The organism is Deinococcus misasensis DSM 22328 (assembly GCF_000745915.1).
Taxonomy (GTDB): Bacteria; Deinococcota; Deinococci; order Deinococcales; family Deinococcaceae; genus Deinococcus_C; species Deinococcus_C misasensis.
In genome coordinates this window covers 1-49,247 of the sequence record NZ_JQKG01000031.1, presented here as the reverse complement: position 1 = coordinate 49,247, position 49,247 = coordinate 1, and the positions used below count along the sequence as shown (strand labels likewise).

Genomic DNA, 49,247 nt, shown 5'->3' with positions numbered 1-49,247 from the left:
CATGCAAAGCCCGCCAATTGGCACCCTGCAAGCGACAGGGTTCAAGGTAACATGAAACCCTTGTGCTGTAAAGGGTTGAGGTTCCCGAAACACTTAGACAAAAAGCTGTCACGCCACAGGTACTGCTCCTTCCAAAACACCAAAAAACCTTTGTCCAGAGGGGTTTAAATCGTCTCGACAGATTTTCACAAGATGCACAAAGTGTAATTGAGATGTAAGGAAACGGTTCAGGATTTTGGTGACAGCCGAGAGCCGAGAGCCGAGAGCCGAGAGCCGAGAGCCGAGAGCCGAGAGCATCATGTGATACGTATCAGAAATGGTCAAGGGAATCAGGTGGAGCAAGCAAAAGAACCCATGGGAGACTGTCCTCCAAGCACATGTTCAGGGCAAGACAGCGTACGAGCCCTTGTTTTGCACAAGAAGTTATGCCTTGCCCTGAACGTATTGTTCAAAGCTTTATTGCTCTCGGCCCTCGGCCCTATGCCCTCGACATCTGGCCTTTTGCTTTCTGCCCTTTCCTCAACCATCAAGCCCCACTTTGCCCATGAACGCCCCAATTTCCCTGTCATGGCGCACAAATAACCCATCTTGCCTACAGCTTGACAAAAAGAGAATTTGTACATATCATACTTCTTGCCCTGCCGAGGTGGCGGAATTGGTAGACGCACTACTTTGAGGGGGTAGCGCCCGTTTGGGTGTAGGGGTTCAAGTCCCCTCCTCGGCACCAGAGATCAAAGCTCCTTTTCAGGGGCTTTTTTTGTTTTTGGACAAAAAACGGACCGATCTGGTCCATCCCTGCTGAACACCCTGCAAATCCATTTAAACTGCTGGCATGAAAACCGTGGGCATCTACATTTTTGATGAGGCAGAAGTGATGGATTTCAGCGCACCTTTTGAGGCTTTCAGTGTGGCCAATCGACTGAAAGTGCGAGACGGTCAACCCGAGCCTTACCACGTTGTGCTGATTGCTGAGCAGGATCGGCCTGTTCAGGCACGCAACCGTTTTCAGGTTTTGCCCCACCACACGCTGCAAAACCATCCTGCTCTGGACATTTTGCTGGTGGCTGGAGGGGTGGTCACTGCCGAATTGCACAAGCCAGAGGTGATCCAGTGGATCAAAAACGTCCACCAGAGCACCCAGATCACTGCATCCATTTGCACAGGAGCGTTTCTGCTGGCAGAAACCGGAATGCTGAACGGCAAACCTGCCACCACCCACTGGGAAGACCTGCAAGACCTGCAAGATGCTTATCCAGAGGTGCAGGTGCAAAGCCATGTGCCTTTCACGCAAGAAGGCAAGATCTTCACTTCTGCGGGGGTCTCTGCTGGGATGATCCTGAGCCTGAACCTGATCGGTCTGGATTTTGGCATGGATTTTACGGTCAGGGTGGCCAGGCAAATCGAATTTCCCTTTGAGGTTTGAGCAGAAGGCTGAAAGCCAAAAGCAGAAGGCATGGGACAAGAACCCCATGCCTTCTCTGGACCTTTTTTACCTTTTGTTTTACAGCTTTGAGAGGCGGTCCATGAACTTCAAGGCAAATTCAATGCCTTTTTCAAAGTGGGCAATCACGATGTTTTCGTTGGGGGCATGCACCCTTGAGGCGTGGTTGCTGATGCCTGCGGCCACCACAGGCAAACCAATCGCTTCAATGAAGGGGTGCATTGGGCCACTGCCTGCACTGCTCGGGTGCAGAACCGCAGGATGACCGTGCACTTCAGAGGCCACTTCCAGAGCGGTTTGCACGAATGGATGGGAAACATCGCTGCGGGCGGGGTGTTCGTGGCTTTCCAGTTCAACCACTTCGATGTCCGAAAGGCCATGTTTTTCAAGGTGGGCTTTGAGGAGTTCCAGCACCTTTGCTGGAGACTGATCGGGCACCAGACGGAAATCCACTTTCACGAAACCTTCGGCTGGGAGAACAGTTTTGCTGCCAGCATCGCCATATCCACCATGAAAACCGTTGACATTGAGGCAGGGTTCGAAAATCAGGCGTTCGTAGTAAGAAACGCCTGAGACATCTCCAAGGTAGCCTTTGATGCCGTAAGCCTGTTTGGTGGCTGGGCTTTCGTCAGGGATGCTCTGGATGGCCTGAAGGTCTGCCTCTGAAGGTTTGCGCACATCGTCGTAAAAACCATCAATGGTGACCCGGCCTGTTTCATCGCGCATGCTGGCAATGGCTCTGGAAAGCTTGTAGAGCGGATTGTCCACCACCGCCCCGAGGCTGGAGTGCAGGTCTGAATCCGAGACTCTGGCCCGCAATTCCAGACAGATGATCCCTTTGAGGCCTGCATAAATGATGGGGCGACCGTGGGGATCAATGCTGCCAAACTCCCACCAGCACCCATCTGCCTTGAGTTCCTCTGCATGCTCATGAACGAAACGGCCCAGACTCGGGCTGCCGATTTCCTCCTCCCCTTCAATCAACCATTTGATCTTGAGGGGCAGTTTTCCACCATGCTGGGCTTTGAGGGCACGCACAGCCGCCAACCGGGAAACGAATTCTCCTTTGTCATCGCTGATGCCCCGTCCATACAGGCGTCCGTCCCGTTCGGTGGCCACAAAAGGAGGAGACTCCCAGAGTTCGATGGGCGACTCGGGCTGCACGTCATAGTGGTTGTAAATCAAGAGGGTGCGGTCTCCCTCTCCGGCTTCGGCCACCAAAATCGGAGCGACCTCTCCAAGGTAAGACTGCACCGTGAAGCCTTCGGCTTGCAGCAGTTCGCTGACATGGTGGGCGGTTTCGGCCAGCATGCGTCCCTGTGCGGACACGGATTCCAGAGCCACCAGTTCGGCCAGGTCCAATCTGGCCTGATCGATGAAGGGTTTCAAGTTTTGCATGGTGCAAGCATAACCCTCTGGCATTAGGAATCCACATCCGCTACAACACCTATTGCAAGTTCAACGTTTGCCTCCCAGAGGATCACCTTGAAGAAATCCTTCAAACCACCTCATCGTTGAAAACTTCAGCATGGCAAGCATGGTCAGGAGGGAGCAATCCGACTGGGTCACTCTTGGCACGCATTTTCAATTCATCGGTGGCCTGATGGGCACGTTCACTGCCCAGCCAGGGAACCCAGTAAGCGTGCATGGTGTCCAGCACCCACTCCAGAGGGAAAACCTCGTGCAGGTTGGGGGCATAGATCAGCAGGTCCATGTTGGTGACGGGTCCTCCATCTGGGCCTCCCACAGGTTGATGGTATTCGATGTCGAGTTGCTTGAATCCCATTCCAGCAAAGACTTTTCTGCGCTGTCTGGGATCAAAGCCGTATTCTTTTTCTTTGGCCCACTCTTCTTCAGAAAGGCGCTCAGGGGCCACCACATCAATGAACACCGCTCTGGGAGGGGCCTTGGCAATTTCGGTCAGGGTTTCCCATCTGGCGAGGTGCAGGGCTTTGGCCACCCCTTTGCCTCTGGCTTCAGGGTCCACAGCAAGGATGCTCGAAAAGCCTGCGTGGGCAGGAGGGAGGTAATGAAAAACCGTGCCTCCCAGCACTTTGCCCTCTTCCACAGCAACCAGCAACACATCGTTGCGGTGAGGGCTGGGATTTTGCATGGTTTGCTTGATCACCCACATGGGGATCAGCATGTCGGGATCAAAATAAGCCCGGTTCTGCAGTTCTCCAAATTCGTCAATTCTCGGGTCGTTCCAGTCAGTGATTCTGACAATTTCCAGCATGGTTTCACGCTAGCCGAAAGGCTTCAGAAAGATTAAAGGAAAAAGCCCAATTGGAGGAGTACCGTAAGCGTAGGTGAAGAAATGAAGCAAGATTTCCCACAATTGGTCATCGGTCTTTTTTTGCTGGGCATTGCTCTGGTCGCCAGTGCTTTCATTGCGGTCTCGGGGTTTCGGGACATCAAGAAAGCCGACGACACCATCACAGTGACAGGCAGCACCAAGCAAGCCATCACTTCGGATCATGTGATCTGGGATTTTCAATTGAGCACGCAAGGCACCGAATTGCAAAACCTGTACACCGAAATCAGCACCGCCACCCGGGCCGTGGATGACTTCCTGAAAACCCAGAAGCTTTCTGCTGAAGAGTTGGTTTCAGATGCCATCGTCACCGAGCCCACCACCTTCTACAACCGGGACGAAGCTGGGCGTGAGGTCAGCGTCAAAGGGTACATCCTGCGCAAGCACTACCAGATCCGCAGCAACGAGGTGAAAAAAGTGGTGGCCATCAACCAGAGCGCCAGCAGCCTGATTGCCCGTGGCATTCCTCTGGAATCGAGCCCAATGCAGTACCTGTACACCAAACTGCCTGAACTGCGCATCAAACTGCTGGAAGACGCCACCAGAGACGCTCGAGAACGCGCCAATGTGATGGTGAAAAGTGCAGGAAGCACCCTCGGGGCCATGAAAAGTGCCCGGATGGGGGTGTTCCAGATCACCCCCCGCTTCACCACACAGGTGGACGATTACGGTTCTTTTGACACCACCAGTCTGGAAAAAGACGTGACCGCTGTGGTGACCGTGAGTTTCGCTGTGCAGTAAACCCTTTCATTTGCATCTTCATTTGCATCGAAAAAAGAAACAGGAGGGAAATCCCTCCTGTTTTTGCTGTCTTGAGGCTGTGTAGAACGGGCGCAAATCAAACTTTGCTGAGTTCCTGCCACAGAAAGCTGTACACCAGAGCCTGCCAGTGGGCCATTTGCTGGTGGTTTGCAGATCCGCCGTGTCCGCCCTCAATGTTCTCGAAGTAAAGCACTTCGTGGCCGGACTCTTGCAACTTGGCCACCATTTTTCGGGCATGGCCGGGGTGCACACGGTCATCTCGGGTGGAACTGAGGTAAATGGTTTTGGGGTAAGGCTGCTCGGTGGCAGATTTGATGTTGTGGTAAGGGCTGTACTGGCTTAAAAAATTCCAGTCTGAGGTCTCTGGATCTCCGTATTCGGCCATCCAACTGGCTCCGGCCAGCATCTTGTGGTACCGGAACATGTCGGTGAGGGGGACTTCAGACACCACGGCCCCGAACAGGTCTGGACGCTGGGTCAGCATCACACTGGTGAGCAAACCTCCGTTGCTGCCTCCACGGGTCCCGAGGTGCTCTGGGGTGGTCACCCGACGCTGGATCAGGTCTTCTGCCACTGCGATGAAGTCATCGTAGGCGTTCTGGCGGTTGGCCTTGAGGGCGGATTGGTGCCAAGAGGGGCCATACTCTCCTCCGCCACGGATGTTGGCCAACACATACACGCCCCCTCTGGTGAGCCATCCCTGCCCGAGGGCTGCACTGTAGGTGGGCATTCTGGCATTTTCGAAGCCTCCATATCCGTACAGCAAGGTGGGGTTCTGACCGTCCAATTTCGGACTGCTGGAGGCCACCTGAAAATAAGGAATGCGGGTGCCGTCTTTGCTGGTGGCAAAGTGCTGCTCTACATGCAAACCTGCAGGATCAAAATGCATGGGGTTGGCTTTGAGCGGTTGCTGGGTGCCATCTGGCAGCAAACGGTACAGGGTGTTTGGGGTCAAAAACCCGGTGACCATCATGAACGCTGCGTCGCTGTTGCTGGCATCTTCAGCCCAGAGCTGGATGCTCATCAACTCTGGCACGGAAATCCGAGAATGCATCCAGCCCTGTTCAGAACGGGAAAAGGCGTACACTTCGCTGCGCACATGGTTGAGGGCCATCACCAGCACATGGTCACGGGTGACGGTGATGCTCTGCACCGACATGCCCTCTGTGGGCTGAAACAGCAGGGAATACTCTGGAGAAGAACCCAGAGCATTTTCCAGAGCTGTGCTCAGAAGGCTGCCTGCAGGAAAAGTCTGCCCCTTTTGCACCAATTCTTCCCTGAGCCAGTACACCACCTGATCCTGAAAAAAGGTGGCTTCTGCACGAGGGGGTTGCTGGAGTTCACGGACCTGTCCCTGCCATTCCAGTTGAACTGTGGCATTGAAAAACTGCACCAGTTGACGGATCAGAGGGCGCTCTTTACCGGCCACAGGTTCGGAGTAACACCATGCACCCACATCCTCAGGTGAGCCAGAATGCACCACTCTGGCATCGTGCAAGGACTCTCCCCTTGTCCATTCGCGGGTGATGAAAGGGTATCCAGAGGGGGTTTTTTCCTGATCGTTCAGGGCAGCGGTGAACCAGATGGTGTTTTCATCTTTCCAGCACACCGATTGTTTACACTCTGGCAACTCAAAACCGTCTGTCACAAAGGCTTGCTGGGTCAGGTCATATTCCCGGATGACCACAGCATCTGCGCCCCCGCGCGACAGATACAGCAAGGCACGTTCTGGACGCTCTGGACAGAGGGCTGCACCCTTCCAGACCCAGTTGACTTGCTCCAGACGGGCCACCTCATCCAGGTCAAAAACAACTTCCCAGAGGGGTGCAGGGGTGGCATAAGATTCGGGGGTGGTTCTGCGCCAGAGGCCTCTGGGATGGTCCTCGTCTTTCCAGAAGTTGTAGTAATTGCCTTTAAAGCCCTCTGGCATGGGGATGTTGTCTCTGGCATTCAAAGCTGTTTCAATGTGGCTGCGCAGACCCTGAAATCCTTCTGCGTTTTCCAGCGCTTCCAGCGCCTGACGCTGGTTTTTCACCCAATTCAGGGCCCTCTGGTCTTCTATCGCTTCCAGCCATAAATACGGATCATTTGTTTCGTGCATCAGGACCTCTTGAGACATGGTTCTTTCAACATACCTTTTTCCAAATGAGATCGGCGTGATCTCAGGGGAAACCCTGATCTTGTGGCATTCCCATGCAACGCCACAGAACAAAAACACGTAATTCCTTTATCCCACATTGCAACACCCATTGCTTGCAAGGAAAGATGCACAGGAGGCAAAAAATGCTCAAAGCTTTGAAGTGGACATCTCGAAAAGTGCTGGCCCTTTTGGTGGCCGCTCTGGTGGTCGGCGTGTCTTTTGCAGCCCTCGAAGGCTTGGAGGACAACACCTTTTTTGAAACCGTGCTGGCTGCAGGTTTTTTTGCATTTTATCTGGGAGGGCTTCCTGCCCTGCTGGCCAGTGGCATTTCAGATGCTTTTGCCATCAGGCTGTCCAAACACCGTTTTCAAGTCGCCTTGCTGATCCATTTGCTGGGTGGCATTTTGATGGTGTTCGTGTTGCTGGGCTTTCGCAGCAACCTGTCTGGCGAAGATTGGCTTTTTGTGGGCCTGTCACTGGTCGCTGCTCTGGTGTTTTTCTTCATGGATGAGGGCTTGAAGCACAAACGCTGGCTCGTGAACTGAGTGACCCGAGGGACCCAGAACCATCACGGGGCTTTTGTCCCAAAAAACATACCATACTGTATGGTATGTTTTTCTTGTGAAGACCATCCGCAAAGACTGGTTCATGGCTGGAATGACCTTGCTGGCCACCGAAGGGCTCCGTGGCCTGAAAATGGACACCCTCTGCCAGAGCCTGCAGGTCACCAGGGGTTCTTTTTACCACCATTTTTCCTCTCTGGACGATTACCAGCAAAACCTGCTGGATTTCTATGAGCAGGTCACCACCCTGAACATCATTGAACACCTGAAAACCATCACAGACCCCAAAAAACGCCTGCGCACCTTGCTGGAACACATCACCCAGTACGATCCTGCTCTGGAGGTGGCTTTTCGAGGATGGGCTCGGGTGGATGAACGGGCCAGAGCGGTTCAGGAACGCATCGACCAGACCCGTGAGAGGTATGTGCAGGATCTGGTTTCTGAAATTTTGGATGGGCAAGATGCCTTGAAAGCGCAGGCCCTGTACTGGCTTTTTCTGGGCAGTCAGCAGATTTTGCAGCATGACCCTGCCCAAAAAGCCCGTGTTCATTTGCTGGTTCTGGAACATCTGGGGCTGTAAACAGCACCCATCCCAAAGGAGAGCAGCATGATTCACACCCGATTCAAAGCAGACGCCCCTCCAAGAGCCCTTGTTCCCTTCCTGAAAAAGGCCCATTACATTGAGGTCAAAACCTTCCAGAGCCGTCAGGGTTTGCGTGATTTTCTGGCAGGATGCTTCTCTTACAGCCCTTCATGGCTGACCTTGCTTTATGCCCTTCGGGGCAAACTGGTGCCTTTGCTGGGTCTGCAAGGCCATGGGGCACCCCAGTTCAAAAAAGTGGCCCCTCAGGATGTGCCTTTCCGAAAAGGTCAAAAACTGGCCTTTTTTACAGTGCAACATGCAGAAGGAAACCTGTGGATCTCTGGGGTCTCTGACAAACACCTGACCGCTTATCTGGCTGCAGAAAAAGAACAGGAGCACATCCGCATGTACACCCTGATCGAGTACCACCACTGGACCGGCAGGCTGTATTACTTCATCATTGCGCCTTTTCACCATCTGGTGATCAATGCCATGATCCGGGCTGGACTGCGAGCACAACCCTGATGGTTCTGAACAAAGCTGCACTGACCACAGGGGGTTTTTTTGTGCTGGTTTTTGGGGTGCACACCTTCATGGGGGGTCAGGAGGTGCTGCAATTCCGACCAGAGAACGTGGCCGCCCACCAGAATTGGCTGATGAAAGTGGGCGCATTCCATCTGGTCACCATTGACTTGCTGGTTCTGGCGGTGGGTTTGATTTACGCCAGCCTGAAATTTCCCTATCGCCAGAGGATCTATCGGTCCGTTGCAGGATTGTGCTTTCTGTATGGGATTTCGTGGTTTTTGCAGGTGGCACTCTGGCAACAAGGCCGTCAGGATTTCTGGATGCTTCCCCAGTGGGTGCTGTTTTTTCTGGCAGGTCTGGGAGCATGGGTGGCCAGCCTCAAAAAACCTTCTTGAAAAAACCACTTGAAAAAACCTGAATTGAAAAACCCCGGCCATGGGGACCGGGGTTCAAGCGTCAATTGTTCATCACAGTGTTCATTCAGACCTTCAAGGAGGGGAAAATCTCAGTGCAGGTCGCGTCTTCCAAAGTCCAGCACACTGAGGAACACGATCACGAGGGTCAGGCCAGAGGCCAGCATCAGGGTCAGGCTCTGGTGGTCAGGACTGCCGACCATGCCCAGGTAGGTCCAAGGGATGTACATCCAGAACTTGGTTCCGGTGGCGAATCCGGCAGCCATCACACCCAGAACGGCAAGGCTGATGTTGAGGGCCATGGCTTTGACACGCATGCTGATCCACAGGTGCAAGGTCACCAGAGGAAGGGCTGCGAAACTGCTGAGTCCAAGGGTTTTGAGCACATCCAGCACCTGATGCTCGGGACCGAAACCGCGAATCCAGCCGATGGTCAGGTACACGGACCCCATCACCAGAATGCCCAGAGCCAGCAGTCCAATCAGGGCAATCAGTTTGGTGAAGTACACCTGTGCCCGACTGATGGGCTGAACCAGCAGGTGCTTGAGGTGGTTGTCCTGGGTTTCCAGTCCCCATACCTGAGAGCTGATGATGGCTGCACCAAAGGGAAGCACCATTTGCATCCACATCTGGGTCACAAACTGCCCGAGGGTTTTCCAACCCATGACCCCTTTCATCTGGCTCAGGCCACCGTTGGAGAAGGTGAACACAGCCCAGATCAGGAGGCCCAGACCCAGAGGAACACCAACAGAAAGCAGCAAAGTGGGGGTGCGGCGGTATTTCAGGGCTTCAGCTTGCAACAAACCGATCATTGTTTTTTCTCCCGGGTGATGTTCACAAAAAGGTCTTCAAGGGTGGCCTGATAAGGGGTGACGCTGTACACATCAAAGTTGTTCTGCACAAGGCTGCGGATGATCTGGGGGGCATGTTCTGAAGTGCCGGGCAACTCAATGCGTCCGTCTTGAATTTTGGCCTCTGGATGGCTCTTTTGAAGCTGACTGAGGGCCACCTGCAGGTCGCTGGTCTGAATGCGCAGCACCGGTTGTGAGCTGCCTTGCAGGTCTTTGAGTGCCCCCTCAAAGCGCATCTGGCCCTTGTGGATGATGCCCACGTGGGAGGCCATTTGCTCCACTTCAGAGAGGATGTGGCTGGACACCATCACGGTGATGCCACGCTGGGGCAGGGACTGGATCAATTCACGGACTTCGCGGATGCCATTGGGGTCAAGGCCGTTGGTGGGTTCATCGAGGACCAGAAACTCTGGAGAGCCCATCATGGCAGCAGCGATGGACAGGCGGCCTTTCATGCCCAGAGAATACCCGCGCACCACCCGGTTCTGGGCGTCTTTGAGGCCCACATAATCCAGCAATTCAGGAATGTGACGGTCGCTCATGCGGCGCAGTCTGGCAATGACTTGCAGGTTTTCTTTGCCGGTCAGGTGGCCGTAGGCACTGGGGGCTTCCACGATGGCACCCACTTTGGACAGGGCCTTGCGGTTCAGGTGCTGGTCAAACAGTTGGATGTTGCCTTTTGAAGGGCGGATCAGGCCCAGCAGCATGCGGATGGTGGTGGTTTTGCCCGCACCGTTGGGGCCGAGAAAACCGTAAATCTGTCCGGGGCGGATGTTCATGTTGATGCCTTCTACGGCGGCCCGGGGACCATAGGTTTTGTGTAAGTCTTGAATGGCAAGAATGCTCATGTGTTCTCCTCCGTTCTTATGGATTTAGTGTACTAGTAGACTAGTGCACTGTCAACACCCCTCACTCGAATCTCAATTTTTGACTCAGTACAGAAATTTGGTTACACTGGAAACACCTACAACGGACACAAGGAGACTTCAAACATGTTCCAAGCGGATTTACTGGCAGGCAAACACGTGCTGGTCACCGGTGGTGGCAGCGGTCTGGGCAAAAGCATGGTCAAACGGTTTTTAGAACTCGGGGCAGAAGTCACCATTCTGGGACGCCGCGAAAATGTGCTGCAAGAAACAGCAGAAGAATTCAAAGATCTGGGGCCGGTCTTTTACCAGACCTGCGATGTCCGCAACCCCGAGCAGGTCACGGAAGTGCTTGATCTGATTGAGAAGCGCAAACCCATTGATGCTCTGGTCAACAATGCCGCAGGGAATTTCATCTCTCCCACCCAGATGCTGTCCCACCGCGCAGTGGACGCCGTGCTGGGCATTGTTTTGCACGGCACCTTCTATTGCACCTTGGAGCTGGGCAAACGCTGGATTGCCCGCAAAAGTGGCGGTGTGGTGCTGAACATTGCCACAACCTACGCCCAGAGCGGAAGCGGCTATGTGGTGCCCAGTGCAGTCGCCAAAGCTGGAGTGGTGACCCTGACCAAATCTCTGGCTGCGGAATGGGGCAAATACGGCATCCGTCTGAATGCCATTGCACCCGGTCCTTTCCCCACAGAAGGGGCATGGGAACGCCTGATGCCCTCTCCAGAGTTTGGAGACAAACTCAAAAGCCGTGTGCCCTTGCGCCGATATGGCGAGCACATCGAACTGGCCAACCTTGCCAGTTACCTCCTGAGCGACCTCTCTGGATTCATCACAGGCGACCTGATTCACATTGATGGTGGAGAAAGCGTCTGGAACGCGGGGGAATTCAACATCCTGGATGAGCTTTCCCCTCAGGACTGGATGAAGATGGCCGAAAGCCGCAAAAAAGGCTGAAACAAATGTGACAAAACTGTAACCCTTTTTGAGGGGCACACGGTACACTGTGCCCATGGACATACAGGGACGCATTGGCGGCAGCAGCGTGGGCTACGACATTCAAGCCACCTACACACCCCCTCTGGTTCATGGGCGCATTGGTGGTCATCACATCGGAAAAAACATTCTGCTCAACATCGAACACCAGACTGTGCATGGACGCATTGGTGGCAGCAGCGATGGTTTTGATGTGAATGTCAGCCTCGGTAAACACACCGAAGGTCGGCTGGGTGGAAATTTCATAGGACAGGATGTGCAATTCGAGGTGCAAGGCCAATCCATCACAGGCAGACTGGGTGGAGCCACGTTGGGATTCGATCTGAATTTGCACATGGACCACCAGCAACTCACTGGACGCATCGGAGGCCACATCGAAGGCAAAGACCTGACCCTTCATGGACCTGCACCAGCAGAAATCCTGACCTTGCTCGGGGTGGTGGCCTTCAAAGTCTTGCAAGACGACACTGAGCACAGTTCCGCCAGCGCAAGCAGTGGTTGAAACCAGAAACCCTCAGTCAGAGCTGAGGGTTCTTCTTTTGCCAGAGAAAAGCTATTCCAGACTGCCGATCACATTCAGGTAAAGCTGCACAAAAAGGGTCTCGTCGATGGTCTGGTTGTGGTTCCAGGTGGCACTCACACAGAAACGGTTGCCTGCTGCATCAACAAGTGCTGTGGTGAGGTTCAAGACGCCCACCTCGCTGCCTCCCTTGTAACTGACCTGTTTGAAATCTCTGGGGTTCACCGGACCGGGATTGATCTGGGTGACCTTGAGGTTCTGGACTTTTTCCATCAGGTTGCAGGCTTCCAGAGGGGTCATCAGCCATTCTGCACGCAAGTCTCCGGGCACATTGGCATACACGATTTTGGACGCAGGGATCAGGTCGAGTTGCTTCAAGACCTCCTGCCTGACGTTCACATCGCCAGTCACATAACGGTCCAGAGCCGCTTTGTTCTGGGTGTCCCTGAGGGCAAACAGGTTTCGTGTGGTGAGCAAGGGTTTGTTGCGCCCTGGAAGGAATTTTTCGATGCTTTCACGCCCAAGCACCCGAATCAAAACATCGGTGGCGGTGTTGTCGCTCTGGGAAACCATCAAACCTGCCAGAGTTTCCAGAGTCAAAGAAGACCCCACAGGCCACTCTTGCAGAAAGCCACTCGGGAGGCTGATGTCTCCTTCTTGCAATTGGGTCACGGTGTCCCATTTGAGGGTGCCAGCATCGATTTTCTCTTGCAAAGCTGCCAGAACCGCCAGTTTGAAAGTGGAGCCCACCGCCAGAGGATCGGTGGTGCCTGCCTCCTGCACCTTCTGACCATTTTTAAGCACCAACACCGAGAATTTGCCGGGCAAATTGAAGTACGCCTTGATGGCCCCTTTCAGGTCTTTGACTCTGGGCTTGCTGCCTGTGAACAACAGGGTGGTGATTTTGCCCTGAGCATCCAGACGGATGGTGGCGTTCACCAGCGTTTTTTCAAACTCAATCACAAAGTTCTGGCCGTCTGGGGTGACTTTCTGAAAAGCCCCACCCTGCTTCACCAGACCGCTGATCACCGTCTGAATTTGCGCCAGAGGCACCTGTTTGAGGATGTCTGCGGCAAACCATTCGGATTTGACAGGACCTTGATTGAAAAGCCGGGCGAGGGCCTGCTCTGGGGTGACCTGTGAAAACTGCGCAGAAGCCACACCTGCCAGAGCAACGACCGCCATCACAGCCAAAGGCATTGAACGCTTGAACATGAATCTTCTCAACTCCTCGAAGCGGTTTTCATGGTGCACCGCACTTTTATGAACTGTTTTGAAATCAGAACTGTGCACCTTCAAGGTTGCTCAGAACACCCTTTGATCACAACTGGTGCCACCTGCGAACATTCAGGGTGCCCTCTTCCATGCCGACCACAATGATGGGCTCTCCCACTTGCAAAGCATCGCTGGAACGGGCATGAAACTCGGTGACCTGGCCCGAGACGGTCAGCATCACTTTGCCGGGATGCTCTTCTCTGGGGGGAACCAGCACTTTTCCGGTTCTGCCCACGAGATCTCCGACCTGACCGCTGAACTCTTGCTGGCGCGCATATCGGAACAACCATCCAGTGGTGATGCCCACGCTGATCCCGGTGATCACTGCAAACACCCATTGACCACCCATGCTGAGCCCCATGCGCCCTGCAATCACGCCACCCAGACCAAAAAAAGCCAGTGCGAACACCAGAGCCCGCAAATTCAACCACGAAAAAATGTCCTGCAAATCCGCATGACCCACATCCGGGGTGCCATCGTGCTGAAACAGCAGCGACACCAGAATCAATGCACCTCCAATCAGCAAACACAACCAGAAAACCATGGGATCCTCCGCCTCACAATACGAGGTTCATGCAACAAATGTTCCTGCGGCCTTTTTGAGGACTTTTATACAATAAAACAACATGGACATTCTCGAAACCTGTTTGTATGTGAACGACCTGCTGGAAGCAGAAAACTTCTACTGTGGCCTGCTCGGGTTTGAGGTGTACTCCAGAAGACCTCCACGCCACATCTTCTTGAAAGCAGGCAACGGCATGCTTTTGCTGTTCAACCCCGAGGAGTCCCTGAAACCCGGTTCCCTGCCTGTGCATGGAACACGTCCTGGAGGCCACATCTGCTTTGAAATGGCTCAGGAGCGCCTTGACTTCTGGGAAGCCCGTTTTGAGCTGGCAGGTTTTGCCGTCACCCGTTATGACTGGGGTGCACCCAAAGGAGAGTCTTTGATGGTCTACGATCCCAGTGGGAATCTGGTGGAGATGGCGTCCAGAGCACTCTGGGGTTAAATCCCCCGTTGCTTGCATGGCTTGCAAGTGGCCCCTTAAAGAAGGGGTAAGCATCCCTTGTGGCGCTTGCCCAAACAAAAGTCCCCCTGAGATCAGGGGGACCGCTTTGAGCTTGCGAGAAGCCGGGGGTAACAGGGGGGTTACTTGGGTTCGTTGACGATGGTGATGCGGCCTTCCAACTGGGGGTTGGCGGACTTCACAAAAGCGAAGTAATCGTTGACGACCACGTAATCGGTCAGGTAGGTGTCCTGACGGAAACCTTTGGCGTTTTTCAGCACGGCGAAATTGTCCCCACCGTTGGCAATGAAGTTGTTGGTCACCACTTTGTAGGTGGCGGCACGGTCAATGGCTTTGAAGGTGCCATCGGCCTGCTTGATTTCTGCACTGAGCACGCGGCTTCCTGCAGGTTTGGTGGGATCAAAGCTGTAACGCATTCCGCCCACTTGCAAGAAACGGCCTGCACCGTTGGCCCAGTCGCTCACGCCGTTTTCCAGAGCAGCGATGACTTCCTGTCCAGTCAGGTCCATCACGTACACGGTGTTGCCGAAGGGCTGCACGGTGATGGTGTCTCCGTTGGTGACGGTTCCGGCCTGAATGGTGGCGCGGATGCCCCCACCGTTCATCAGGGCAATCTGGGTGCCGTATTTCTGGGTGGCCCACAGGTAAGCGTCGCTGATGAAGTTCCCGAGGTTGGTTTCGCGTTTGCGCACATCGGCACGGTCACCGTTCAGTTTGACGGCAGCGGTGCCCACCGGGGTTTTCCGGAAGGCTTCGAGGGGAAGCTGGAAGGCGCGCATGGTGGCGGCCAGACGGATGTCGTTTTTGTAGCTCTGGTTGACGGGGTACACTTTGCCGTTCCAGCTCTGGGGCACGCCGTCTTCGTTGAAGGCCACGCGCAGGGAGCCGTAGAATTTGGCCCATTCCCAGGATTGCACGATCAGAACGGTGTTGCCGTTGGCATCCTGCTTGACGGTGGGGTAATCGCCCTCTGGAGCAGGCAGCCCGAGTCCTTCGTATTTGCCGAGGGGGGTGTGGCTGTGGCCGCCGATGATCACGCCCACCCCTTTGAGTTGGGGAGCCAGAGCAAGGTCCACGCTGTAACCGAGGTGGGACAGCAGCACGATGTGTTTGACGCCCTGAGCACGCAGTTCGTCTGCGGCTTTCTGGACGGTTTCTCTGGGATCAAGGAATTTGACCGTGTCGCCGGGGCTGGAGGTGATGGGGGTATCCGGTGTGGTCACACCGATCACACCCAGAGGGCCATTTTCGGTTTGCAGGACCACGTAGGGTTTGATCAGGCCTTTGAGTTTTTCGTCGCCAGAGGCGTCGATGTTGGCAGACACCACAGGGAAACTGGCGTTTTTGATGTAGTCGGCAAGCTGGGCAGGTCCGTTGTCGAACTCGTGGTTGCCGATGGTCTGGGCCTGTGTACCGAAAGCTTCCATGTAGGCAAGGTCAGCGAGGCCTTTGTACACCTGACCGTAGAGGGTTCCGGTGAACACGTCGCCAGCGTCCAGCACCACAGGGTTCAGGGAGCGACGTTTGAGTTCGTCAATCAGGGTTTTGACGCGGGCAACCCCACCGTACTGCACACTGAAGGCTTTGCCGTCTGGACCGGTGCCGGTCACGGTGGTGGGTTCGAGCCTGTCGTGGGTGTCGTTGGAGTGCAGGAAGGTGAACAGGGTCAGGCCAGAGCTGCTCTGTGCTTTGGCGGCACTGCCACTCACAGTGATGGCGCTTCCCAGACCGAGGATCTTCAGCAGGTTACGGCGTGAAATCTTACTCATCTTTCCCCCTAATCAAATTGGTGCAAAACACAGCCTGACCGTGTCTTACAGTGTTTTGGACTTCCGTCAGATCAGTATCATACAACTTTAGATGGAGTACAAGTTTTATGGATTGAAGTCGGTTTAAGTTTTCAAAAGAACACTGGGGAAATCAAAGCACCCATACAGGGAAAACCCCAATTGAAAAGTCTGATTTTGAGGGGTTTTTCTCTGGATGCGAAATACACAAACCCTTGCCAGAGGTTCAATACAGGAATTCACGGATGTCATAACGGGCAGCTTTCAAACCTCTGGCACGCAAGGCCGTGGCCCAGAAGGTTAATTCGGTCTCGACCTCTGGCTCGGTCATGGGGGTGAAGCCTGCTTCTGCCCTTTTTTCTGCGTAGGTGAAACCCGGGTGCTCCACAAAAGGGGAAAGGTAAATGAGGTCCTTCCCATCCAGAGGCATTTTTGACAGCACTTCAAAGGTGGCTTCCCTGTGGGGCATACGAAGTTCATGGCCTCCCACACCCACCATCAGGATCAGGCCCACCTGCAAACCTGCGGTTTTGAGTTCCTGCACAAAGGCCAGAAGGTCTTGGCGGTTGCCCGGTTTGTTGATGAATTCCAGCACCCCATCGTGACCGCTTTCCATTCCGATGAACACCCGGCCCAGCCCCAGAGCCCGCAATTCCTGCCACTCCTGCACCGAATGCCTGCTCCCTGTGAACACATCAATGAAACTGGCGATGGGCAAGGCTGGGAAAGCATCACGGCTGGCCCTCAGCATGTCTTTCAGGCGGGTCACACTGAGGGCCAGAGCGTTGCCATCCGCCAGAAAAATGCTTTTTCTGAGCAGGACACCTTGACCCAGAAAAGCTTTGACCGCCTGCACATGCTCCCGAAACTCCTCGGGGGTTTTGACCTTGAAAGGACGGTCCGCATAGAAATTGCAGAAAGTGCACTTGTTCCAGGTGCATCCTTCGGTGGCCTGCAAGACCACTGAAAGGTACTGGTCTGGGGGCAGGATCGAAATGGGACGGTACACCTGCAAAAAACGCTCCCTTTCCGAAAACAATTGATCCGGGGTTTTGATGTGCTGCAAACGGATTTGCAGCTCCTCTGGAAGGTCAGGGAGGTGTGTTTGCACCAGAGCATGCACCTCTTCAAACACCTGTCCGGCCTCCTGAGGGGTCAGCACTTTGCGCTGTCTGCCCTGCTCCTGGTGGCGCAGGTGCACCCCACTGGCAAGGTCCCTTTTGTACACCATCCCCTTCCTGAACAACGAAACCAGACGGCCTTCAAGGTCGAAGGAAACCACCGTCTCGGGGTCAGGACTGAAGGTGGTGCTGTGGGGATACAGGTGGTGCTTCATGGCCCGAGTGTACCGATTGCAAGCCCACCAAAGCAAAAGCTGTCTTGATGGCAAGCAAAACAAAGTCTTTGTTGGAAATGGGCTCAAAATTGCAAATCTGTAAACGTTTTCGGAAACACATCCTTACATCCGCTTAACAATGCTCCATGAAACCCCTATAATTCAGATGGACTCACAACGTCAGGAATTCCGTGTCAAAGGAACAGCATGCCGATCTGGGATGAATTGAGCGAGGCAATTGAAAGTGGTGTGGTGGTCACCAATCCACAGGGGTATTGTATTTACAGCAATGCTTTTGCCCGTTCCCTGCTGCCACCAGATCCTCTGGAAACCCCCATGGGCAGCCATTTCACCGAAAATTTGCAAGACCTTTTTCGCGGAGAGCAACTTCCCAGCGAAGGCCGCCACCTGACCGCCCACCTGAAAAACGCCGAAGAGCTGCACCTGTTCGTGAAAAGCCGCCCGAGTGGTGGGGCTGTGGTGTTCCTGCAACCCGGACGTGCAGAACTGTCCAAAGTGCTGCAACGCGAAGAACGGTTCCGGGCACTGGTGGAAATTTCGCCAGATGCCATTTGCATGCTCAATGAGCGACTGGACATCATGTATGCCAACAGCAGCATGACCTCCCTGCTCGGGCTTGCCGAACACCAGATCCTGAACCTCAACCTCTGGCAACTGGTCAATCCAGAGGATCAGGCTTTCCTGCTGCGCCTGATGAACGCCCTTCCAGACATGGAGGAGGTGCTTCCGGCCACCGAACAGCACTGGCACACCCCCGGTGGGGAACCTCTGGAAGTGGAGGTGGTTTGCCGCTCATGGCTGGAAAGCGACTCCAGAGAACGCATCACCGTCTTGATCGCCAGAGACATCCGGGCACGCAAAGCCTCTGAACGCCAGTTGCGGGAAAGCGAAGCCCGCCACCGCACCATGCTGAATGCCATTCCAGACACAGTGTTCCTGATTGACCATCAGGGGATTTGCCGGGATGTGCACTCTCCAGCCCCGGAATTGCTGGCTGCACCAGTGCAATCCTTGCTCGGGCAACGCATTTTCGACCTGTTCATGCCAGAGTTGGCCGAGCTTTTTGAGCATGTGATTGACAAGGCTCTGGAAACTGGCGAACTGCAAACGGTGGAATACACTTTGGAGCTGGAAGGCAAAATGCAGTTTTTCGAGGCCCGCGTGATGCGTCACAGCAAGCAGGATGTGCTGGCCGTGGTGCGCGACATCACCGACCACAAAGCCTATCTGGAGCGCCTCGAATACCTGAACCAGTACGACCAGTTGACCGGACTGCACAACCGTGCCCACCTGCAAGAAAACGCAGAGCAATTGATCCTGACCTCCGAGCCCCATCAGGTGGTGGGAGTGATGCTCTGGGACGTCAACCGCTTCAAGGACATCAACGATTCTCTGGGTTTTGCCACCGGAGACGAGCTTTTGCAGGCGGTGGCCCGCAGGTTGCGCCGCCACATCGCCCACCCGGATGTGCTGGGCAGGCTGGACGGAGACGAATTCGCCATGGTCCTGCGCCGCTCATCCATTGCAGAACTGATGCAGGTGGCCTACACCGTTCAGCAGGGCTTTGAAAAACCCCTCAAATTCGGAGGCCAGAGGCATGTGCTGTCTCTGGCAATGGGTCTGGCGATTTACCCACAGCAAGGCCAGACCTACCACGACCTGCTGCGTGAAGCCAATTCTGCCCTCAGGTACGCCAAAATCAACCGTCAGGGGATTGCGGTATACCGTCCAGAGTTTGATTTCCCTTCCAGCGAACGCATGCTGATGGAGCAAGAACTCCGCGACGCCATCCAGAGCCGCAACCTGCAACTGGAATACCAGCCCCTCTGGGACATCCAGAGGCACAAACTCTGGGGTGTGGAGTGTCTGGTGCGCCTGAAAAACCGTGAAGGCGGATTCATCCCGCCCGAAGATTTCATCGAACTTGCCGAAGAAACCGGACTGATCCGCAAACTGGACCAGCACGTCATCGAGAAGGCCATGGGAGAGTTGCAGGGCACCGATTTCGTGTGTTCGGTGAACCTGTCTCCCAGCACCCTCAGGGATTCAGAATTCTTCGGGTGGATGCAGGAATTCGCAGCTCAACTCGGGCCTAGAGCGGCCCAATTGCAAATCGAAGTGACCGAGGGAACCCTGATGCAGGAACGTGATTTGGTGGTGGGACGGCTGGAGGATCTGCGCAAACTGGGCATCAAAGTGGCACTGGACGACTTTGGGGTGGGGTACTCTTCGATGAGTTACCTGAAACACCTCCCTCTGAATGTCTTGAAACTGGACCGCAGTTTCACCACGCACCTTGTGGAGTCCGAAACCGACAACCGCCTGATGGACAGCCTGATCCAGCTCGGGCACGGTCTGGGCTTTCAGGTGATTGCCGAAGGGGTGGAAACCCTCGAACAGGTGGAGTGGCTGAAAGCCCACCACTGTGATTTCATTCAGGGCTACTACATTTCCAGACCCCTCGGACAGCACGCCCTGCACCTGTGGATGGAGACCCTCAGGTGACGGTGATGGTGCTCCCTGTGCGTTCCTGGGGTCGGCTGGCGGTGCCTTTGCTGACTGCAGCAGGGGTGATTCTGCTGGTCCAGCTTTCTCCCCTGCCCCTTGTGGGGGTCATTCTGGCGGCTCTGGCTGCAGTGTCGTTGGTGCTGTATCCCATTCCAGCGTCCCATCTGAGCGCTCTGGTGATTGCCATTCTGATGGTTCTGGGCTGGAACACCCCCATCGAAAGCAAAACCATGCTGGTGGCCGGAAGCCTGATCCTCACCAACCTGATCGGCCTGTATTACCGCAAGCCCCGCACACCCAAAAGCCTCGCCACCCAGTCCCTGCTGCTGGGCCTCTGGACCGAACTGGAAGACAGCCCGACCATCGATGGGGTCCTGAACTACACCAGAGAATTCCTTTTGAAGCATGGGGTCAAAACCGTGGAGCTGCACCACAACATCACCCAGACCCTGCCCAACACCTATTCCATTTACGCCCTCAACCAGAGGGTCACCCAGCTTGAAGTGCGCGGGGTGCCTTCCCACATCCAACTGGATGACCTCTTGAAGGTGCTGGAAGCCCGGCTGTCCCAGATTGCCCGAAATCAGGAAAATGCTTTCCTGAACTACATCACTCTGGAGCTGCAAGACGCCCACAACCTCAAAGAAGGGGCCGAACAGGTGTGTTATGCCCTGCTGTCCCACCGCAATTACACCAGTTGCGGCGTGTACCTCTACGACAAGAAAGAATTTCTGCCTTACGCGCACACCTTCTCTGAGGCCACCCCGATTGCTTTTGGTCACAACCTGCTCTGGAAAGCTTATCTGGAGCAAAGGGCTCTGTTCACCCACGATGAAGTGACCGCGCGCAACCACGGCCTGACCGACTTTGAGAAAGCGGCTGTGGCCATCATCCCCCTGCCCTCCCTGAGCCGATCCAGAGCCTTTCTGGTGGTGGGACGCAAAGAATACGAGCGCTGGGACAGCGAGGAACAGGAGTTCCTCAGCAACCTTGGCAGGCAACTGGGCATGCTGATCCAGAAACAAACCCTGCTGGAACGGCTCAGCAAAAGCGAAGCCATCCTGAGCGCCCTGCGCTCCCTGAGCCTTGATGAATTGAACTCCCTCCTGATGACTGCAGCCGCAGACCTGCTGCCCGGCGCACAATACGGTGCCCTGCTGATCCGTGAAGACCAGCATTACCGGATGGTGGCCAGTCAAGGGCTGGACCTCGGACCTCTGGCCCACGTGCGGATTCCAGAGGAAGACGTCCTGATCTGGTACGGCGGGTCCAAAGAAGAGTGTCTGAAGGGGATTCCACGCATCCGCAGGTTGACCCAGCAGGATCAGGACATCCGGCGCATCCAGAGCACCGTGCTTCAGGACCTTGTGCCCCTTTCCAGACTGCAAGCCGATTTGTGCGTCCCCATCGTACACAACGGAGAATTGCTGGCTTTTCTGTCTCTCAACAACATGCTGGACCGCCATGCCTTCGATCAGGACGCTCTGGAGGTGGCCGGACTGCTGGGAAGCCAACTGGCCGTGATCGTGCAGGAAGCCAACCTGAGGCAGGAGCTTTCTGATGCTGCTGCCACCGATCCTCTGACCGGACTGCCCAACCGACGGGCCATGGAAAACCTGATTCCTCTGGGACTGGCCAGCCTGCGGCGCAACGGACAGGACGCCAGTTTCCTGCTGATGGACCTGAACGGCTTCAAGGGCATCAACGACCACTTTGGGCACAAGTTCGGCGATGACATCCTGAAACAGGTGGCCCGTTCCCTGAAAGGGGTGCAGCGTTCAACGGATCTGATTTTCCGTCTGGGTGGAGATGAGTTCCTCGCTTACCTGCCTGCCACCACCCTGCCAGAGGCCAAACAGGCTGCTGAGCGTTTCCGACATGCCATCGAGGAACTCAGCTTGAAAGAGCACCCTCTGGGGGCCAGCATCGGGATTTCCTGCTTCCCAGAGGAGTCCGAGAACCTGCAAGAACTGGTCCGCCTTGCAGATGAGCGCATGTATGAGGCCAAACAAACCCACCATGCCTTGAAGTCACGTTTTCGCACTTGAAAGCCTGCCCAAAACCCCGTAGGCTGACATCGAATGTCGGATTATGCCCCTCCACCAGACCACCAGAGGCTGTATCTCGAAGTCCAGTACCTCGGGACGCATTTTCAGGGCTGGCAAATGCAGGCACAGGGAGAACGCACTGTTCAAGCAGTCCTGCATGAGGCCATCCAGAAGTTCGCAGAGGCGCACCCTCCTGTGGCCTGTGGCCGCACCGACACAGGCGTTCACGCCGAAAACATGCCGGTGCACATCGACGTCAAAGGTTTGAGGTTGCCGATTTCCAAACTGAAACGTGCCCTCAATGCCCACCTTCCAGCAGATGTCAGCGTTTTGAAAGCCGAACTGGCCCCACAAGGTTTCCATGCCCGGTTCAGTTGCCAGTGGCGGGCCTACCGTTACGACCTCCTGCTGAGCGAAGACCGGCTTCCCCTCTATGAGACCCGTGCACTGAGGGTCTCCCATGCACTAAACTTGGAACAGATGCAACAGGCCGCGACACTGCTGGTCGGAGAGCACGATTTTCGGGCATTCGCCACCCAGGAAGAACGGCAAACCCGTCGCATCATTTACGACTGCCACCTGATCCGCTCTGGCGTTCACCTTTCCATTCACATTCGGGGAGAAAGCTTTCTCAGGCACCAGATCCGTGCCATCATCGGAACCTTATTGCTGATTGGCAGTGGCAAAATGCCACCGGCTGACCTTGAAGCCCTCCTGCAAGGCAAAGACCGCGCCGAAGCAGGACCCAACGTCAAACCCCACGGCCTGCACTTTCTGGGCGCAGGTTACTGAATCGAGACACGGACAAGACCATGTACGACATCATTGGTGACATTCACGGATGCCATGCAGAATTGCAGCGGCTTCTGAAGCAACTCGGCTATTCGGCACGCTACCGCCACCCCGACAACCGCCAACTGGTGTTCGTCGGAGACATTGCAGACCGTGGCCCTCAGGTGGTGGAGGCCTACCAGCTGGTCATGCGACTGGTGCGCGAGGGGGTCGCCCAGTGCGTGATGGGCAACCACGACCTCAGGATCCTGAACCACCTTTCGGGTCAGGGGAAAGTGGACTCTCCCAACACCCGGCAATCCATGCTGCAAATTGAAGCTGCGCCCAAAAGCTTTCAGGCAGACCTCTTGTCTTTCCTGACCGGCCTTCCCCATCAACTGACCCTCGATCATGGCCGACTGATTGTGGCCCACGCTGGACTGCCCACCATCCACCACGGACAGAACACCCCAGAGGCCCGCCAGATCGCCATTCACGGTGAGCGGGTCATGCACAACGGCAAACTGACCCGCGTGGACTGGGCCAAAGACTATCAGGGGCCTGCTCTGGTGGTGTATGGGCACACCCCGGTTCGCAAAGTGCGCTGGGTGAACAACAGCGTCAACATCGACACCGGATGCGTGTTTGGTGGCAAACTGACCGGCCTGCTTTATCCAGAGCGCACCACCGTCAGCGTACCCGCCTCAAGGATCTACAACATCAAATCCGGCGTGTGGGACCAGTTCGGCATCTGACAAGCCATCAGCGGTCAGCACTCAGCCATCAGCGAAAAACCACCATGAAGCTTTGGCCTCTGGAAGGTCATTTGCTTCTCTGACCCTACTGCATGGCCCAGTATTCGCGCCTGAGCAAGCCATAAATGCAGAAATTGATGTACTGCTCGGGGTGCAGGTGATGGCGGCGTTCTTCTTGCAAAATGGCCTCCAGCCTGAATCCCAGCTTCTCGGGAATCCTTCTGGACACCCGGTTGGCTTCATCAGTGCAGATTTCGATGCGGTGAAGCTGCATGTGGTGAAACCCGTAGTACAGCATCGCCTGCACGGCCTCTTGCATGTATCCCTGACCCACAAAATCCTTGCCCAGCCAGTAACCGATTTCGGCTTTGGGGGTGGCCCAGTCCAGAAACTGAAAACTGGCCGTTCCCATCAGGGCACCATCGTTGCGCCTCACCAGCATGAAACGCAGTTGCTCTTTCTGGTCCAGAAAATGCTGAATGCTCTGCTGCAATCGCTCGCGGGTGGCAGACAGCTCGGGGAGGGTTTTGGCCCACGACATCCACTGCTTGAGGTGCTCGTGAGAATCTTCCATCAGGGCCTGAAACGGCTCTGCGTCCTGCAGGTTGGGAATGCGCAGCAGGAGGCGCTCGGTGTGGATCTCCGTGGGGAGGTCCAGAAGAGGGGAACGGGGCATGCAGACAGCATATCCGGGCGCTTTTGCGCAGATCAATCACCAGAGGAAGGACATCTGCATCCTTCCTCTGGTCCTTTGATGCGGCTGTTTCAGCGCAGGAACAACTTGTACGCAGGATTTTCTTCCTGACACTGGTACTCATAACCCAGACGGTCCAGAAAAGTCTGGAAGGCATGCATGTCTTCCTCAGGGACCTGAATGCCGCAGAGCACCCGTCCATGCGAACTGCCATGGTTGCGGTAATGGAACAGGCTGATGTTCCAAGTGGCCTGCATGGCGTTCAGGAAATCCGACAGGGCACCGGGACGCTCGGGGAAAACAAAGCTGTAGATGCGCTCGTTTTCGGCCTCAGGGGCACGGCCTCCCACCATGTGACGCACGTGCACCACTGCCAGTTCATCCTGACTGAGGTCCGTCACAGCATACCCCAGACCCGAGAGGTCCTCCAGAATCTGGCGTCTGTCACGCGGATTTTCCATCTGCACCCCCACAAAAATGTGGGCCTGAGAAGAAGGTGCATAACGGTAATTGAACTCGGTGATGTTGCGTTTGCCCAGTGCCTGAATGAAGCCTTTGAACGCACCGGGACGCTCTGGGATGGTTACGGCAATGATGGCTTCTTTCTGCTCACCGACATTGGCCCGTTCGGCCACATGGCGCAGGCGGTTGAAGTTGATGTTTGCCCCGCAAGTCAGGGCCACCAGCGTTTCCCCCTGAATGCCCTTCTCGCGCACGTAACGGGTCATGCCTGCGGTGGCCAGAGCCCCTGCGGGTTCCTGCACGGCACGGGTGTCATCAAAGATGTCTTTGATGGCAGCGCACACCTCGTCGGTGGACACCCGAACGTACTCATCCACGTACTGGCGCACCAGATTGAAGGTGTGCTCTCCAACCCGCTTCACAGCGACCCCATCCACAAAAATGCCCACCTGAGACAGGGTAACCCGTTCTCCAGCTTCCACACTGCGGGTCATGGCGTCCGAGTCCTCGGGTTCGACAGCCACGATTTTGATGTTGGGATTCACGCTTTTGAGCAATACAGCGATTCCGGCAGCGAGTCCGCCTCCGCCAATCGGCACGAACACCGTGTAACTCTGGGCACGGCACTGCTGCAAGATCTCCAGGCCCACCGTTCCCTGACCTGCAATCACGTAAGGGTCATCGTAAGGGTGCACAAACGTGAAGCCCTGCTCTGCCTGCAACTGGTAAGCATGGGCTTCGGCGTCGGAGTAACTGTCACCGAACAGCACCACCTCTGCACCGTAACCCCGCACGGCTTTCACTTTGATGTCTGGAGTCGTGGCTGGCATCACGATGACCGCCCGAATGCCCATCTTCTGGGCACTGAATGCCACCCCCTGCGCGTGGTTCCCCGCAGAGGCACAAATCACCCCTCTGGCCCGCTCCTCATCGGTGAGCATGGCCATCTTGTTGTACGCCCCCCTGAGTTTGAAGGAATGGACCGGCTGGGTGTCTTCGCGCTTGAAGTAAACCGTGTTCCCGAGGCGCTCCGAAAGGCTGCGGGCATGGTCCAATGCAGTCTCTCTGGCCACATCGTACACACGGCTCCCGAGGATTCTCTGTACGTACTCCAGATTCATGGTTTTCATGCTACGCCCTGAATGTTGGGATTTCACGTCATTTGTACGCATTTGGAGGGCTGTGCTGTGGCACAGCCGCAGAAGGCTGAAGCCAAAGCTTCTACAGGGCTTTGGCTTTTGCAACGCAGGGCGAGGCACGCCTCGCCCCTACATCTGCCTTCTGCCGATAACGTTATCCCTTCCTCCCCTTTTCTCGATAACACCTGACCCCAAATGCTGGGCCATTTCGCTGAGAACCCCTTTGCGGAAGGGGGTTATGATGCCTGTATGGATCCCCTCAGCCTGACAGCCATTCTGGTCACCATCCTCTTCTGGGCTTCGTCTTTTGCTGGAATCAAGGCCGGGCTGGAGCACTTTTCTCCCGAGCACCTGACGGTGTACCGCTTTCTGGTCGCCAGCGTTGTGCTGCTGATTTACGCAGCCATCAACAAAATTCCGTTTCCAGAGTGGAAAGATGTGCCCCGCATTTTTGGGGTGTCTTTGCTGGGGATCACCATTTACCATTACGCGCTCAATTTTGGTGAAATCACGGTGCCTGCAGGGGTGGCCAGCCTGATCATTGCAGCAGGGCCGGTGTTCACTGCACTCATGGCGACCTTGTGGCTGGGGGAAAGGCTGAACTGGCTGGGCTGGCTGGGCATTTTTGTGAGCATCTCTGGGGTGACCCTGATAGTGCTGGGCAAAGGTGGAGACCTGAGCTTCACACAGGGGGCATTGCTGATTTTGCTTTCAGCGTTCGTGACCTCGTTGTACTTTGTGCTGCAGAAACCTCTGTTGAAAAAATACCCTCCCAGACAGTTCACCGTTTGGTCTCTGGTGTTCGGAACCCTGCCGATGCTGGTCTCCCTGCCCGGCTTGCCCGAGGAAATTCGGGCAGCCCCTGCCAGTGCCAACTGGGCTGTGGTTTACATCGGGATTTTTCCGGCGGCTCTGGCTTACCTGACCTGGACCTTCGCCCTGAGCCGGGTTCCGGCCAGCATCACCACCAGCTTTCTGTATGTTTCTCCTGTGCTGGCCATCATCATTTCTTACTTCTGGGTGCATGAGGTGCCCAATCAAGTGACCCTGATTGGCGGAGCGATTGCCTTGATTGGGGTGGTGATTGTGAACACGCTCGGGAAGCCGAGGGCCGAGGGCACAGGGCCGAGAGCGAAACAAGCCTGAGCATGCGCAGCAGGCAGAAAAACCAGTCAACCTATTGATTTTGGGCATACAGTCAAAGCCTTGAAGCCCTCGGCTCTTGGCCCTGTGCCCTCGGCTGAATTTGCCAAATGTGATTTGCCCCTAGACCCCACCTCTCCACTCTCATACACTGCTAACCATGACCCTTTCCATTGAGCTGAACCAGATCGCCATCGAACTCAATGGACGGCAGGTGCTCAGGGATGTGAACCTGAGCATCGAATCTGGAGAATTCATCGCGATCATTGGGGCCAGTGGAGGGGGGAAAAGCACCCTCCTGAGGGTGATTGCTGGCCTCTTGAAGCCCAGAGCAGGCACCCTGAAGGTGTCTTCGCAGCCCGCTTTTGTGTTTCAGGATTACCGACTGTTGCCGTGGCGCACCGTTCTGAAGAATGTGAACCTGCCCAGAGAGGTGCAGGGCAAGGGGATGGACCCTCTGGAAGCCCTGAAACTGGTCGGGATGGAGCAGTACAAAGACCTGTATCCCGCGCAACTTTCAGGGGGGATGCGGGCAAGGGTGGCGGTTTCGCGTGCCCTTGCACAGGACAGTGAAATCATCTTGATGGATGAGCCCTTTGCTGCTCTGGATGCACTGGTCCGTGAGCGGTTCAATGCAGAACTCAAGCGCCTGCACCGCAAAAACCGCCGCACCATTTTGTTTGTGACCCACTCGATCCGTGAAGCCGTGTATCTGGCCGATCGGGTGGTGGTGATGAAAGACGGCACCATCGCTGACATCATCGACACCAAACTGGAAGGCCGGGTGAGTGCCTACACCGACGGCATCGAAGCCCGTTTGCGCGAATTGCTGGGGGAAGGCAACTCCACCCTCCTGAGCACCACCCCTGTCCAGAGAAAAGTGCGCCTTGAAGGGTGGCTGGCTTTGCTGGCTCTGGCGGTTTTTCTGGTGGGATGGCATTTCCTGAGTTTCACCCAGAATGCTTTCTCACTGCCTGGTCCCCTCAAAGTGCTGGCAGAACTGCAAACTGCATGGGGTGAACTGTCTGGCCAGATGCTCCTGACCCTGAGAACCACCCTGTACGGCATTGTTTTTGGCCTACTGATGGGGATTCTGCTGGGGTATCCTCTGGGGCGCTTTCCCATGCTGGAACGCATTTTTTCACCGTTTCTGGTGGCCAGCCAGAGCACACCCATCATTGCCATTGCGCCGCTTTTGATCATCTGGCTTGGGTTCGGGACCGCTCCAGCCATTGTGGCAACCACCCTGACCGCTTTTTACCCGATCATGATTGCCACCATGACCGGGGTCCGTGAAGTGGAAAACACCTACCACGAGTATTTCGACACGCTGGACGCTTCTTTCTGGCAGCGGCTCAGGTTGCTGGAAGCGCCCGGTTCCCTGCCCGTCATGCTGGGCGGCCTGAAACTGACCGCCAGTCTGGCCCTGATTGGGGCGGTGGTCTGGGAATTTGTCAGCAATGCACCCGGATTGGGGGCAGCCATCAATCAGGCTCGGGCCTATTACAACACCCCGAGAATGTTTGCAGCGATCTTGCTTTTGACCGCTCTGGGTGCAGGGCTTTATGCTCTGGTGACGGTGCTGGAACGGGTGGTCCTGAGGTACCGCCGCAAGTCCAAATGACATGTGATCCCATGTAGACATCTTTAAAAAGATGTCTGCTTTTTAAAAACCTTCTACACAGCTTTTTATATCATGAAGCATGCAATCATGGTTTCAAGATTCAAGATGGCATTTGACGTTGGGTTTTAAAGTCAGAACTGGTTTTTCAGAATTCATGGACGCTGCACTCAAAACATTGCAATGTTATGGTCAGGTCGATGTGCAGCACCACCAAGGGGTGGCCCGCTTCTCTCAACAGCATCACCTTCCTCTGGCCTTTCCAGAGCAAATCCGTCTGGTGGTGTGGGAACAGAAATGGGGCTCGGTGGTGCAGGTGACCATCCACCATGCCTTGATGGACGGGTTTTCCATTGTGTTGATGGTGCGGCAGTTCAAGCAACTGCTGCAAGGCCAGACGCTCACCCCTTATCCTCAGGTGCGCAAAGAAGCCCACCCTTCTCCAGTGTTGAAACAACCCCTCAGACAGCACATCAAACTCCTGAAGCTTGCAGATGGTCGCCGTTTGCGTCCAATTGTGGCTGCCCTGTTCAGCATGTGGTTGAAGGACCACTTCCCGAAAAGCCACTGGACTTGCGGACGTCTGGCCCACGGGCGCACCAGCGAGGAGCGTCGCAGCATCGGGGTGTTTTGCAGGATTGACACCCCTGAAGGTTCCCCCTGGGTGCGGTCCATCCTGAATGAACTTCCAGAGTTTGATTTCTCGGTGCCGGGCAGCAGCCGCATCCTGATTCCCTGGCTCAATCCTCTGGCAGAGGTGGAACTCCAGAGCACCCTCAGGGCCGACACCCTCTACCTGACGTTTCGGGTGGACGCAGACCTGATGGACCGGGAAACTTTTGAACGCACGGTGCTGGCTTTTCGCACCGAATTGCAGCAGGAGGAGCAACCTTCCCTTTCCCCTGCACTTTCCCCACCCATTGCCCCTGCACTTTCCCTGAAAGAAGCCCTGCAAAAACACGCCAACCTGCAGCCTGATGGGGTGGCTCTGGAGACTCCTGAAGGACAGTGGACGTACAGGCAACTGTGGGACCATCTGCAACATGCCCATCCTGTGGCGGGTTTCCGACAGGTGGATCATGTTCTGGACGCTCTGGTGCAACTTCACCATGGTCAGGGGTACCATTTCGGTGCTGCTCAGGTCCCTCCCTGTGATGATCCTTGCTGTGTGGTGTACACCTCGGGGACCACGGGGCCACAGAAACCCATCCGGTTGAAAAAAACCGCTGTGGAGACCTATCTTGCTGCCCTGTCCAGCAAAGTTTACATTCAGCCAGGAGACCGGGTGTTGCAAGCCCACGCATGGACGTTTGATGGCCATCTGGAAAACCTCTTTCTGGCGTTGTTGCAGGGTGCCACATTGGTCGTTCCTGAACAGTCTGCCCTGCAGTTCTCTGCATGGGACCACATCCAGCATGCCAGCGTTCCCACGGCCCTTTTTCACCATTGGGCCAGAGAAAAGCATTTTCCAGCTTCCCTGAAAACCGTGATCGTGGGAGGTGAGCCTTTGCAGCCTGCCGCTCTGGCTTGCAAACCTGAAACGCTGCGCCTGATCAACACCTATGGTCCAGCCGAAGCCACCATCAGCGTCACCCTTTCTGAAGACCACAGTCTGGGACAGCCCATTGATCCAGAGCACCTGCAACTGGTGGACCCTGAAGGTCAACCTGTTCCAGCAGGCAAGACTGGAGAAATTCAAATCAGCGGACTGCAGCTTTCTCCTGATGTTGCTGGACCTTACCGCACAGGAGATCTGGCGTTCTGGCAAAACGGCAGACTCTGGTTTGTGGGCCGCAAGGAAGGCTGGGTGAAGGTGCGGGGGCACCGGGTTTCCCTGCAAGAACTCAGCGATGAACTCAGAGGAGTGACAGGTGTGGAATTTGCACAGGCCGTGTGCAACACCACAGGCCGCATTCAGGTGTTCTTTTTTCCAGCGTCCTCTGCCCTGCCGCTTCAGGAACACACCCGTCAGTGGAGGCTTCCCCTGTCTCTGGTGCCCTTGAACCACATCCCCCTGAACCTGCACGGCAAGGTGGATGAAAAAGCCTTGCAACACTGTGTGGCTTTGCCGGATCCTCCCACAGATCCCCATGAAGCGTTGCTGGTGCAAGTGGCCTCTGAAGTGCTGGGCTGTCCGGTGGGACCACAGGATGACCTTTTTGCCAGAGGGGCCGATTCTCTGGATGTCGCCGAACTCAGTGCTGGGTTTGGCCGCAGGCTGGGTTGCCTGTTTCCTGCTGAACTCCTCTACCAGCACAAAACCATCCGGTTGGTGTTGCGTCACCTGAAACCTGCAGCACTGGACTTGCCAGCTTTCATCCCCGCCCAAATCCCCTCCACTGTTCGACCAGAGGTGGCGGTGGTGGGAGCCAATGGTTTTCTGGGCATCCACCTGCTCGCCGAATTGCAACGCCAGCACACTGCGACCATGGCTGTGGTTCGGGCATCTTCACCTCAAGCTGCCAGACAGCGGCTGGAACAGGCGGCCCGCTTCTGGGAAACACCTCTGGATTTTGACCACGTTGAAATTTGCACACTGGACAGCTTTCTGGCGGATTCTGAAATGCATGCCCATGTGATCAATGCTGCAGGACAAACCGATTTGAATGCTTCCATGGCCCACTTGCAGCAGTCCAATGTGCATCTGTTGGCCTCCCTTGCTGCAAAATCCCTGCATTTGCACCAATGCTCCAGCCTGAGTGTGCTGGGATGGGTCTGGGACGGTGATGTTCCACCTCTGGCCAGAGAAGTTCCACCTCCGCAGGACAGCTATTCTTTCAGCAAATGGCAAGCTGAACAGTGGCTGGAGCAGCAAGGCAACTGCACCCTGTACCGCCTCACCCGTTGCTGGTCACGGGAAGAGGGTGGTCCCCTGCCAGAAAACGATCTGGGTGTGCAAGCCCTGAGGCGGCATCCAGAGTGGCAGGTCCATCTGGATGTGCTTCCAGTGGACGTGGTGGCCCGTGCCCTGGTGGAAAACCTCCAGAAGCCACCAGCAGGGGTGGTGCACTTGCGCAGTCCCATCAGCCCACAGGGCAAACCCCATCCAGATGCCGCAGTCCTGAACCACTACACACCAAACGATCACCAGCGTTACCTGCAACACATGTGGGCCATCCTGCAGCATCCTGAATCAGGCTCTGGTGAAGAAACACTTGGGCAACTTCCATTTGCATCAGGAAAGCCCACGTAGAATGTGACCATGAAACGTGTTGCCCTCTTTACCTTGCTGCTGGCCGGAATGGCTGGAGCCAAACCCCTCACCATTGGCCTCGGGTACATTCCGAACGTGCAATTCACCCCGTTCTATGCGGCAGATGCCATGGGTTATTACAAGGCCGAAGGCTTTGAGGTGGAATTCAAACACGGCTTTGTGTCCGAACTGATGCCCCTGTTGCTGCAGGGCAAAATCGATGCCGTGGTGGGAGATGCAGAAGACGCCATCTTCGCACAGGCACAGGGGGCCAAAGTCAAATACGTGATGGCGATGTACCAGAAACTGCCCGTCACGGTGTTCAGCCTCGCAGAAAAAGGCATCAACAAACCAGCAGACCTGAAAGGCAAAACCCTCGGGATTCCCGGTCCGTTTGGGGCCTCTTACATTGCCCTGCAAGCCCTGCTGGCCAAAAACAAAATCAAAGAAAGCGACCTGCAAATCGCACCCATCGGATTCACCCAACTGGAAGCCGTGAAAGCCGGACGGGTGGATGCCGCTCTGGGCTTCATCAACAACGAGCCCCTGATCCTGAAGCAGCAAAACAGCAAGGTGAACACCCTGGACCTCACCTCTGCTTACCCGATGGTGGGCAACGGCGTGATCGTCTCTGACCGCCTGTTGAAGAACCGTGCAGACCTGCAAAAAATCCTGCGGGCCTCCCAGAAAGGGCTGGCTTACACCGTCACCAATCCGCAAAAAGCATTTGATGTGGGCAAGAAATACTTCGGCAGTGCAGGTGGAGACCTGAGTGTGCTGAACGCCTCGGTGGGCCTGATGCGCAGCAGTTACACCAGCAAAACCGCTCTGGGCTTCAGCGACCCGAGCGCCTGGGCCAAGGCCGTGAACGTGCTGAAAAACCTCGGAAAAGTACCCTCTGGTGCCAAACCCACCGATTTTTACAGCAACACCTACCTGACCAAAGGCATCCGCTGACCTTTCAAAACCCGATCAATTCTGGCAAATCTGCCATGTCCTGAAACACCTGTTGTGCTCCAGCCTCCAGCAATTGCTGCCCATGGTCTGGAGCACAATGGCTTCCTCCTGTGAACCCGAGCACCCGCATGCCCGCAGCACACGCGGCCTGCACCCCACTCACGCTGTCCTCGATGACCAGACACTGCTCTGGTGCATGTCCCAGAGCCTCTGCAGCCAACAGAAAAAGGTCAGGAGCAGGTTTTCCCTTTTCCACCTGCTCAATGCTGAAGATGTGCTCGAAGAAACCTGAAAGCCCTGTCAATCTCAGGGACTGGTCAATCCGGCTTCTGTGACTCCCCGAAGCCACACATCTGGGTCCAGAAAGCTGCTCCAGAGCCTGCCGAATGCCGGGAATGGCCTGCAATTCTGCATCAAAAAGGTCTGCTGTGCGCTGGATCTTCTGTGCGCCATAATCCTCGGGCAAAGGGCAACCCAGCAGGCTTTCCAGCACCTTTTCCACATCCTGCGCACTTTTGCCCACAAAACGGTGGATGTGGTCTTCCAGGGTGATGGAAAGTCCCAGTTCATTCAGGAGTTCCACCCCTGCCCGGTTGGAGAGGATTTCGCTGTCCACCAGCACGCCATCACAATCAAAAATCAAAAGTGGGGTCATGCTCTGGATTGTTGCACGATGTACAGGCAAAAACCTGAACACAGTTCATGGGAACTTTTTCCAGAGACCCTCCGTATCCTGTGATCGAGGTAAATGAAATGATCATCACCACCACATCCACCCTTGAAGGACACCAGATCAGAGAGTACCGCGGCATCGTCACCGGAGAAGCCATCATGGGCGCAAACATCGTCCGTGACTTCTTCGCCAACATCACCGACGTGATCGGGGGCCGCAGCGGAGCCTACGAAGAAAAACTTTCCGAAGCCCGCACCATTGCCCTGCGTGAAATGGAAGAGAACGCCCGCAGACTCGGGGCCAACGCCATTGTGGGCGTGGACCTCGATTACGAAACCGTCGGGCAGAGCGGCAGCATGCTGATGGTGACGGCAAGTGGTACAGCTGTCTTGATTTGAAACGCCGAGGGCCACTGAAGCCAAGGGCCCAGAGCAGAGAGCCCAGAGCCACTGAAGCAAAAGCTGTCGCTTTGGGTGTCCCTCCCAGAGAAAATAGACAACGGACATTTCACAGAAAATCTTTTGCAAACATCATCAAACACCTGATTCAACACCATTTGAAAAAACATCAAATCGCATTTCCAGAAAGCATTCCACATCAGAAAACAAAAAGCCGTCCAGAAGATCCTCTGGACGGTCTTTTTTGCCCTCGGCTCTGGGCCCTCGGCCCTCGGCTTTTACTCAGGCTTGTACGTCTTCTCGATGGGCATGCCCACGGCGTTGCCCCACTCGGTCCAGCTTCCATCGTAGTTGGACACTTTGGGGTAACCCAGCAGTTGGGTCAGCACAAACCAGCTGTGGCTGGAACGCTCGGCGATGCGGCAGTAAGCGATGACCTCTTTGTCAGGGGTGACGCCCACGGGCTCGTAGAGGGCTTTGAGTTCGTCCGCGGTTTTGAAGGTGCCGTCTTCGTTGACGGTTCTGGCCCAGGGGATGCTCTGGGCTCCGGGGATGTGACCGCCACGCAGCACGCCTTCCTGAGGGTAAGAGGGCATGTGGGTGACTTTGCCAGAGAACTCGTCGGGGCTGCGCACGTCCACGAGAGCACCCTGACCGGCTTTGACTTTCTCGATGTGGGCACGGACCTGCTCGCGGTAGGCGCGGATGGACTCGTCGCGTTGGCCGACAGGGTAGGTGGTGGCCTGAACTTCAGGGGCATCGGTGGTGAGGGGACGGCCTTCCTCGATCCACTTCTGGCGGCCACCGTTGATCAGTTTGACGTTCTTGTGGCCGTTGTACTGGAAGAACCAGAAGGCGTAGGCAGCCCACCAGTTGCTCTTGTCGCCGTACAGGATGACGGTGGTCTCGGGGGTGATACCGAGGCGACCCAGCAGTTCGGCGAATTGCTCGGGCTGAATGAATTCGCGTTCAACGGGGTCCCAAAAGTCGTTTTGCCAGTCGATTTTCAGGGCACCGGGGGCATGGCCCACTTCGTACAGCAGGATGTCTTCATCCACTTCAACAATGCGAATGGCGGGGTTCTCCAGGTTGTCCACGACCCACTGGGTGGACACCAGCACTTCAGGATTGGCATAGCTCATGTGATTCCTCCTTGGCAGCGGTACTGCGATTTGTCCTTATCAATATAATTGATAAGACCAGTAAACTACTAGACACATCACAAAAGCCCGTCTAGAAAGTAGGGTAGATTGGTAAGCATGACTGCACTCCCACCCAAACTCGAAGCTGTGGTGAACATGTTTCAGAAAAGCCCCAAGGCCTTCCGTCTGCAAGCCTTGCTGGACTTTTCCAAACGGGTTCCTCCCCTTCCCGAGCACCTGAAAGACAACCACGACCAGATGGAACAGGTCCATGAATGCCAGAGCCCTTTCTTCCTGTTCTCTGAGGTTGAAGATGGCAAAGTCCACCTGTACTTTGATGCTCCCCCCGAAGCCCCCACGGTGCGTGGCTTTGCTGGCATCCTGCTGGAAGGCCTTCAGGGTGCCACCCCAGAAGAAATCCTGAACGTCCCTGACGATTTCTACTTCAACATGGGCCTGACCGAACTGATCACCCCCATGCGCCTGCGCGGAATGGGTGCCATTCTGACCCGCTTGAAAAAGCAACTGTCGGCTTAAGGATTTAGGTTGAGAGCCCAGAGCCGAGGGCCGAGGGCAAAAACAGCAGAAGGCAGAAGGCAGAAGGCAGAAGGCAGAAGGCAGAAGGCACGCTGCCATACGTGTCGGGAATGGTCAAGAGATTCATGTGGGGGCAAGGTGTTTCTTGCCCGTTGCCGTGAGCATGATCAACCTGCACATCCACCAACACCAAAATTCAACGCCGGGTGATGTCTCTCACTCGGCGTTGTTCAGGTTTGGGTTTGAAAAGGGCAATTCACTTTAGGCGATGGCTCCCTTCTGCTCTTTTTCGGTGTCCAGAGCGCGGGCAGCGTTGCGCAGCAGTTGGGCCAGTTGCTGTCTCAGGGACATTCTGGGCAATTGACGGGCTTCTCGGGCTTCTTGCCACATGGTGTCCAGCTTTTGCTGGGCCTGGTTGTTCATCAAATATTCGTTCATGGTCACTCCCTTGCTTCTGACTCCATTATCCAGTGAAAGATGTCCTGCCAACATCCGAAATTGGCGTACTGGTGGGTAAAGAGAAGCACTTAGCAAGAGGGAAGCAAGGATAAGCCGTTTGGACAAAGCCCGTCTGGGAGTTGATCTGGATGGGGATGAACGATGTGAAGAAATGGGATAAGACCTGCCGAGAGCTGTACGCACAAGAAATGGTCAATGGGATGTAGGGGCGAGCGTGCAGAGGGATCAACCTGCGGTCCCTCGTTTTGCACAAGAAGGCATGCCTCGCCCTCCCAACAAAACCTTCACCGAATGGCTTTCAAGACCTCTCTGGCCACGCGGTTTCCGCTTTCGACGGCACCTTCCATGTACCCCTGCGCAAAAGGTGAGGTATGCTCTCCAGCAAAATACAGCCGTCCCAGACACTCACCTTCTGCACCACGGATGCTGGTGAACTGTCCGATCCGGTAGCAGGAATAAGACCCGAGTTGATGGGGTTTGGTGGGCCAGTGCATGCGAACGGCACTCCCGGTGTACACCGACTGGAGACCGGGATACAGGGTTTCCATCTGTTCCACAAACAGGGCGCCCTGCTCCAGAGGGGAACCCTCGCCAGATTTCACCCCGAGGGTGCCTCCGGTAAATCGGGTCAGCACCGCACCTTTGGTGTTCTGGCCTCTGGTGGTCTCCCATGAAGTCTGGAACGGCAAATCGCTGTAGGTGCTGCCACTGAAACCGTACTGGGTGCGCCAGATCGGAGTCTCAAAAGCTGCCATCAGTTTGCTGTTGGTCCCATACCCGAGTTCCTGAATGGCCTGACGCTTGGCCGGAGGAAGGTCAATCTGGATGTCCAGCAAACGCATCACACTGAAAGGAATGGTGAACACCACATGGTCTGCATACACACTCGGGCCGTTTTTGAAGTCCAGCTTGTAGCGGTTGCTGGAGGTTTTGCTGACCCGTTCCAGCACCCTGCCCACCTGAATCTGGTTGTTGGTCCTCTGGGCAAGCCGTCTGGGAACGGCTCCACTGCCTTCTTTGATGTGGTAGGCTTCGTCGCTTTCCCCGTAAATTTGCCAGCTTTTGGGATCGGTGCCGATCAGGTACAGCAAATTGGTGGCGCTCTGTTCAGAAGCGTCCAGACCGTACTCGGTGGTGTAGGCCAGAGCCAGAATGTCTTTCATGACCTGATCGGCCTCGATGGGTGCAAGGTAATCCGGGATGGACACCCAGTCCAGAGGTTCTGCTCCTCCGGGGTTTTTGTAATTCACGGTGTCCAGATCCACGTTTTCCAGATCCCGGTCAATGCGCTCAGCAATGGGCTTAAACATCCTCAACAGGTCCCGTTCGGTGTAACGCTTTCCACCGAAGAACCAGTCTTCGGATTTGAGGCCCTTTTCTGCTGCCTTCAAATCTGTGAGGTGGAGGCCCAGTTCCTCGGTCAGGGTGATCAGTTCCTCATGGCCACTGTCCACCAGTTCGCCGCCCAACTCCACCACTTCATTCATGTCAAAGGTGTTGTAGACGCTGAACATGCGTCCACCCAGACGGTCTGAAGCCTCGTAAATGTCGGCATGGATGCCTTGCTGCTTGAGGCGGTAAGCACAGGTGAGGCCAGCCACCCCACCTCCCACAATCACCACCCGTTCGGTGACTTTGCGTTTCTGGGCCAGAGCCGGAACACTGGACACCGCTGCCGTCAGGGTCGCGGCTTTCAAAAAATCACGGCGTGAAATGGGAGCCTCTGGGGTGCTTTCCAGTGTGGCTTCCTGCTTGCTGCGGATGTACAGCCTCTTCAACCCCCGCAAAAAAGGTGTGCGCATGCTTCTCCTCCAGTGATGAATTTGCGAAACTGTGGGAATGGTTTCTTTCAGGGTAGCACTGAAGGAGGCAAAAAGCAGAGAGCAGAAGCAACCAAAAGCTCTGGCAAATCATGGGCTTTTTGAAGAACCCTGTGCCTGGGTTCTGCTGACACTTGCACTGGACAAGTCATGCCGAGCGCCAAAAAACCTTCTGCTTCAGGTATACATGTCTCATGCAAAACTGCTACACTTTCTGGAAGTCCCGAGGAAGGGAAAACAAGCCATGGCACAGAAACGCGGTTTATTGCTGGTGATGACTGGCGCAAGTGGAGTCGGCAAAGGCACCATCCGTCAGCAACTCGAACAAGTCGAAGACTATTATTACTCCATCTCGTGGACCACCCGTGAATCCCGTCCTGGAGAAGAAAATGGTGTGCACTATTTTTTCAAGACCCGTGAGGAGTTCGAAGCTGAAATCTCCTCGGGTCTGGGATTTCTGGAGCACGCTGAATTTGTGGGCAACCAGTACGGTACACCCAGAGCAGCGGTAGAGGAGCAGCTTTCACAGGGGCGCAATGTGCTGCTGGAAATTGAAGTGCAGGGGGCCATGCAAGTCAAAGAGGCCATGCCTGAGGCCATTTTGATTTTCATCATGCCACCCAGCTTGACCGAACTGAAAAACCGTCTGGTGGGGCGTGCAACCGAGCCTCTGGAGAAGATCGAGAAGCGTCTTTCCAAAGCCCGTGGAGAAATCCTGATGGCCCACGAATTCAAATACTGCGTGCTCAACGACAACGTGGAACGTGCTGTAGACGACATCCGCGCCATCATTCGTGCAGAGCGCCTGAGCGCACAACGCCTCACCCCAGCAGAACTTGACACCATCGTGGGTGAATGATCCACACAAGCTTAACGGGGCGCAGCACATGCGCCCTTTTTGCTTTTCTGCCATTTGCTATGCTGAGCCATGGCAGAAGGTTTTCTGGAAGTGGTGTTTCCGATTCGTGCAGATTTTGACCTCGATGACCGCGATGATTTTGAAGCGTGGATTGATGGTTTGTTGTCCAGAGGGGATTGGGGTGAAGTCAGTGGAGCGGGCATTGGAGAAGGGGTTGCCAGTCTGGACCTCACCATCTTCAAAGCCGAAGACACCGATGGGGTGATTGAAGTCCTCCTCAAACTCCTCAAGGACCGCAAAGCTCCAATGTCCACCATTGTCTACCAGCGTGCCCCAGAGCAGAAGATTTACCGCATGGAAGGGGCAGATGGGATTCTGAATTGAGGGGCAGAAGGCTTGGGCAAGCGTTGCCCTGTGGACTGGAAACCTCAAATGGATTTTGCAGAAGAGAGGCCACCCTGTTTTGCCCAAGACCTTGCCCAAAACGATGTACCCATCCAAGTCCAAAATTCAACATTCAACCCATGATCAATCAGCAAAATTCGCTGATTTTATCAACAAAATCTGCTAACATTTCAACATGAACGAGGACATCCGCAAAGCCATTCAGGAGGTGTTGCACCAGAGGCACATCTCGCAGGCAGATCTGGCACGCAAACTGGAGAAAACGCCTCAAGAAATCAGCCGTGCCCTGAAAGACCCCATCAAAGGCGGAAAAATTCCCGAGCTCTGGCAAAGCATTCTGGATGAACTGGATCTGGAAATGGTGATCCGGCCCAGAGGACAGCAATGAGCACCGTTTACCCTTTGCGTTACTATGGCGACCCCATCCTGCGCAGAAAATGCAGTCCAATCACAGATCTGCAACGGTTGCAACAGGTGCCCGGATTTCAAGAGGTGGCTCTGGAGCAACTGGCACAGGACATGATGGAAACCATGTTTGACGCTTATGGGGTGGGCCTCGCTGCCCCTCAGATTGGCCTGCCCATTCGGATGTTTGTGGCGGCAGAATACCGCACCGAGGAACCCGAGGGAAACATCCCCCTGAGTGCACAGGTGAAACGGCATCTGGTGGCCATCAATCCGACAGTGGACATTCTGGACTCCACCTTGCGGACCTCCCACACTGATGGTTGTCTGTCCCTGCCGGGCATGTGGTCGGACGATGTGCAGCGTCCTTCAGCCATCCGCCTGACGTACACCAACGAACACGGTGAAACCTGCATTGAAGAAGCCGAAGGGTACTGGGCCAGAGTCCTGCAACATGAATCTGATCATCTGGATGGCAAACTCTACACCGACCTTTTGCCTCCCTCTTACCTTCAGGCCAACCGCAAAACCGTTGCTGACTTGCAGAAGAAATCCAGAGCGTATTTGAAGGCCCTGGAAAAAAGACGCTGAATGGCTGATGTGCTCTGGGCAGCAGCTTGAGAAAATCACTGGTATGGTTTCTCTATTGAAGTGCCAATTTGATCTTTACAAAGAGCTTCCTGAAACACTGCACTTTCTGGCGCACCTCTCTGCCCTCTCCTCTGGCCCCGAGGTGCATCCCGGAGACTTGTGCTGGTGGATGTTCCAGAGCACCCTTTTTGATCCCAAAGTCTCCATTCAAATCTTTCGATCTGTGGAAAACCAGATTCAGGCTGTGCTGTTTGCAGATCCGCCAGACTGGATTTCCCTGACCGTGCATCCTGAGTGCAGGGCTCTGGAGCAGGTGCTGGATGCTGCTGAACAACATGCCATCAAGCATCAAAAATCCAAGTGGACCATCCGCGTTGGTTCCGCAAGCCCTCTGTGCCCTTTGCTATTGGACCGTGGGTATTCCCTTTCTGACAGCAGAAGTGTCTGGATGGTGCACCAACCCCCTCTGACCTCAACTGCTGTTTTGCCAGAGGGCTACACCTTGAGCAACATGCAGGAATTCACAGACCCGATTCAAAGGGTCCAGATTCATCAGAAAGTCTGGAAGTCTGAACGTTTCACACTGGAGGCTTTGCAACAGGTCCAGAGTTGCCCAGTGTATGACCCTGCACTGGATCTACTGATCATCGGGCCAGATGGGACCGTGGCCGGATCTGCTCTGGTGTGGTTCGATGCCCTCTCCAGAACAGGCACTTTTGAACCTGTGGGAGTGCATCCCGAGCGTCAGGGCAAAGGATTGGGCAAGGTGCTGATGGCTGCGGGCGTTGCTGCTTTACAGAAACGTGGAGCCCACAAAACCACCGTTTCCACCAGAGAAAGCAACCTGAAAGCCGTTCAGCTTTATGAAAAGCTGGGGTTCAGAACCTCTGGATCTTTCTTAAATTTTGAAGGTTCTCAACAGTTTTAATACTGTCTCACACGTTTTTTACTGTGAACTGTCCACCGTAAGCTGTAAACTTCTCCTAAGCAATCAAACGGATTCCAAAGCAGGTCAGGGCAAAGCACAATAAGACCCATGCGAAATGTGGTTCTGGGCATTGCTGAACACGATGGCAAAATACTGGTTTACAAAGGCATCTCACCGGACACCGGCATTCCGTTTTATCGCCCTCTGGGAGGAGGCATCCAGCATTGTGAACTGTCCAGAGATGCCCTGCCCAGAGAATTCAAAGAAGAACTGAATGCAGAGATCGAAATTCTTGAATTTATGGGGGTCATTGAAGAAGTCTTTGGCTGGAATGGCAAAAAAGCCCACCAGATTTTCTTCAATTACCGCATCCGTTTCTCTGATCCTGCTTTCTATGAAGATCGAAAATTCAAAGTGCTGGACGATTCAGTCACCGCATTCTGGAAGCCCATTTCAGACTTCCAGAATGGAGATCGGCTGGTGCCTGACAATCTATTGAACTGGCTTTGAGGATTCAGAAGTCCTGCAAAACAAAAGCCAGATTCAATCCTGCTTGGCCCAAATGGTGTTGGCCCTCTGGTTTTCGGAGGACCACACAAATGGCATGTTCCACAATGGCCCCTTGCTCACGCAGTTGGGCTGTGCTTTCCAGCACCTGTCCTCCAGAGGTGATCATGTCTTCGACCACCACCAGACGCTGACCTGCCACATCTCCACCTTCGATTTGCTGGCAGGTGCCATATGTTTTGGGTGCTTTGCGAACAAAATAGACAGGTTTCAGGGTCAGTTGACCCAGCACCGTGGCAATGGGAACCCCACCCAGTTCTAGACCTGCAAAACCATCAAAATCCTCTGGCAGCAAGGGCAGCATGGCTTCTGCAATCTCTCTGAGCAACACCGGATCGGATTCCAGACGGTATTTGTCGAAATACTGGTGTGCTGTTTCACCCGAGCGGAGGGTGAAGGCTCCAGTCAGCAAGCAGGCTCTGGTGATGCGTTCCTTCAGCATGCATTCCTCTTTCTAGCACAAAAAAAACGCTTCCTTTCGGAAGCGTCCTGATCCAAAAACAGCACCTCAACTGCGGTGGGCGAGGTGCTGTAAAGATGCTCATGTGCTCTGGGGAGTATAGCAGGTTTACTCTGCCACCACCCAGAATTGTTTTTCCTCTTTGACTTCATCCATGATCTGGCGAAGTTCATCCTGAGACACCTGACTGCCCTGCTGGCTCACGTCGGTGCTCTGGTCTTGCTGGAATTTGTCTTCTGAGCCCTGATCGGCACGGAAGTAGCAGGCGAACTTCACAGAGTTGGGGGCAAGGCCGCGTTTCTCTTCGAGTTTGCGGGCCACCAGTTCCTGAAACTTCTGCTGGGTGGCTTCCAGATCAATGTTGAAACGGTTCTCGGCGGTGAAGATGTTCTGTTCATCAAGGTATTTCAGTGTGAGTTGATTCACTGCAGTCATTTTGTCCTCCTGTGGAGGGGATGTCCCTCCTGCCTTTCCCAGTCTGGAGGAGAGACCGGAGGGTGTAAGTCAAGGATCACACAAAACAGCAAGTTAAAGAAGTTGACAATATTCGTTTTAACGAATAATATTCAGACAGAGGCAGGTACAGCACATGACATCATCCCCCACATCTCCAGAGCATCAGGCATACCTGACCCTCGTGCGCAGCAGCCAGCAGTTGACCCAGCAAACCATTGATCTCTTGAAGGAACATGGGCTGAGCGGTCCACAATTCAATGTCCTGAGGATTTTGCGCGGTGCAGAACCGAACGGGGCCACTTGTGGCGAGGTCATCCAGAAGTTGATGGATGTCAACCGCGATCCGGATGTGACCCGTCTGCTGGACAACCTGGAAAAGCAGGACCTCATCTCTCGGGCCAGAAGCAATGCAGATCGCCGGGTGGTGGTTTCGCGCATCAACACAAAAGGCCTGGAACTGCTGTCCAGAATTGATCAACCCATGCTGGACTTGCACGAAAGACAGTTTGCCCAACTGGGCGAAGAGAAAACCCGTTTGCTGGTAGAGCTTTTGAAAGAACTCACCCCTCAACCCTGAGCTTTTTTTCAGTAGATATTCGTTTTAACGGATATCGTCAAAACAAAGGAGACACCATGACCCCAGAGAATGCCCAGAAAACCCAGCTTGCCCTTGCCATTTTGCGCGTCCTGATTGGCGTGATTTTTGTGGCCCACGGTTACCAGAAGTTCTTCGAGTACACCCTGCCCGGAACCACCGGAGCCTTCACCCAGATGGGGATTCCTCTGGCAGGTGTGGTGGCTCCCTTGGTCGCAACCATTGAACTGATCGGTGGTCTGGCCCTGATTGCTGGTCTGTTCACCCGCATTGCTGCAGGACTGCTGGCCCTGAACATGCTGGGTGCTTTGCTGCTGGTGCACATCAAAGGTGGATTCTTTGCCCCCAATGGCATTGAGTTTCCACTGGCTTTGATTGGGGCCACCGTGTCTCTGGCGCTGGCCGGTGCAGGTGCTTTTGCTCTGGATGACCTGCGGATCAAAAACCGTCAGGCCGTACAAGCCTGAGTTTGGAATGCTCCTCCTGACCTCCTGCGAAAAGCAGGAGGTTTTTTGTGGTCGGGGTTCTACGGTAAAGACAATTATCGTCGGTGGTTGACAAAACTAATGGTCATAGTTTATAAACTAATTATGTTAGTTAATACCATCACTGCTCCCGTGGAGGTCCCCATGAACACCCAATTTCTGAACACCCCTGAAGGCACCCTCGCTTTTGATGACACAGGCGGAACCGGAGAGACCGTGGTGTGCCTCCCCGGCATGGGAGACCTCCGGCAGCAGTACCGTTTTCTGGTCCGAGACCTTGCCAGTGCTGGATACCGGGTCATCACCCTTGACCTGCGTGGGCATGGCGAAAGCAGTACCGGATGGCCCGAGTACACCGCCGAAGCCGTCACCAAGGATCTGCTTTTGTTGCTGGACCACCTGAACCTCAAATCTGCCCACCTGATTGGAAATTCCTTTGCTGCCCGCACGGTAATTTATGCTGCTCTGGAAAAGTCAGAACGGGTGAAAAGCCTGACCTTGCTGGGTCCAGTGGTCAGAACCCTGCCCATGCCGTGGTACATGGACCTGACTGTCAAGGTGGCTTTTGCTGGACCGTGGAACACGGCTTTCTGGATGGCCTACTGGAACAGCCTGTTCCCTGCCCGCAAACCTGCAGACCACCAGCAGTACGCTGCAAAACTGAAACGCCACATGGGGCAAAAAGGCCAGATGGACGCCCTGAAAGCCTACATGGCTCCATCGAAAATCGATGTTGAACCCCTGCTGCCAAAGGTGCAGAAACCTGCTCTGGTGATCATGGGTTCCAGAGATCCCGATTTCAAAGACCCCATCGCAGAAGCAAAATGGCTGGCAGAACGCCTTTCCGCTGAACTGATGCCCGTGGAAACCTCCGGACACTATCCGCACACCGAGTTTCCAGAGCAGGTTTCAGAGCGCATCCTGCAATTTCTCAAAGGGGTGAAGTGATGCCACGCAAAGGGTTGTCTTTCGATCAGGTGCTGGACGCTGCTGCACAACTGGCAGACCGCGAAGGTTTGCAGAACCTGACCCTCGCCAGACTGGCCAGTGAGCTGCACATCAAACCCCCTTCCCTGTACAACCACATCCAGAGTCTGGAACACCTGCAAGACAGTCTGGCCGCCAGAGGCATGCAGATGATGATTGAACGCACCCGTCAGGCGGCAGCGGGACGCTCTGGAAAAGAGGCCCTTTTTGCGGTGGCCCAAACCCATCGGGAAGCGGCCAAGGAGCATCCCGGCCTGTACACCGCCACCCAGATCAGCGTGCAAAAGTTCAGCCCTGAGTCTCAAAAACTGGCCAGCCTTTACCTGAGCACCATTCTGGACGTGCTGCAAGGCTACCACCTTGAGGAAGAAAAAGCCCTGCATTTCATCCGGATTTTTCGCTCCATTCTGAAAGGCTTCATGGATCTGGAAGTGGGAGGCGGATTTGGCATGCCTCTGAAGCTTGAAGAAACTTTTGAGTTGATGCTGGAAACCCTGCATTCCGGCATGCTCCAGTACAGCACCGTGAAGGGGTAAACCATGGACTTCAAAAGCCTCAATCTGGCACTGGCGTTTCTGATCGAACTGGTGATGCTCTGGGCCTTTGGCCTGTGGGGATTTCATGTGGGCTCTGGACCCCTGATGAAGTGGGGTCTGGGCCTCGGACTGCCTGTGCTGGTGGCGGTTTTCTGGGGCGTGTTCATGTCTCCCAGAGCGGTTTACCCTTTGCCCGATGGCCTGTATCTGGTGCTTCAGGTGATGCTCTTTGGAGGGGCAGCCGTGGCCCTGATGCTCTCTGGAAAAATGACACTTGGCATTGTTTATGCTGTGCTGGTGGTCCTCAACCTGACCCTGGCCCTGCTCTGGAAACAGTGATTCAGCGCCACGCGATCAGTTGGTCTTCCTGAAACTCGGGCACGGTGATGGACCAGGAATCCGCTCCATCCACCAGACGCCAGTCGTCGGTGTCGATCAGGTCCAGAAAATCGGCAGCAATCTGTTCCTCCAGAGCATGCAAGGGTTCAAAATCCTCTGCCTCAATCAGGGGATATTTTTTTGCACTGATCTGAATGTAATCGGCAATATGACGGGTCAGGTCTGACTCCTCTGGCACAAAAGTGGGCTCGAAACGGCCCCAGTGCCACGGGAAATCTCCACCCGTGCGCTGAACGGTTCCAATTTCAAGGTCACGGAAAAAGAGACGGTACATGCGATCATCTTATCTGAAGGTGGGATTTCTGGCAGAAGCCCCCCTCAAAATCCCTGATCCTGCAAGAGGCACCCAACGCCTGAAGGAGCACACATGCCACATGTCAAGACAGGACAGGAAAACAATCAAGACATTCAACTTTTCTTTGAAGACCACGGACAGGGTCAACCGGTGGTCCTGATTCACGGCTTCCCCTTGAACGGCAGATCCTGGGAACGACAGGAAAACGCTTTGCTGGATGCTGGATACCGCGTGATCACCTATGACCGCAGGGGATTTGGACAGTCCAGTCAACCTTCCTCTGGGTACGATTACGACACCTTCACCGACGATCTGGACCACCTGATGACCCACCTGAACCTGCAAGACGCCATTCTGGTGGGCTTTTCGATGGGCACCGGCGAAGTCACCCGTTACCTTGCCCGCTACGGGACCGAACGGGTCAGCAAAGCCATCCTGATTGGCCCGATTCCCCCTTTCCTGCTCAAAACCGACGACAACCCCGAGGGGGTGGACCAGAGTGTCTTTGAGGGCATCAAAGCCGCCATCCGTCAGGACCGTCCCAGATACCTCACCGAATTTTTCAAGAATTTCTACAATGCCGATGTGCTGCTGGGCTCAAGGGTCAGTCAGGAAGCCATGCAAATGAGCTGGAATGTGGCCGCCAGAGCTTCAGCGCGGGCCACTCTGGCCTGTGTGGACACCTGGCTCACCGATTTCCGCGAGGATGTCAAAGCCAACACCATCCCCACATTGATCATTCACGGGGACTCGGACCGCATTTTGCCGATTGCCTCCACAGCAGACCGCCTGAAAGACCTGATTCCCGGAAGCGAATATGTGGTCATCAAAGACGGCCCACACAACATTCCATGGACCCACGCCGAACAGGTGATTCAGGCCATGCTGGCGTTCATGCAGAAGTGAAAACCTCCTCCTGACTTGAGGACAGGCAAACCGAGATCAAAAAAATCCTCCCCCAACTTCAGGGGGAGGAAAGCGCAGCGAGGTGCGGGTGGTGGGGTCAAGCCTTCACAGGCAAGATGCCCTTAACGGTCTGGACCACATTCTCGGCGGTGAATCCGAACTCTTTGAACAGCAGATCGGCAGGGGCGCTGGCACCGAATCCGGGCATGGCGATGATGGCTCCGTCCAGACCCACGAACTCGTGCCACCCGAGGGGACTGGCGGCTTCGATGGCCACACGCTTGACGCCGGGGTTCAGCACGCTGTTCTTGTAGCTGCTGTCCTGCTCGCGGAACAATTCCATGCTGGGCATGGAAACCACTTTGGCCTTGATGCCTTCGGCGTCCAGAGCTTCTGCACCTTTGAGGGCCAGAGAGACTTCGGAACCGCTGGCGATCAGGATCACATCGGGGTTTTCCACGTCGCGGACAGGGTAAGCGCCTTTGCGCACACCCTCAATGTTGCGGGGCAGGATGGGCAGGTTCTGGCGGCTGAGGGCCAGCGCGCTTGGGCGGGTTTTGTTTTCGATGGCCACCAGCCATGCAGCGGCGGTTTCGTTGGCATCGGCAGGACGGAAGACCAGCACGTTGGGGGTGGCACGCAGGGAAGCCAGTTGCTCGATGGGCTGGTGGGTGGGGCCGTCTTCACCGAGACCGATGGAGTCGTGGGTCAGCACGTAAATGCTGCCGATCCCCATCAGGGCACTGAGGCGCAGGCTGGGCTTCAGGTAGTCGCTGAAGATCAGGAAGGTGCCGCCGTAAGCACGGATGCCGTACAGGGTGATGCCGTTCAGGGCAGCAGCCATGCCGTGTTCGCGCACCCCGAAGTGGATGTTGCGGCCACTGTAATCGCCTTTTTTGATCCAGTTCACACCTTTGAGTTCGGTGTTGTTGGAGGGGGCAAGGTCCGCACTTCCGCCAATCAGACCGGGGAACACTTTGGCAATCGCGTTCAGGGACTGACCAGAGGCAGCACGGGTGGCGAGGGGCTTATCGAAGGTGGGGAGCAGTTCTTCGATGTTCTCGGGGAGGTTGCCTTCCAGAACCAGTTTCAGTTCGGCAGCTTCCTGAGGGTACTGTTCGGTGTAACGGGCAAACAGGTCGTTCCATGCGGCTTCTAGCTGGGCTCCAGCTTCGCTGGCGTCCATGTGGGATTTGACTTCGGCAGGCACGTAGAAGTCTTCGGTGGCTTCCCAGCCGAGGTTCTGTTTGGTCAGTTTGATTTCTTCGCCGCCCAGAGGAGCGCCGTGGGCGTCGTGGCTGTCGGCTTTGTTGGGGCTGCCGTGACCAATCACGGTGCGCACGGCAATGATGGAGGGTTTGTCGGTGACAGCCTGCGCAGCTTTGAGGGCGTCTGCAATGGCAGCGGTGTCGGTGCCGTCTGCAACCTTCTGGACGTGCCAGCCGTAAGCTTCGAAGCGCTGCATGCTGTCATCGGTGAAGGCGATGTCGGTGTGGCCCTCGATGGAGATGCCGTTGTCGTCGTAGAGGTAGATCATCTTGCCCAGACCGAGGTTTCCGGCCAGACCGGCAGCTTCGTGGGAGATGCCTTCCATCAGGTCACCGTCGGAAACGATGGCATAGGTATAGTTGTTGAACAGCTCAAAGCCGGGCTTGTTGTAGCGGGCAGCCAGATGGGCTTCTGCGAGGGCAAAACCCACGCCAGTGGAGAAGCCCTGACCCAGAGGACCGGTGGACATTTCCACGCCTGCGGTGTAGCCGTACTCGGGGTGACCAGGGGTTTTGCTGTGCAGTTGGCGGAAGTTTTTGATGTCATCCAGAGAGAGGTCGTATCCGGTGAGGTGCAGCAGGCTGTAAATCAGCATGCTGGCGTGTCCAGCGCTCAGGATGAAACGGTCACGACCCATCCAGTTGGGGTTTTTGGGGTTGTGACGCAGGAAGTTTTGCCAGAGGGTGTAGGCCATGGGGGCCATGCCCATGGGGGCACCGGGGTGACCAGAGTTGGCTTTTTGAACGGCATCCATCGCCAATGTGCGGATGGTGTTGATCGATAAAGTTTCGAGGCTCATGTGTTCCATTCTAAGACCATCTGCTTCTAAATTGTGTCATTAACACACAAACGACCCGGTCCACATTCAGGAATTGCGTAAGCAGTACACAAAAAACCGAATTGAACTTGGTGTGATGCAGACACTAAAAGGAATAAACGTTTTCCCACAAGCAACAGTGATCGCTCACATTTTTCAAGTTTTTTCGAACCGTTTGCACCAGAGAACACTGTCCAAAACTCAGGATTCTCTGGGGGCCAGAGGTCCAGACAAGCTGAAGAATTTGTGTATGGATGACACGGTGGGGCTGTGACTTGCCGAGAGCCGAGAGCCGAGAGCCGAGAGCCGAGAGCCGAGAGCCGAGAGCCGAGAGCCGAGAGCCGAGAGCCGAGAGCATGATGCTGTGCGTCCAGAAAATGGTCAAGGGGATTTGTCATCCTAAAAGCATTTGCCAAAGCTTTTTTAGCCCTCGGCTGATATGCTCAATCCATGCACCGCCAGCACATTGACCTTGACGAAGCCATCCAAATCCTCAAAGACACCCTCCCCCTCCCAGAGACGGAAATTCTGCCTCTGGAG

General features: G+C 55.2%; 50 protein-coding genes and 1 tRNA gene. 32 read left to right on the top strand and 19 right to left on the bottom strand.

Annotated features, from left to right (window positions below; translation table 11 throughout):
* The first annotated feature begins 640 nt into the window (after nucleotides 1-640).
* A tRNA-Leu gene (locus tag Q371_RS16830) sits at nucleotides 641-727 on the top strand.
* Nucleotides 728-832: 105 nt separating this feature from the next.
* On the top strand, nucleotides 833-1,423 hold the full coding sequence (locus tag Q371_RS16825) for a DJ-1/PfpI family protein (RefSeq protein ID WP_034342371.1): 591 nt from the start codon (nucleotides 833-835) through the stop codon (nucleotides 1,421-1,423).
* Between the two features lie 78 nt (nucleotides 1,424-1,501).
* Here the strand turns inward: Q371_RS16825 and Q371_RS16820 are convergent, their stop codons facing one another.
* Nucleotides 1,502-2,839: a M20/M25/M40 family metallo-hydrolase gene (locus Q371_RS16820; protein ID WP_034342396.1), complete on the bottom strand. Its 1,338-nt coding sequence runs from the start codon at nucleotides 2,837-2,839 to the stop codon at nucleotides 1,502-1,504.
* 100 nt (nucleotides 2,840-2,939) lie between these two features.
* Entirely contained in the window at nucleotides 2,940-3,677 is a 738-nt protein-coding gene (locus Q371_RS16815; protein ID WP_051964646.1) for a GNAT family N-acetyltransferase, read from the bottom strand.
* Between the two features lie 81 nt (nucleotides 3,678-3,758).
* Between Q371_RS16815 and Q371_RS16810 the strand changes: the two genes are divergently transcribed.
* The gene (locus Q371_RS16810; RefSeq protein WP_034342369.1) at nucleotides 3,759-4,496 is read left to right on the top strand and encodes an SIMPL domain-containing protein; all 738 of its coding nucleotides are present in this window, start codon (nucleotides 3,759-3,761) and stop codon (nucleotides 4,494-4,496) included.
* Nucleotides 4,497-4,593: 97 nt separating this feature from the next.
* Here the strand turns inward: Q371_RS16810 and Q371_RS16805 are convergent, their stop codons facing one another.
* Nucleotides 4,594-6,636, bottom strand: a complete 2,043-nt coding sequence (locus Q371_RS16805; RefSeq protein ID WP_034342390.1) for a prolyl oligopeptidase family serine peptidase — start codon at nucleotides 6,634-6,636, stop codon at nucleotides 4,594-4,596.
* A gap of 164 nt (nucleotides 6,637-6,800) precedes the next feature.
* On the opposite strand from Q371_RS16805, the gene Q371_RS16800 reads away from it, so the two are divergent.
* The 4 genes from Q371_RS16800 (at nucleotide 6,801) to Q371_RS16785 (ending at nucleotide 8,723) form a co-directional block, all read left to right on the top strand.
* Nucleotides 6,801-7,202, top strand: coding sequence for a hypothetical protein (locus Q371_RS16800; RefSeq protein ID WP_034342366.1), 402 nt, complete (start codon nucleotides 6,801-6,803; stop codon nucleotides 7,200-7,202).
* A 76-nt stretch (nucleotides 7,203-7,278) separates the two neighbouring features.
* A complete protein-coding gene (locus Q371_RS16795; RefSeq protein WP_034342363.1) occupies nucleotides 7,279-7,800 on the top strand; it encodes a TetR/AcrR family transcriptional regulator in 522 nt (173 codons plus the stop codon).
* Between the two features lie 27 nt (nucleotides 7,801-7,827).
* A complete protein-coding gene (locus Q371_RS16790) occupies nucleotides 7,828-8,328 on the top strand; it encodes a DUF2867 domain-containing protein (RefSeq protein ID WP_034342360.1) in 501 nt (166 codons plus the stop codon).
* On the top strand, nucleotides 8,328-8,723 hold the full coding sequence (locus tag Q371_RS16785; RefSeq protein ID WP_034342357.1) for a hypothetical protein: 396 nt from the start codon (nucleotides 8,328-8,330) through the stop codon (nucleotides 8,721-8,723). The genes Q371_RS16790 and Q371_RS16785 overlap by 1 nt, the downstream gene beginning before the upstream one ends.
* A gap of 110 nt (nucleotides 8,724-8,833) precedes the next feature.
* Here the strand turns inward: Q371_RS16785 and Q371_RS16780 are convergent, their stop codons facing one another.
* Nucleotides 8,834-9,553 carry an ABC transporter permease gene (locus Q371_RS16780; RefSeq protein ID WP_034342354.1) on the bottom strand — a complete coding sequence of 240 codons (720 nt, stop codon included), beginning with the start codon at nucleotides 9,551-9,553 and terminating at the stop codon, nucleotides 8,834-8,836.
* Entirely contained in the window at nucleotides 9,550-10,440 is an 891-nt protein-coding gene (locus tag Q371_RS16775) for an ABC transporter ATP-binding protein (protein WP_034342351.1), read from the bottom strand. Before Q371_RS16775 ends, Q371_RS16780 begins: the two co-directional genes overlap by 4 nt.
* Nucleotides 10,441-10,584: 144 nt before the next feature.
* Here Q371_RS16775 and Q371_RS16770 point away from each other — a divergent pair, with 144 nt between their 5' ends.
* Entirely contained in the window at nucleotides 10,585-11,424 is an 840-nt protein-coding gene (locus tag Q371_RS16770; protein ID WP_034342348.1) for an SDR family oxidoreductase, read from the top strand.
* Nucleotides 11,425-11,479: 55 nt separating this feature from the next.
* Entirely contained in the window at nucleotides 11,480-11,965 is a 486-nt protein-coding gene (locus tag Q371_RS16765; RefSeq protein ID WP_034342346.1) for a hypothetical protein, read from the top strand.
* 51 nt (nucleotides 11,966-12,016) lie between these two features.
* Here the strand turns inward: Q371_RS16765 and Q371_RS16760 are convergent, their stop codons facing one another.
* Nucleotides 12,017-13,198 (bottom strand): serine hydrolase, encoded by a 1,182-nt coding sequence (locus Q371_RS16760; RefSeq protein ID WP_211253857.1) that lies wholly within the window; start codon nucleotides 13,196-13,198, stop codon nucleotides 12,017-12,019.
* Nucleotides 13,199-13,304: 106 nt separating this feature from the next.
* Nucleotides 13,305-13,802 (bottom strand): NfeD family protein, encoded by a 498-nt coding sequence (locus Q371_RS16755; RefSeq protein WP_034342341.1) that lies wholly within the window; start codon nucleotides 13,800-13,802, stop codon nucleotides 13,305-13,307.
* Nucleotides 13,803-13,884: 82 nt separating this feature from the next.
* Between Q371_RS16755 and Q371_RS16750 the strand changes: the two genes are divergently transcribed.
* On the top strand, nucleotides 13,885-14,265 hold the full coding sequence (locus Q371_RS16750) for a VOC family protein (protein ID WP_034342338.1): 381 nt from the start codon (nucleotides 13,885-13,887) through the stop codon (nucleotides 14,263-14,265).
* Nucleotides 14,266-14,405: 140 nt separating this feature from the next.
* Here Q371_RS16750 and Q371_RS16745 read toward each other — a convergent pair whose 3' ends face one another.
* Together Q371_RS16745 and Q371_RS16740 are read right to left on the bottom strand one after the other, a co-directional pair.
* Complete coding sequence (locus Q371_RS16745; protein WP_157442769.1) at nucleotides 14,406-16,052, bottom strand: bifunctional metallophosphatase/5'-nucleotidase; 1,647 nt, start codon at nucleotides 16,050-16,052, stop codon at nucleotides 14,406-14,408.
* A 244-nt stretch (nucleotides 16,053-16,296) separates the two neighbouring features.
* Complete coding sequence (locus Q371_RS16740; protein ID WP_034342336.1) at nucleotides 16,297-17,406, bottom strand: radical SAM protein; 1,110 nt, start codon at nucleotides 17,404-17,406, stop codon at nucleotides 16,297-16,299.
* Between the two features lie 207 nt (nucleotides 17,407-17,613).
* Here Q371_RS16740 and Q371_RS16735 point away from each other — a divergent pair, with 207 nt between their 5' ends.
* Genes Q371_RS16735 through prpE form a run of 4 tightly spaced genes read left to right on the top strand, consistent with a single transcriptional unit; the run spans nucleotide 17,614 to nucleotide 23,509 of the window.
* Nucleotides 17,614-19,932, top strand: coding sequence for a putative bifunctional diguanylate cyclase/phosphodiesterase (locus tag Q371_RS16735; protein WP_034342334.1), 2,319 nt, complete (start codon nucleotides 17,614-17,616; stop codon nucleotides 19,930-19,932).
* Between the two features lie 5 nt (nucleotides 19,933-19,937).
* Nucleotides 19,938-21,983 carry a GGDEF domain-containing protein gene (locus tag Q371_RS16730; RefSeq protein ID WP_157442768.1) on the top strand — a complete coding sequence of 682 codons (2,046 nt, stop codon included), beginning with the start codon at nucleotides 19,938-19,940 and terminating at the stop codon, nucleotides 21,981-21,983.
* A gap of 33 nt (nucleotides 21,984-22,016) precedes the next feature.
* Nucleotides 22,017-22,775, top strand: coding sequence for a tRNA pseudouridine(38-40) synthase TruA (truA, locus tag Q371_RS16725; RefSeq protein ID WP_034342329.1), 759 nt, complete (start codon nucleotides 22,017-22,019; stop codon nucleotides 22,773-22,775).
* A 20-nt stretch (nucleotides 22,776-22,795) separates the two neighbouring features.
* Nucleotides 22,796-23,509: a bis(5'-nucleosyl)-tetraphosphatase PrpE gene (prpE, locus tag Q371_RS16720; RefSeq protein ID WP_034342327.1), complete on the top strand. Its 714-nt coding sequence runs from the start codon at nucleotides 22,796-22,798 to the stop codon at nucleotides 23,507-23,509.
* 85 nt (nucleotides 23,510-23,594) lie between these two features.
* Here the strand turns inward: prpE and Q371_RS16715 are convergent, their stop codons facing one another.
* Together Q371_RS16715 and ilvA are read right to left on the bottom strand one after the other, a co-directional pair.
* Nucleotides 23,595-24,185 carry a GNAT family N-acetyltransferase gene (locus tag Q371_RS16715; protein ID WP_051964643.1) on the bottom strand — a complete coding sequence of 197 codons (591 nt, stop codon included), beginning with the start codon at nucleotides 24,183-24,185 and terminating at the stop codon, nucleotides 23,595-23,597.
* Between the two features lie 89 nt (nucleotides 24,186-24,274).
* The gene (gene ilvA, locus Q371_RS16710; RefSeq protein ID WP_084571490.1) at nucleotides 24,275-25,837 is read right to left on the bottom strand and encodes a threonine ammonia-lyase, biosynthetic; all 1,563 of its coding nucleotides are present in this window, start codon (nucleotides 25,835-25,837) and stop codon (nucleotides 24,275-24,277) included.
* 216 nt (nucleotides 25,838-26,053) lie between these two features.
* Here ilvA and Q371_RS16705 point away from each other — a divergent pair, with 216 nt between their 5' ends.
* The 4 genes from Q371_RS16705 to Q371_RS16690 all read left to right on the top strand — a co-directional run bounded on the left by Q371_RS16705 (nucleotide 26,054) and on the right by Q371_RS16690 (nucleotide 32,718).
* Nucleotides 26,054-26,950, top strand: a complete 897-nt coding sequence (locus tag Q371_RS16705; protein ID WP_034342323.1) for a DMT family transporter — start codon at nucleotides 26,054-26,056, stop codon at nucleotides 26,948-26,950.
* A gap of 157 nt (nucleotides 26,951-27,107) precedes the next feature.
* Entirely contained in the window at nucleotides 27,108-28,571 is a 1,464-nt protein-coding gene (locus tag Q371_RS16700; RefSeq protein WP_034342321.1) for an ABC transporter permease subunit, read from the top strand.
* Nucleotides 28,572-28,725: 154 nt separating this feature from the next.
* Nucleotides 28,726-31,761 (top strand): AMP-binding protein, encoded by a 3,036-nt coding sequence (locus Q371_RS16695; protein ID WP_034342319.1) that lies wholly within the window; start codon nucleotides 28,726-28,728, stop codon nucleotides 31,759-31,761.
* A gap of 9 nt (nucleotides 31,762-31,770) precedes the next feature.
* Nucleotides 31,771-32,718 carry an ABC transporter substrate-binding protein gene (locus Q371_RS16690; protein WP_034342317.1) on the top strand — a complete coding sequence of 316 codons (948 nt, stop codon included), beginning with the start codon at nucleotides 31,771-31,773 and terminating at the stop codon, nucleotides 32,716-32,718.
* Between the two features lie 4 nt (nucleotides 32,719-32,722).
* Here Q371_RS16690 and Q371_RS16685 read toward each other — a convergent pair whose 3' ends face one another.
* Nucleotides 32,723-33,373, bottom strand: a complete 651-nt coding sequence (locus Q371_RS16685) for an HAD family hydrolase (RefSeq protein WP_034342315.1) — start codon at nucleotides 33,371-33,373, stop codon at nucleotides 32,723-32,725.
* A 98-nt stretch (nucleotides 33,374-33,471) separates the two neighbouring features.
* Here Q371_RS16685 and Q371_RS16680 point away from each other — a divergent pair, with 98 nt between their 5' ends.
* Nucleotides 33,472-33,789, top strand: a complete 318-nt coding sequence (locus tag Q371_RS16680) for a heavy metal-binding domain-containing protein (RefSeq protein WP_034342382.1) — start codon at nucleotides 33,472-33,474, stop codon at nucleotides 33,787-33,789.
* Nucleotides 33,790-34,067: 278 nt separating this feature from the next.
* Here Q371_RS16680 and Q371_RS16675 read toward each other — a convergent pair whose 3' ends face one another.
* The gene (locus Q371_RS16675; protein WP_034342313.1) at nucleotides 34,068-34,931 is read right to left on the bottom strand and encodes a sulfurtransferase; all 864 of its coding nucleotides are present in this window, start codon (nucleotides 34,929-34,931) and stop codon (nucleotides 34,068-34,070) included.
* Nucleotides 34,932-35,048: 117 nt separating this feature from the next.
* On the opposite strand from Q371_RS16675, the gene Q371_RS16670 reads away from it, so the two are divergent.
* Nucleotides 35,049-35,468: a SufE family protein gene (locus tag Q371_RS16670; protein ID WP_034342310.1), complete on the top strand. Its 420-nt coding sequence runs from the start codon at nucleotides 35,049-35,051 to the stop codon at nucleotides 35,466-35,468.
* 261 nt (nucleotides 35,469-35,729) lie between these two features.
* Here Q371_RS16670 and Q371_RS16660 read toward each other — a convergent pair whose 3' ends face one another.
* Nucleotides 35,730-35,906 (bottom strand): hypothetical protein, encoded by a 177-nt coding sequence (locus Q371_RS16660; protein ID WP_157442767.1) that lies wholly within the window; start codon nucleotides 35,904-35,906, stop codon nucleotides 35,730-35,732.
* A 305-nt stretch (nucleotides 35,907-36,211) separates the two neighbouring features.
* Entirely contained in the window at nucleotides 36,212-37,729 is a 1,518-nt protein-coding gene (locus tag Q371_RS16655; RefSeq protein WP_051964640.1) for an FAD-dependent oxidoreductase, read from the bottom strand.
* A gap of 262 nt (nucleotides 37,730-37,991) precedes the next feature.
* Between Q371_RS16655 and gmk the strand changes: the two genes are divergently transcribed.
* The 6 genes from gmk (at nucleotide 37,992) to Q371_RS16625 (ending at nucleotide 41,445) form a co-directional block, all read left to right on the top strand.
* Nucleotides 37,992-38,606: a guanylate kinase gene (gmk, locus tag Q371_RS16650; RefSeq protein WP_157442766.1), complete on the top strand. Its 615-nt coding sequence runs from the start codon at nucleotides 37,992-37,994 to the stop codon at nucleotides 38,604-38,606.
* 69 nt (nucleotides 38,607-38,675) lie between these two features.
* A complete protein-coding gene (locus tag Q371_RS16645) occupies nucleotides 38,676-38,990 on the top strand; it encodes a hypothetical protein (RefSeq protein WP_034342304.1) in 315 nt (104 codons plus the stop codon).
* 196 nt (nucleotides 38,991-39,186) lie between these two features.
* The gene (locus Q371_RS16640) at nucleotides 39,187-39,399 is read left to right on the top strand and encodes a hypothetical protein (protein WP_034342302.1); all 213 of its coding nucleotides are present in this window, start codon (nucleotides 39,187-39,189) and stop codon (nucleotides 39,397-39,399) included.
* Complete coding sequence (gene def / locus Q371_RS16635; RefSeq protein ID WP_034342300.1) at nucleotides 39,396-40,007, top strand: peptide deformylase; 612 nt, start codon at nucleotides 39,396-39,398, stop codon at nucleotides 40,005-40,007. Before Q371_RS16640 ends, def begins: the two co-directional genes overlap by 4 nt.
* Nucleotides 40,008-40,050: 43 nt before the next feature.
* A complete protein-coding gene (locus tag Q371_RS16630; protein ID WP_169743875.1) occupies nucleotides 40,051-40,935 on the top strand; it encodes a GNAT family N-acetyltransferase in 885 nt (294 codons plus the stop codon).
* Between the two features lie 108 nt (nucleotides 40,936-41,043).
* Entirely contained in the window at nucleotides 41,044-41,445 is a 402-nt protein-coding gene (locus Q371_RS16625) for an NUDIX hydrolase (RefSeq protein ID WP_034342296.1), read from the top strand.
* Between the two features lie 4 nt (nucleotides 41,446-41,449).
* Here the strand turns inward: Q371_RS16625 and pyrE are convergent, their stop codons facing one another.
* Together pyrE and Q371_RS16615 are read right to left on the bottom strand one after the other, a co-directional pair.
* Nucleotides 41,450-41,944: an orotate phosphoribosyltransferase gene (pyrE, locus tag Q371_RS16620; protein ID WP_034342294.1), complete on the bottom strand. Its 495-nt coding sequence runs from the start codon at nucleotides 41,942-41,944 to the stop codon at nucleotides 41,450-41,452.
* 126 nt (nucleotides 41,945-42,070) lie between these two features.
* Nucleotides 42,071-42,397 (bottom strand): hypothetical protein, encoded by a 327-nt coding sequence (locus Q371_RS16615; protein WP_034342292.1) that lies wholly within the window; start codon nucleotides 42,395-42,397, stop codon nucleotides 42,071-42,073.
* A gap of 154 nt (nucleotides 42,398-42,551) precedes the next feature.
* On the opposite strand from Q371_RS16615, the gene Q371_RS16610 reads away from it, so the two are divergent.
* From Q371_RS16610 to Q371_RS16590, 5 genes are all read left to right on the top strand, one after another.
* A complete protein-coding gene (locus Q371_RS16610) occupies nucleotides 42,552-42,995 on the top strand; it encodes a MarR family winged helix-turn-helix transcriptional regulator (protein ID WP_034342289.1) in 444 nt (147 codons plus the stop codon).
* Nucleotides 42,996-43,051: 56 nt separating this feature from the next.
* Nucleotides 43,052-43,480 carry a DoxX family protein gene (locus Q371_RS16605; RefSeq protein ID WP_034342287.1) on the top strand — a complete coding sequence of 143 codons (429 nt, stop codon included), beginning with the start codon at nucleotides 43,052-43,054 and terminating at the stop codon, nucleotides 43,478-43,480.
* 162 nt (nucleotides 43,481-43,642) lie between these two features.
* The gene (locus tag Q371_RS16600; RefSeq protein ID WP_034342285.1) at nucleotides 43,643-44,446 is read left to right on the top strand and encodes an alpha/beta fold hydrolase; all 804 of its coding nucleotides are present in this window, start codon (nucleotides 43,643-43,645) and stop codon (nucleotides 44,444-44,446) included.
* Nucleotides 44,446-45,021: a TetR/AcrR family transcriptional regulator gene (locus Q371_RS16595; RefSeq protein WP_034342282.1), complete on the top strand. Its 576-nt coding sequence runs from the start codon at nucleotides 44,446-44,448 to the stop codon at nucleotides 45,019-45,021. Before Q371_RS16600 ends, Q371_RS16595 begins: the two co-directional genes overlap by 1 nt.
* A 3-nt stretch (nucleotides 45,022-45,024) precedes the next feature.
* Nucleotides 45,025-45,360 carry a YrdB family protein gene (locus Q371_RS16590; protein WP_034342279.1) on the top strand — a complete coding sequence of 112 codons (336 nt, stop codon included), beginning with the start codon at nucleotides 45,025-45,027 and terminating at the stop codon, nucleotides 45,358-45,360.
* 1 nt (nucleotide 45,361) lies between these two features.
* Here Q371_RS16590 and Q371_RS16585 read toward each other — a convergent pair whose 3' ends face one another.
* Entirely contained in the window at nucleotides 45,362-45,694 is a 333-nt protein-coding gene (locus Q371_RS16585) for a hypothetical protein (protein WP_034342277.1), read from the bottom strand.
* 93 nt (nucleotides 45,695-45,787) lie between these two features.
* Here Q371_RS16585 and Q371_RS16580 point away from each other — a divergent pair, with 93 nt between their 5' ends.
* On the top strand, nucleotides 45,788-46,621 hold the full coding sequence (locus Q371_RS16580; protein WP_034342275.1) for an alpha/beta fold hydrolase: 834 nt from the start codon (nucleotides 45,788-45,790) through the stop codon (nucleotides 46,619-46,621).
* Nucleotides 46,622-46,718: 97 nt separating this feature from the next.
* Here the strand turns inward: Q371_RS16580 and tkt are convergent, their stop codons facing one another.
* Nucleotides 46,719-48,689, bottom strand: coding sequence for a transketolase (gene tkt, locus Q371_RS16575; RefSeq protein ID WP_157442765.1), 1,971 nt, complete (start codon nucleotides 48,687-48,689; stop codon nucleotides 46,719-46,721).
* Nucleotides 48,690-49,247 lie beyond the last annotated feature (558 nt).

What these genes read in the sequence shown, in the direction of transcription:
- Q371_RS16825 (WP_034342371.1), top strand. Translation starts at nt 833, where the DNA reads ATGAAAACCGTGGGCATCTACATTTTTGATGAGGCAGAAGTGATGGAT.
- Q371_RS16820 (WP_034342396.1), bottom strand. Translation starts at nt 2,839, where the DNA reads ATGCAAAACTTGAAACCCTTCATCGATCAGGCCAGATTGGACCTGGCC.
- Q371_RS16815 (WP_051964646.1), bottom strand. Translation starts at nt 3,677, where the DNA reads ATGCTGGAAATTGTCAGAATCACTGACTGGAACGACCCGAGAATTGAC.
- Q371_RS16810 (WP_034342369.1), top strand. Translation starts at nt 3,759, where the DNA reads ATGAAGCAAGATTTCCCACAATTGGTCATCGGTCTTTTTTTGCTGGGC.
- Q371_RS16805 (WP_034342390.1), bottom strand. Translation starts at nt 6,636, where the DNA reads ATGTCTCAAGAGGTCCTGATGCACGAAACAAATGATCCGTATTTATGG.
- Q371_RS16800 (WP_034342366.1), top strand. Translation starts at nt 6,801, where the DNA reads ATGCTCAAAGCTTTGAAGTGGACATCTCGAAAAGTGCTGGCCCTTTTG.
- Q371_RS16790 (WP_034342360.1), top strand. Translation starts at nt 7,828, where the DNA reads ATGATTCACACCCGATTCAAAGCAGACGCCCCTCCAAGAGCCCTTGTT.
- Q371_RS16785 (WP_034342357.1), top strand. Translation starts at nt 8,328, where the DNA reads ATGGTTCTGAACAAAGCTGCACTGACCACAGGGGGTTTTTTTGTGCTG.
- Q371_RS16780 (WP_034342354.1), bottom strand. Translation starts at nt 9,553, where the DNA reads ATGATCGGTTTGTTGCAAGCTGAAGCCCTGAAATACCGCCGCACCCCC.
- Q371_RS16775 (WP_034342351.1), bottom strand. Translation starts at nt 10,440, where the DNA reads ATGAGCATTCTTGCCATTCAAGACTTACACAAAACCTATGGTCCCCGG.
- Q371_RS16770 (WP_034342348.1), top strand. Translation starts at nt 10,585, where the DNA reads ATGTTCCAAGCGGATTTACTGGCAGGCAAACACGTGCTGGTCACCGGT.
- Q371_RS16765 (WP_034342346.1), top strand. Translation starts at nt 11,480, where the DNA reads ATGGACATACAGGGACGCATTGGCGGCAGCAGCGTGGGCTACGACATT.
- Q371_RS16760 (WP_211253857.1), bottom strand. Translation starts at nt 13,198, where the DNA reads ATGTTCAAGCGTTCAATGCCTTTGGCTGTGATGGCGGTCGTTGCTCTG.
- Q371_RS16755 (WP_034342341.1), bottom strand. Translation starts at nt 13,802, where the DNA reads ATGGTTTTCTGGTTGTGTTTGCTGATTGGAGGTGCATTGATTCTGGTG.
- Q371_RS16750 (WP_034342338.1), top strand. Translation starts at nt 13,885, where the DNA reads ATGGACATTCTCGAAACCTGTTTGTATGTGAACGACCTGCTGGAAGCA.
- Q371_RS16745 (WP_157442769.1), bottom strand. Translation starts at nt 16,052, where the DNA reads ATGAGTAAGATTTCACGCCGTAACCTGCTGAAGATCCTCGGTCTGGGA.
- Q371_RS16740 (WP_034342336.1), bottom strand. Translation starts at nt 17,406, where the DNA reads ATGAAGCACCACCTGTATCCCCACAGCACCACCTTCAGTCCTGACCCC.
- Q371_RS16735 (WP_034342334.1), top strand. Translation starts at nt 17,614, where the DNA reads ATGCCGATCTGGGATGAATTGAGCGAGGCAATTGAAAGTGGTGTGGTG.
- Q371_RS16730 (WP_157442768.1), top strand. Translation starts at nt 19,938, where the DNA reads ATGGTGCTCCCTGTGCGTTCCTGGGGTCGGCTGGCGGTGCCTTTGCTG.
- truA (WP_034342329.1), top strand. Translation starts at nt 22,017, where the DNA reads ATGTCGGATTATGCCCCTCCACCAGACCACCAGAGGCTGTATCTCGAA.
- prpE (WP_034342327.1), top strand. Translation starts at nt 22,796, where the DNA reads ATGTACGACATCATTGGTGACATTCACGGATGCCATGCAGAATTGCAG.
- Q371_RS16715 (WP_051964643.1), bottom strand. Translation starts at nt 24,185, where the DNA reads ATGCCCCGTTCCCCTCTTCTGGACCTCCCCACGGAGATCCACACCGAG.
- ilvA (WP_084571490.1), bottom strand. Translation starts at nt 25,837, where the DNA reads ATGCGTACAAATGACGTGAAATCCCAACATTCAGGGCGTAGCATGAAA.
- Q371_RS16705 (WP_034342323.1), top strand. Translation starts at nt 26,054, where the DNA reads ATGGATCCCCTCAGCCTGACAGCCATTCTGGTCACCATCCTCTTCTGG.
- Q371_RS16700 (WP_034342321.1), top strand. Translation starts at nt 27,108, where the DNA reads ATGACCCTTTCCATTGAGCTGAACCAGATCGCCATCGAACTCAATGGA.
- Q371_RS16695 (WP_034342319.1), top strand. Translation starts at nt 28,726, where the DNA reads ATGGACGCTGCACTCAAAACATTGCAATGTTATGGTCAGGTCGATGTG.
- Q371_RS16690 (WP_034342317.1), top strand. Translation starts at nt 31,771, where the DNA reads ATGAAACGTGTTGCCCTCTTTACCTTGCTGCTGGCCGGAATGGCTGGA.
- Q371_RS16685 (WP_034342315.1), bottom strand. Translation starts at nt 33,373, where the DNA reads ATGACCCCACTTTTGATTTTTGATTGTGATGGCGTGCTGGTGGACAGC.
- Q371_RS16680 (WP_034342382.1), top strand. Translation starts at nt 33,472, where the DNA reads ATGATCATCACCACCACATCCACCCTTGAAGGACACCAGATCAGAGAG.
- Q371_RS16675 (WP_034342313.1), bottom strand. Translation starts at nt 34,931, where the DNA reads ATGAGCTATGCCAATCCTGAAGTGCTGGTGTCCACCCAGTGGGTCGTG.
- Q371_RS16670 (WP_034342310.1), top strand. Translation starts at nt 35,049, where the DNA reads ATGACTGCACTCCCACCCAAACTCGAAGCTGTGGTGAACATGTTTCAG.
- Q371_RS16660 (WP_157442767.1), bottom strand. Translation starts at nt 35,906, where the DNA reads ATGAACGAATATTTGATGAACAACCAGGCCCAGCAAAAGCTGGACACC.
- Q371_RS16655 (WP_051964640.1), bottom strand. Translation starts at nt 37,729, where the DNA reads ATGCGCACACCTTTTTTGCGGGGGTTGAAGAGGCTGTACATCCGCAGC.
- gmk (WP_157442766.1), top strand. Translation starts at nt 37,992, where the DNA reads ATGGCACAGAAACGCGGTTTATTGCTGGTGATGACTGGCGCAAGTGGA.
- Q371_RS16645 (WP_034342304.1), top strand. Translation starts at nt 38,676, where the DNA reads ATGGCAGAAGGTTTTCTGGAAGTGGTGTTTCCGATTCGTGCAGATTTT.
- Q371_RS16640 (WP_034342302.1), top strand. Translation starts at nt 39,187, where the DNA reads ATGAACGAGGACATCCGCAAAGCCATTCAGGAGGTGTTGCACCAGAGG.
- def (WP_034342300.1), top strand. Translation starts at nt 39,396, where the DNA reads ATGAGCACCGTTTACCCTTTGCGTTACTATGGCGACCCCATCCTGCGC.
- Q371_RS16630 (WP_169743875.1), top strand. Translation starts at nt 40,051, where the DNA reads ATGGTTTCTCTATTGAAGTGCCAATTTGATCTTTACAAAGAGCTTCCT.
- Q371_RS16625 (WP_034342296.1), top strand. Translation starts at nt 41,044, where the DNA reads ATGCGAAATGTGGTTCTGGGCATTGCTGAACACGATGGCAAAATACTG.
- pyrE (WP_034342294.1), bottom strand. Translation starts at nt 41,944, where the DNA reads ATGCTGAAGGAACGCATCACCAGAGCCTGCTTGCTGACTGGAGCCTTC.
- Q371_RS16615 (WP_034342292.1), bottom strand. Translation starts at nt 42,397, where the DNA reads ATGACTGCAGTGAATCAACTCACACTGAAATACCTTGATGAACAGAAC.
- Q371_RS16610 (WP_034342289.1), top strand. Translation starts at nt 42,552, where the DNA reads ATGACATCATCCCCCACATCTCCAGAGCATCAGGCATACCTGACCCTC.
- Q371_RS16605 (WP_034342287.1), top strand. Translation starts at nt 43,052, where the DNA reads ATGACCCCAGAGAATGCCCAGAAAACCCAGCTTGCCCTTGCCATTTTG.
- Q371_RS16600 (WP_034342285.1), top strand. Translation starts at nt 43,643, where the DNA reads ATGAACACCCAATTTCTGAACACCCCTGAAGGCACCCTCGCTTTTGAT.
- Q371_RS16595 (WP_034342282.1), top strand. Translation starts at nt 44,446, where the DNA reads ATGCCACGCAAAGGGTTGTCTTTCGATCAGGTGCTGGACGCTGCTGCA.
- Q371_RS16590 (WP_034342279.1), top strand. Translation starts at nt 45,025, where the DNA reads ATGGACTTCAAAAGCCTCAATCTGGCACTGGCGTTTCTGATCGAACTG.
- Q371_RS16585 (WP_034342277.1), bottom strand. Translation starts at nt 45,694, where the DNA reads ATGTACCGTCTCTTTTTCCGTGACCTTGAAATTGGAACCGTTCAGCGC.
- Q371_RS16580 (WP_034342275.1), top strand. Translation starts at nt 45,788, where the DNA reads ATGCCACATGTCAAGACAGGACAGGAAAACAATCAAGACATTCAACTT.
- tkt (WP_157442765.1), bottom strand. Translation starts at nt 48,689, where the DNA reads ATGAGCCTCGAAACTTTATCGATCAACACCATCCGCACATTGGCGATG.